Source organism: Symbiobacterium terraclitae (assembly GCF_017874315.1).
Classification (GTDB): domain Bacteria; phylum Bacillota; class Sulfobacillia; order Symbiobacteriales; family Symbiobacteriaceae; genus Symbiobacterium; species Symbiobacterium terraclitae.
On record NZ_JAGGLG010000033.1, the window covers coordinates 1 to 50,198 of the forward strand.

General features: G+C 68.4%; 44 protein-coding genes. 6 read left to right on the plus strand and 38 right to left on the minus strand.

What is annotated here, in order from left to right; translation table 11 throughout:
* Positions 1-355: 355 nt before the first annotated feature.
* From opp4C to J2Z79_RS15385, 13 genes are all read right to left on the minus strand, one after another.
* Positions 356-1,306 carry an oligopeptide ABC transporter permease gene (opp4C, locus tag J2Z79_RS15325; RefSeq protein WP_209467773.1) on the minus strand — a complete coding sequence of 317 codons (951 nt, stop codon included), beginning with the start codon at positions 1,304-1,306 and terminating at the stop codon, positions 356-358.
* A gap of 32 nt (positions 1,307-1,338) precedes the next feature.
* Entirely contained in the window at positions 1,339-2,304 is a 966-nt protein-coding gene (locus J2Z79_RS15330) for an ABC transporter permease (protein ID WP_209467774.1), read from the minus strand.
* 24 nt (positions 2,305-2,328) lie between these two features.
* The gene (locus tag J2Z79_RS15335) at positions 2,329-4,107 is read right to left on the minus strand and encodes a peptide-binding protein (RefSeq protein ID WP_209467775.1); all 1,779 of its coding nucleotides are present in this window, start codon (positions 4,105-4,107) and stop codon (positions 2,329-2,331) included.
* A gap of 185 nt (positions 4,108-4,292) precedes the next feature.
* A complete protein-coding gene (locus J2Z79_RS15340; protein ID WP_209467776.1) occupies positions 4,293-6,845 on the minus strand; it encodes an NEW3 domain-containing protein in 2,553 nt (850 codons plus the stop codon).
* Between the two features lie 351 nt (positions 6,846-7,196).
* Positions 7,197-8,339, minus strand: a complete 1,143-nt coding sequence (locus J2Z79_RS15345) for an extracellular solute-binding protein (RefSeq protein ID WP_245302846.1) — start codon at positions 8,337-8,339, stop codon at positions 7,197-7,199.
* A gap of 151 nt (positions 8,340-8,490) precedes the next feature.
* Positions 8,491-9,477 carry a BadF/BadG/BcrA/BcrD ATPase family protein gene (locus J2Z79_RS15350; protein WP_209467777.1) on the minus strand — a complete coding sequence of 329 codons (987 nt, stop codon included), beginning with the start codon at positions 9,475-9,477 and terminating at the stop codon, positions 8,491-8,493.
* Positions 9,474-11,087 carry an argininosuccinate lyase gene (gene argH, locus J2Z79_RS15355; protein WP_209467778.1) on the minus strand — a complete coding sequence of 538 codons (1,614 nt, stop codon included), beginning with the start codon at positions 11,085-11,087 and terminating at the stop codon, positions 9,474-9,476. The genes J2Z79_RS15350 and argH overlap by 4 nt, the downstream gene beginning before the upstream one ends.
* A 14-nt stretch (positions 11,088-11,101) precedes the next feature.
* Positions 11,102-12,814 carry an ABC transporter permease gene (locus tag J2Z79_RS15360; RefSeq protein WP_425353540.1) on the minus strand — a complete coding sequence of 571 codons (1,713 nt, stop codon included), beginning with the start codon at positions 12,812-12,814 and terminating at the stop codon, positions 11,102-11,104.
* The gene (locus J2Z79_RS15365) at positions 12,814-13,929 is read right to left on the minus strand and encodes an ABC transporter ATP-binding protein (protein ID WP_209467780.1); all 1,116 of its coding nucleotides are present in this window, start codon (positions 13,927-13,929) and stop codon (positions 12,814-12,816) included. Before J2Z79_RS15365 ends, J2Z79_RS15360 begins: the two co-directional genes overlap by 1 nt.
* 20 nt (positions 13,930-13,949) lie before the next feature.
* Positions 13,950-15,128 carry an ROK family transcriptional regulator gene (locus J2Z79_RS15370; protein ID WP_209467781.1) on the minus strand — a complete coding sequence of 393 codons (1,179 nt, stop codon included), beginning with the start codon at positions 15,126-15,128 and terminating at the stop codon, positions 13,950-13,952.
* Positions 15,129-15,362: 234 nt separating this feature from the next.
* Entirely contained in the window at positions 15,363-16,832 is a 1,470-nt protein-coding gene (pdxR, locus tag J2Z79_RS15375) for a MocR-like pyridoxine biosynthesis transcription factor PdxR (protein WP_209467782.1), read from the minus strand.
* A 99-nt stretch (positions 16,833-16,931) separates the two neighbouring features.
* Positions 16,932-17,633 carry a 2Fe-2S iron-sulfur cluster-binding protein gene (locus J2Z79_RS15380; RefSeq protein ID WP_209467783.1) on the minus strand — a complete coding sequence of 234 codons (702 nt, stop codon included), beginning with the start codon at positions 17,631-17,633 and terminating at the stop codon, positions 16,932-16,934.
* A gap of 254 nt (positions 17,634-17,887) precedes the next feature.
* On the minus strand, positions 17,888-18,787 hold the full coding sequence (locus J2Z79_RS15385; protein WP_245302847.1) for a DUF2797 domain-containing protein: 900 nt from the start codon (positions 18,785-18,787) through the stop codon (positions 17,888-17,890).
* 245 nt (positions 18,788-19,032) lie between these two features.
* On the opposite strand from J2Z79_RS15385, the gene J2Z79_RS15390 reads away from it, so the two are divergent.
* Complete coding sequence (locus J2Z79_RS15390) at positions 19,033-19,443, plus strand: GNAT family N-acetyltransferase (RefSeq protein WP_209467784.1); 411 nt, start codon at positions 19,033-19,035, stop codon at positions 19,441-19,443.
* On the opposite strand, the gene J2Z79_RS15395 is transcribed toward J2Z79_RS15390, so the two are convergent.
* The 4 genes from J2Z79_RS15395 to J2Z79_RS15410 form a co-directional block, all read right to left on the minus strand.
* Positions 19,440-21,782 (minus strand): vitamin B12-dependent ribonucleotide reductase, encoded by a 2,343-nt coding sequence (locus J2Z79_RS15395; protein WP_209467785.1) that lies wholly within the window; start codon positions 21,780-21,782, stop codon positions 19,440-19,442. The genes J2Z79_RS15390 and J2Z79_RS15395 overlap by 4 nt on opposite strands.
* A 28-nt stretch (positions 21,783-21,810) precedes the next feature.
* On the minus strand, positions 21,811-22,263 hold the full coding sequence (gene nrdR, locus J2Z79_RS15400; RefSeq protein ID WP_209467786.1) for a transcriptional regulator NrdR: 453 nt from the start codon (positions 22,261-22,263) through the stop codon (positions 21,811-21,813).
* A 105-nt stretch (positions 22,264-22,368) separates the two neighbouring features.
* Positions 22,369-23,154 (minus strand): SIR2 family NAD-dependent protein deacylase, encoded by a 786-nt coding sequence (locus J2Z79_RS15405; RefSeq protein ID WP_209467787.1) that lies wholly within the window; start codon positions 23,152-23,154, stop codon positions 22,369-22,371.
* A 71-nt stretch (positions 23,155-23,225) separates the two neighbouring features.
* Complete coding sequence (locus J2Z79_RS15410; RefSeq protein ID WP_209467788.1) at positions 23,226-23,678, minus strand: hypothetical protein; 453 nt, start codon at positions 23,676-23,678, stop codon at positions 23,226-23,228.
* A gap of 493 nt (positions 23,679-24,171) precedes the next feature.
* Between J2Z79_RS15410 and J2Z79_RS15415 the strand changes: the two genes are divergently transcribed.
* Complete coding sequence (locus J2Z79_RS15415; RefSeq protein ID WP_209467789.1) at positions 24,172-24,459, plus strand: hypothetical protein; 288 nt, start codon at positions 24,172-24,174, stop codon at positions 24,457-24,459.
* Positions 24,460-24,498: 39 nt separating this feature from the next.
* Here J2Z79_RS15415 and J2Z79_RS15420 read toward each other — a convergent pair whose 3' ends face one another.
* Together J2Z79_RS15420 and J2Z79_RS18600 are read right to left on the minus strand one after the other, a co-directional pair.
* Positions 24,499-24,792, minus strand: coding sequence for a hypothetical protein (locus tag J2Z79_RS15420; protein ID WP_209467790.1), 294 nt, complete (start codon positions 24,790-24,792; stop codon positions 24,499-24,501).
* Between the two features lie 42 nt (positions 24,793-24,834).
* Positions 24,835-26,073, minus strand: coding sequence for a methyl-accepting chemotaxis protein (locus J2Z79_RS18600; protein ID WP_245302848.1), 1,239 nt, complete (start codon positions 26,071-26,073; stop codon positions 24,835-24,837).
* 253 nt (positions 26,074-26,326) lie between these two features.
* On the opposite strand from J2Z79_RS18600, the gene J2Z79_RS15430 reads away from it, so the two are divergent.
* Positions 26,327-27,433 (plus strand): alanyl-tRNA editing protein, encoded by a 1,107-nt coding sequence (locus J2Z79_RS15430; protein ID WP_209467791.1) that lies wholly within the window; start codon positions 26,327-26,329, stop codon positions 27,431-27,433.
* A 399-nt stretch (positions 27,434-27,832) separates the two neighbouring features.
* Here the strand turns inward: J2Z79_RS15430 and J2Z79_RS15435 are convergent, their stop codons facing one another.
* The 12 genes from J2Z79_RS15435 to J2Z79_RS15490 all read right to left on the minus strand — a co-directional run bounded on the left by J2Z79_RS15435 (position 27,833) and on the right by J2Z79_RS15490 (position 39,434).
* Positions 27,833-29,359 (minus strand): NADH-quinone oxidoreductase subunit N, encoded by a 1,527-nt coding sequence (locus tag J2Z79_RS15435; protein ID WP_209467792.1) that lies wholly within the window; start codon positions 29,357-29,359, stop codon positions 27,833-27,835.
* A 1-nt stretch (position 29,360) separates the two neighbouring features.
* Positions 29,361-30,884, minus strand: a complete 1,524-nt coding sequence (locus J2Z79_RS15440) for a complex I subunit 4 family protein (RefSeq protein ID WP_209467793.1) — start codon at positions 30,882-30,884, stop codon at positions 29,361-29,363.
* Between the two features lie 13 nt (positions 30,885-30,897).
* A complete protein-coding gene (nuoL, locus tag J2Z79_RS15445; protein WP_209467794.1) occupies positions 30,898-32,946 on the minus strand; it encodes an NADH-quinone oxidoreductase subunit L in 2,049 nt (682 codons plus the stop codon).
* A 13-nt stretch (positions 32,947-32,959) separates the two neighbouring features.
* Positions 32,960-33,283 carry an NADH-quinone oxidoreductase subunit NuoK gene (gene nuoK, locus J2Z79_RS15450; protein ID WP_342589512.1) on the minus strand — a complete coding sequence of 108 codons (324 nt, stop codon included), beginning with the start codon at positions 33,281-33,283 and terminating at the stop codon, positions 32,960-32,962.
* The gene (locus tag J2Z79_RS15455) at positions 33,283-33,813 is read right to left on the minus strand and encodes an NADH-quinone oxidoreductase subunit J (protein ID WP_209467795.1); all 531 of its coding nucleotides are present in this window, start codon (positions 33,811-33,813) and stop codon (positions 33,283-33,285) included. The genes nuoK and J2Z79_RS15455 overlap by 1 nt, the downstream gene beginning before the upstream one ends.
* Positions 33,810-34,625 carry a NuoI/complex I 23 kDa subunit family protein gene (locus J2Z79_RS15460; protein WP_209467796.1) on the minus strand — a complete coding sequence of 272 codons (816 nt, stop codon included), beginning with the start codon at positions 34,623-34,625 and terminating at the stop codon, positions 33,810-33,812. The genes J2Z79_RS15455 and J2Z79_RS15460 overlap by 4 nt, the downstream gene beginning before the upstream one ends.
* A gap of 19 nt (positions 34,626-34,644) precedes the next feature.
* Positions 34,645-35,826 (minus strand): NADH-quinone oxidoreductase subunit NuoH, encoded by a 1,182-nt coding sequence (nuoH, locus tag J2Z79_RS15465; RefSeq protein ID WP_209467797.1) that lies wholly within the window; start codon positions 35,824-35,826, stop codon positions 34,645-34,647.
* Position 35,827: 1 nt separating this feature from the next.
* On the minus strand, positions 35,828-36,946 hold the full coding sequence (locus tag J2Z79_RS15470; protein WP_245302855.1) for an NADH-quinone oxidoreductase subunit D: 1,119 nt from the start codon (positions 36,944-36,946) through the stop codon (positions 35,828-35,830).
* 51 nt (positions 36,947-36,997) lie between these two features.
* Positions 36,998-37,468: an NADH-quinone oxidoreductase subunit C gene (locus tag J2Z79_RS15475; RefSeq protein WP_209467799.1), complete on the minus strand. Its 471-nt coding sequence runs from the start codon at positions 37,466-37,468 to the stop codon at positions 36,998-37,000.
* Between the two features lie 64 nt (positions 37,469-37,532).
* The gene (locus J2Z79_RS15480) at positions 37,533-37,892 is read right to left on the minus strand and encodes an NADH-quinone oxidoreductase subunit A (RefSeq protein WP_209467800.1); all 360 of its coding nucleotides are present in this window, start codon (positions 37,890-37,892) and stop codon (positions 37,533-37,535) included.
* 66 nt (positions 37,893-37,958) lie between these two features.
* A complete protein-coding gene (locus J2Z79_RS15485; RefSeq protein WP_209467801.1) occupies positions 37,959-38,510 on the minus strand; it encodes an NADH-quinone oxidoreductase subunit B in 552 nt (183 codons plus the stop codon).
* Positions 38,511-38,723: 213 nt separating this feature from the next.
* On the minus strand, positions 38,724-39,434 hold the full coding sequence (locus J2Z79_RS15490; RefSeq protein ID WP_209467802.1) for an HAD family hydrolase: 711 nt from the start codon (positions 39,432-39,434) through the stop codon (positions 38,724-38,726).
* A gap of 216 nt (positions 39,435-39,650) precedes the next feature.
* Here J2Z79_RS15490 and J2Z79_RS15495 point away from each other — a divergent pair, with 216 nt between their 5' ends.
* On the plus strand, positions 39,651-40,538 hold the full coding sequence (locus tag J2Z79_RS15495) for a tetratricopeptide repeat protein (protein ID WP_209467803.1): 888 nt from the start codon (positions 39,651-39,653) through the stop codon (positions 40,536-40,538).
* 340 nt (positions 40,539-40,878) lie between these two features.
* Here J2Z79_RS15495 and J2Z79_RS15500 read toward each other — a convergent pair whose 3' ends face one another.
* The 7 genes from J2Z79_RS15500 to nth form a co-directional block, all read right to left on the minus strand.
* Positions 40,879-41,559, minus strand: a complete 681-nt coding sequence (locus tag J2Z79_RS15500) for a helix-turn-helix domain-containing protein (RefSeq protein ID WP_209467804.1) — start codon at positions 41,557-41,559, stop codon at positions 40,879-40,881.
* 186 nt (positions 41,560-41,745) lie between these two features.
* On the minus strand, positions 41,746-42,804 hold the full coding sequence (locus tag J2Z79_RS15505; RefSeq protein ID WP_209467805.1) for a 6-phosphofructokinase: 1,059 nt from the start codon (positions 42,802-42,804) through the stop codon (positions 41,746-41,748).
* Positions 42,805-42,990: 186 nt separating this feature from the next.
* Positions 42,991-44,268 carry a homocysteine synthase gene (locus J2Z79_RS15510; protein ID WP_209467806.1) on the minus strand — a complete coding sequence of 426 codons (1,278 nt, stop codon included), beginning with the start codon at positions 44,266-44,268 and terminating at the stop codon, positions 42,991-42,993.
* 143 nt (positions 44,269-44,411) lie between these two features.
* A complete protein-coding gene (locus J2Z79_RS15515) occupies positions 44,412-44,861 on the minus strand; it encodes a YaaR family protein (RefSeq protein ID WP_209467807.1) in 450 nt (149 codons plus the stop codon).
* Positions 44,862-44,874: 13 nt separating this feature from the next.
* Entirely contained in the window at positions 44,875-45,327 is a 453-nt protein-coding gene (locus tag J2Z79_RS15520; protein ID WP_209467808.1) for a peroxiredoxin family protein, read from the minus strand.
* A 63-nt stretch (positions 45,328-45,390) separates the two neighbouring features.
* Positions 45,391-46,470, minus strand: coding sequence for a homoserine O-acetyltransferase family protein (locus tag J2Z79_RS15525; protein WP_209467809.1), 1,080 nt, complete (start codon positions 46,468-46,470; stop codon positions 45,391-45,393).
* 64 nt (positions 46,471-46,534) lie between these two features.
* Complete coding sequence (gene nth / locus J2Z79_RS15530) at positions 46,535-47,242, minus strand: endonuclease III (protein WP_209467810.1); 708 nt, start codon at positions 47,240-47,242, stop codon at positions 46,535-46,537.
* A gap of 98 nt (positions 47,243-47,340) precedes the next feature.
* Here nth and J2Z79_RS15535 point away from each other — a divergent pair, with 98 nt between their 5' ends.
* Together J2Z79_RS15535 and J2Z79_RS15540 are read left to right on the plus strand one after the other, a co-directional pair.
* On the plus strand, positions 47,341-48,066 hold the full coding sequence (locus tag J2Z79_RS15535; protein WP_209467811.1) for a HEAT repeat domain-containing protein: 726 nt from the start codon (positions 47,341-47,343) through the stop codon (positions 48,064-48,066).
* A gap of 66 nt (positions 48,067-48,132) precedes the next feature.
* On the plus strand, positions 48,133-49,431 hold the full coding sequence (locus tag J2Z79_RS15540) for a glutamate-1-semialdehyde 2,1-aminomutase (protein ID WP_209467812.1): 1,299 nt from the start codon (positions 48,133-48,135) through the stop codon (positions 49,429-49,431).
* Positions 49,432-50,198 lie beyond the last annotated feature (767 nt).

Here is a 50,198-nt window from a genome sequence, read left to right on the forward strand (position 1 = left end):
ACTCTCCGTTGAAAAGTTTGCTTGGCTCCCTTGGAGTCGTCGACTCGCAGGCTTCCCTCTCTGCACTGTCTAGTTTTCAAGGTTCGAGATCTCGCCGCCGTCAGGCGACAGCTTTTATATCTTAGCAGGTTCGCCGTCCGCCGTCAACCGCCCAGATGATGGGCTTTCCGTCGTCTCCGGCTCGGCAAGAGATGAGTCTATCACCCTCGCCGCCCCCCGTCAACCATCCAGTTGCTGGGGGTTCGAACCCGCCCCGCCGCTGGAAGCTCGCTTCCGGATTCCGTGGCGGCTTGAGCATAGTACCATAGCCGCGGCGGACCTTGCAAGCCTCTCTGCGTGTCCTACAATTGCTACTTCACCGGGTCAGCCGCGGGTCCAACGCATCGCGCAGACCCTCGCCCACCAGGTTGATGGCGAGGACGGCGATGAAGATCATCAGGCCCGGCGGCAGCCAGATCCACGGCTGCAGCAACAGCACCTTCAATGAAATCGCGGCCGAGAGCATGTTGCCCCAGGACGGCGTCGGCTGCTGAACCCCGAAGCCCAGGAACGAGAGGCCCGCCTCGCTGAGGATCGCCGTGCCCACGCCCAGCGTGGCGGCCACCACGATCGGCGCCAGGGCGTTGGGGAGGATGTGGCGGAAGATGATCCGCGCGTCCCGGGCGCCGACGGCCCGGGCGGCGGCGACGTACTCCCGGCTGCGCAGGGTGAGGAACTCGCCCCGCACCAGGCGGCAGATGCCCGTCCAGCCCAAAAGGCCGATGACGATCATCGTGTTGTAGACCGACGGCCGGAGGGCCGCGGCCATGGTGAGCGCCAGCGGGAAGAACGGGACCACCATCACCACGTCGGTGATGCGCATGATCACGCCGTCGACCACGCCGCCGTAGTAGCCGGCCACCGCGCCCAGCACCACGCCGATGGCCGTGTAGATCGCCACCGCCACCAGCCCGACCGTCAGCGAGATCCGCCCGCCGTAGAGCAGGCGGGTGTAAATGTCCCGGCCCAGTTCGTCGGTGCCCAGCCAGTGGGTCCGCGAGGGCGGCTGCTCGGCAGCCCGCACATCCGGCAGGTCGCGGTCGTGCCAGGTCAGTTGGGGCGCAAAGGCCGAGGCGAGCACCAGGACGATTAAGATGCAAAGACCCAACATCGCCCGCCGGTTCGCGCGGAACCGGCGCCACGCGCCGCCGTACGGCGCCGTCTCCGGATCCAGCACCGCCCTGCTGAACCGCCCCGACGGCCGGGTGCGCGCTGACGGCCTCCGCACGGCCCGCTCGGACAGGGTCCCGCGCGCGCCCAGTGTCATCCCCTCTCCCTCCCCCGCAGGGACCTGCACAGCTACTCGAACCGGACCCGGGGGTCGACGGCGGCGTAGCCGATGTCGGCCAGCAGGCTGCCCAGCAGCGTCAGCCCGGCGAACATCAGGTTCAGGGCCATCAGCACCGGGTAGTCCCGCTCCAGCAGGGCCGTGTAGGTCAGCCGTCCGATGCCCGGCCAGAGGAAGATCGACTCGGTGATGATGGCGCCGCCCAGGATGCCGGGCAGGTTGAGGCCCAGCAGGGTCACCACCGGGATCAGGGCGTTGCGCAGGGCGTGCCTGTACAGCACCACGCGCTCCGGCAGCCCCTTGGCCCGGGCGGTGCGCAGGTAGTCCTGCTGCAGCACCTCCAGCAGGGCGGCGCGCACGTGGCTCATCAGCCCGGCGATGCTGGTGACGCCCAGGGCCGTCGCGGGCAGGATCAGGTGGCGGGCGGCGTCCAGGAACAGCGGCAGCCCGGTCAGCTGGGTGCCCGGGGTGGTGAAGCCGGCCGACGGCAGGATCTGCAGCCCGCCCAGCGAGAGCCAGCGCAGGAGCAGCAGGCCGAAGAAAAAGGCGGGGATGGCCAGGCCGCCCAGGGCGACCGCGGTCACGGCCGTATCGACCCAGGTCCCCCGGCGGACTGCCGCCAGGATGCCGAAGGGGATGCCCGCCAGCAGCGCGATGGACTCGGCGGTCACGCCCAGCGCGAGGCTGGGCCCCAGCCGGTCGCCGATCAGCTCGGCGACGGGGACGCGGAAGCGGATGGAGGTGCCCAGGTCGCCCCGCAGGGCGTTGGACAGCCAGCGCCAGTACTGCTGCGGCAGCGGGCAGTCCAGGCAGTGGCGCTGACGCAGTTCGGCCACCTTAACCGGGTCCATGCGCGGGTCGATCAGCCCGCTGTACGGGTCGCCCGGCGCCAGCCGGATCACGGCGAAGATCAGGAGCGAGGCGCCCAGCAGCATCGGCAGCAGCTGCGCCAGGCGCCGCACGACGAAGCCTGCCACCGCCTGTCCCTCCCCGGGGTGTGGTCAGCGGCGCTCCTCCGGAATCCAGAGCTCCCAGATGTTCCAGAGGGCGCCCCGGGCGTCCGGCCTGAGGCCGCGCACCCGGTCGAGCCGCACCGCCTCGATCTGGTCCTGGCTGTAGAGGAAGATCACGGGCAGCTCCTCCGCCAGCAGCCGGGCCCACTCCCGGTAGACGGGGCGCCGCTCGGCCGGGTCCAGGAGCCGGGCGCCGGTGCGCAGCAGCGCCGCGCTCCGCTCGTTCCGCCAGCCGGTCGCTCCGCCCCAGCGGCTGTCGGGGTCGAAGACCGGACCCGGGTCGGGGTCGAGCCCCACGCCCCAGCCCATGAGCCAGGCATCGGCCTGCCTGCCCCGGAAGACCATGTCGGCCAGCGTGGCGAACTCCATCATCTGCAGGTCGACGCGGATGCCCACCGCCTTCAGGTCCGCCTGGATCAGCGGGGCCGTGGCGGCCCGCACGGCGTTGCCGGAGGGGTAGAGCAGGGTGAACCGGAACGGGCGTCCCGCCCTCACCAGGTAGCCCTCGGCGTCCCGCTCGGTCCAGCCCGCCTCGGCCAGCAGGCGGGCCGCCGCGGCCGGGTCGTGCCGGCGGGGCGGGACCGCCTCGGGGTCGTGGTACGGGTGGCCGTAGGGCAGGTGGCTCTCCACCAGCCGGCCGTGGCCCTTCAGCAGGTGGTCGACGATGGCCTGCCGGTCGATGGCCAGCAGGATCGCCTGCCGCACCCGCCGGTCGGCGAAGAGCGGGTTCCGATGGTTCAGCCCCATGTACTGGTAGCCCAGGTCGGGGCGGGTGAAGAGTCCGATGTTGGGGTCGCCCTCCACCAGCACCACGTCGGACGGCTTCATGGGGACGTAGTCGAGCTCGCCCGCCTTCAGCTGCCCGATGGCCACGTCCTGGTTGGCGATGCGGTAGATGATGCGCTCGATGCGGGGCCGGCCCCGGTGGTAGCCCTCGTGCCGCTCCAGCTCCACGTACTGGTCGGGCACATACCGGACGAACCGGTACGGCCCGGTGCCCACCGGGCAGCGGGTGTCGGGGTGCTCGCCCAGTTCGCCCGCGGGGAAGCCGGCGAAGCGGTGCGCGGGGAGCAGCGGTACGGCCAGGTTCTGCAGCAGCGGGGCGTGGGGCGCATCGGCGGTGAAGACGACGGTGTGGTCGTCCACGGCGCGGACGGCCAGGCGCCCGTCCCCCTCCAGCCAGGCCTGCCAGCCCTCCCGCCTGCGGGCCGCCGCCTCCTCCGGCGAGATGCGCCCGGCGGCCTGCGCGGCCGCCACCTGCGCCCGTTGGGCCAGCATCCGCTCGACCCCGCGCAGGGCGGCGTACTCGCCCGTCAGCACCCCCGGATAGTCGGGGTGCAGGATCGTCTGGAAGGTGAAGACCACGTCACGGGCGGTGAAGGGGTGGCCATCGTGCCAGGTGACGTCCCGCCGGAGCCGGAAAGTGTACTCGCGGTGGTCAGGCGACACGGTGAAGGACTCGCAGAGGTCGCAGACCAGGTCCAGCCGCTCGTCGCGGGTGAGCAGGCCTGCGAAGACCAGGCCGACGATGCTGGCGTCGTAGCCGTCTTCCATCAGGATCGGGTTGAAGACGCCCCTGGGCGCCGAGAACATCGAGAGGTAGAGGGTGCCGCCGTCCACCGGTTGCTCGCGGGTGCCGCCGGAGGAGACCCCCGGCGCCGTCTCCGGCGAGCCAGGGCGGGGCGTCCCGGGGAACAGGGGCAGGGAACATCCCGACAGCAGGAGGATGAGCTGTGCGATGAGCACAGTGCGATACCGAACACACATGGGTGACCTCCGGTAGAAGCCCCCGGGACAGCCCCTCATAAGCAGATGCGCGGACTGGCGCGAATATGCCTGGGGCCGCCGCGGGGCGCGTTGCAGGTGCGGGCGGAGCCGCACCCGACTGGGGCTAGTATTCCCACCAGAGGAAAGGGCCGCCGTCACTGCGACGGCGGCCCTTGGGACTGGCCCTACTTGGCCGGCGTGATCAGGTTCGCGAAGATCCGGAAGGCGCCGGGCACCCGCTGCTCCAACTGGTAGTACAGGATCAGGCTGGTGTAGATGTAGCGGCCCTCGCCGTACCGGGCGACCAGCAGGCTGCCGTTCAGCGGCTCCTCGCCCGGATCGTTCATCGAGAGCAGCGGCGTGAACTCGGGCGCCCACTCCGACGGGAAGTAGAGGCCGCGGTCCTTCACCCAGCCCTGCCAGTCGGACTCGCCGATCCGGTTCGGCGTCGTCAGCACCGGGTGGTCGGGCACGAGCACGCGCACCTCGGACGCCTCGTCGGTCACCCGCCAGTCGAAGGACGGGCTGCCGATCTTCAGGTAGTACGGGGCGGTGGTCTCGGCGTTCCAGTTGTCGCCGGGCTGGTGATATTGGACGACCAGGTTGCCGCCGGCCTTCACGTACTCCAGCAGGCGGCTGTTGGCGGCGGCCAGGTCGGGCCGGGTCCGGTAGGCGCGGATGCCCACCACGATCGTGTCGTACACCGACAGGTCGCCGAACGCCAGGGTGTCGGCGTCGAGCAGCTCGACGTTTACGCCCATCAGCCGCAGGGCCGCCGGCACGCTGTCGGCGCCGCCGGAGACGTAGCCCACCCGCAGGTTCTCGTCCACCGCCACCGGGAAGGCCTGCACGTCGACCACGGCGGGCCTCACGATGTAGGTCCGGCCGATGTGCTCGTACTGGATCACCTGCACGGACCGGTCAGACTCCGCGTTCCCCCGGGCCTCGAAGCCGATCTGGTACCGGCCGGCCGCCAGGCCCTCGGGAGCGGTCACGGTGAAGGTCGCCGCCTGGACCTCGCCCTTGCGCGCGAAGGTCAGGTGCTTGAAGGCGGGGGTAGCCTGCCAGCCCTCGGGGAGGACTGGGAAGATGTTGGTGCTCGTCGCCCCGGCCTTGTTGTTGGTGACCGCGACGTTGATGGTGATGGCGCCGGGCCGCTCCAGGTTGTAGACCACGCCGTCGGGCTCGGTGCGGATGGCCACGTCGGGCAGAACGGCCACCAGCTGCTCAGGCTCCACGGTGACCCGGGCCGGCACGCCGTCCACGGCAAACCGGACCACGCCCGTGAGCGCCGGCGGGTGATAGGGGTCGAAGTAGTCGGCGTGGCTGGGCACCGTCACGCTGAACCGGGCCGTGGCGGTGCGGTTGTAGCTGAGGTCCACCCCGGCCGCTTCCGAGACGGCGGTTACGCGCCAGCCCCTCGGCGCCTCCAGCGACAGGGTCACGTCCTCCACCGGCACCTGGCCGCCCTGGTAGGCGGTCAGCGTGAAGGTGGCGGAAGCGCCCCGGGTCAGCTCGTACTGGTCGGCCTTCAGGCGGACCACCAGCAGCGCGGCCTGGGCGAGGGCCTTCTGCAGCTGCTCCTCCTTGACCGCCAGGCGGAAGTCGATATCGTAGCCCAGCTCGTCCTCGAGGCCGATCTTCTCCGCCACCAGCTCCCTGGCCTTGCGCACGCCCACCAGCGCGTCCCGCAGGGCCTTGGCGACGGCGTCGTTCTTCGGATAGGCCGCCAGGGCGGCGTCGATGTGGCCCTGGACCTCCTTGAGCGCCGCGGCCAGCTCCTGATCGCTCACAAGACCGGCAAGGTCGCCCACCGTCTGCGGCAGCCCGTCAAACAGCGAGCTCTCCTGGGCGTCGGCCGGCACGACCGAGGCCGCGAGGTGGTACGCCTGCTCCGACGGCCCCTCGGGCACGATCTGGCCCATGCCCTGGCTCTTGTGGTAGAAGCGCGACTCCTCGCCCAGCTGGACGTAGGAGGCGCCCAGGACCGGATCGTACTCGCCCACCGGGACGGTCACGTTGGCCGTGAGGCTCTCCGTGTCGGCGTAGACCCCGCCGCCGCCGGACTCAGCCGGGAGGTAGAGCTTCTTGATCTGCCACGGGCGCAGCCCCTCGGCCAGGTGCTCGGGGAAGACCTCGGGGTCGGCGGCCTTCTCGAAGGCCTCCATGGTCAGGACGGTGATCGCACGGTGATGCCCGTGCTGGCCGTGGCTGTTGAGGAAGGAGGGCATCACCACGTCGGGCCGGGTCTGCCGCACCACGCGGATGAGCCGCTCCAGCGCGACCTCGTGGCCCCACTTCTCCAGCGTCTCCTCCGGGTTCTTGGAGAAGCCGAAGTCCCAGATGTCGTCGCCGATCACCTGCCCCAGGAAGTAGAGCTCGACGTTGGAGGCCGCGGAGGCCTCCTGCAGCTCGCGCGTGCGCACCACGCCCAGGGAGTGCTCGTACTCGGTGCCGATGGCGTTCTGGCCGCCCTCGCCGCGGTTGGCGATGAGGCTGATCGTGCGTGCACCGACCTTGCGGGACATGTAAGCGAGGACGGCGCTCCGCTCGTCGTCGGGGTGCGCCCCGGTGTTCATGAAGGTGTTGACGGACTTGAGCGGCGTCAGGGCGTTCCAGAGCGCCACCGTCGCCCGCTCGGCAGCGTACGCCTGCTGCGGCTGTACCGTCAGGGCAGCCCCCACAAGCAGCGCCAGCGAAACCACCACAGAGACCAGACGTCTACCCCATCTTGCCATGCTGCCAGACATCTTGGGTCACTCCCCCTTACCCTTGCTGTTTTGGTCTCCTCACTCGATCCGCGGACACCCTGGACTCGGCCATCACCTCCCTCGCCGGAGAGCACGCCCGCCAGAACCGGCGCCGCGCCCTGCGGCCTGCGGTCGCCGCCGCGCGGCCCCGCTGGCCCCGCCGTGCTCCCCGATGGAACGGAAAGCAAAACGCACCCTCTTGCATCCGAATAATCCGGCGATTGTTCGGAGAGTGGGTGCGTTTCTGCTGCTGCATGTACAGGTGGGACTCAGGTTGGTCGGACCTGTGCTCCCCCGGCGCGGGCGGCGTTCAGGCCGCCCGCGCCGGGGCGCTGCGCACTACTTGCCCTTGCCCTTGATGTTCTCGTCCCAGTAGCCGATCCACTCGGCTTCCTTCTCGGCCATGACGTCCCACTGCAGGTCCATGGCCTTCAGCTTCGGGGTCAGCTCCTTCAGCCAGCCGGGCTGCAGCGACTCGTCGAGGGCGATGGCCGGGATCTGGAACCGGGAGGCCGACAGCTCCGCCTGAACCTCCTCGCTGAAGAGCAGGTTCAGGAACTTCTCGGCGGCCTGCGGGTGCTTGGCGCCGGCGATCATGCCCACGCCGTCCACCAGGATCGGCACGCCGCTCTCAGGGATGATGTACCCGAAGGGCATGCCCTCCTGCTCCGCCTGGATCAGCACGTCCTGCAGGTTCCAGAGGCTCAGGCTGCCCTCCTGCCGGGTGATCTTCAGGTACATGTCGGTCGGGTTGGCCGCGTACTCCTTCGTGTTGGCGTCGAGCTTCAGGAGCCACTCGTAGCCCCGGTCGGGCTTGCCGTCCTGGGCGTAGAACCGGTCGATCATCGCGGCGTAGATGGTGCGCATGGTGCCGGAGGCCGGCACGGCACGGATGATGATCTGGTCCTTCCACTTGGGGTCGATCAGGTCATCCCAGTCCTTGGGCAGCTGGTCCGCCGGGATCATGTCCTTGTTGTACATGATGACCTCGGGCAGCAGCATCTCGCCGTACCAGTGGCCCTCGGGATCCTTGTAGCCGTCGGCGATCTTGCTGGCAAACTCGGGGTTGATCTTGGCCAGCAGCCCCTCCTTCACTGCCAGCGACAGGGCCTGCTGCGTGCCGCCCCACCAGATGTCGCCCTGGGGGTTGGCCTTCTCGGCGCGGACGCGCTCCATGATCTCCTGGGCGCCCATCGGGAGGACCTCAACCTTGCCCTTGTACTCGGGGTACTTCTCCTCGAACTTGGCGACCATCAGGTCGATGATCGACTGGTCACGGCCGGTGTAGATGACCAGCCGCGTCTCCTCCTGAGGCGCCGGTGCAGGCGTCTGGGTCTGCGGCTGCTGGTTCTGCGGCTGCTGGTTCTGCGTCGCCGGCGGCGTCTGGCTGCCGCCCTGGTTGCCGGAACCGCCGCAGCCTGCCGCGATCAGGCCTACGGCCAGCAGGAGACCCACGAGCCTGCGGGACCACTTGGTGCTCATCGCTCAATATCCCCTTTCTTCATGCTGGAATGGTCAAGGTCAGCCGGAGAAGGTCGACACTGGTGACGGAACCGATCCACCTCCTTCCGGGTGGCGACTACAGACAAGGATGATCAGGCGCAGGTCGCCTGAAGGATCGCGTCAGCGTCCGTCATGCCTGGAGCACCGCCGAGGCGAGCAGCCGCTCCCGCAGCCCCTCGTCCAGCGCAGCGGGGCCGCCCAGCGCCCGGATCACCGCGCCGTAGACGGGGGCGAACCGGGGAACCTCGGCCAGCGCCCCGGGGGCCCGCTGCCGCAGCCGCTCCAGCAGGGCGGTCCGCACCCGCCGGGAGGACTGCAGCACGCCGCCCAGCAGGAAGACGGGGAACGGGCCGCCGTCCAGCAGGCCCACCCGTTTGGCCGCCAGCAGGGCCTGGTCGGCCAGCTGCCGGCCCGCCTGCTCCAGCACCGCCGCCGCCACCGGGTCGCCGCCCTCCGCAGCGGCGCCCACCGCCCGGGCGAGGGCGGCCACGGCGTCCAGGCCGGTCTCGGGATGGTAGAGCCAGTCGTGCAGGGCGTAGAGGTCGTCCACGCCGGCGCAGGCGCAGAGGGCCCGGGCCAGGGGGGTGTCGGGGTCGCCGGCGTCCAGCGCCCGGTAGGCGGCCGCCAGGGCCAGGCCGGCGATGTGCTGGGCGCTGCCTGCGTCGGTGATGCGGTGGCCCCAGCCGCCGGCCCGCACGAACCGCTCGCCGTCGCCCGCGTAGACCACCGAGCCGGTTCCGGCGACCACCAGCAGGCCCCGCCCGCCGGCGGCCGCGCCCCGGAGCGCCATGAGGCCGTCGTTCTCCACCACGACCTGCGCCGCGGTAACCTGCGCGGCTTGCAGCGCCCTCAGCGCCAGGCGGCGGCCCTCCTCCTCGCCGCGGGGCGTGTCTACCCCGGCGAGCCCGAAGGCCGCGGTCCGCACCGCGGTGCCGGGCGGAATCCCCTGGCAGGCGGCGGCGATCGCATCGGCCAGCGCCTGCTCCGCCTGCTCCCGGCCCACCGACTGCGGGTTGCAGCCGCCGGCGCGGCCGCTGCCCACCACACCCCGCTCGGCATCCACCAGTACGGCAAGGCACTTGGTGCCGCCGCCGTCAACGGCCAGCACCAGGCTCATCGGCCTCCAGCCTCCCCGCCGGCCGCCGGCGCTCCGGCCAGACTCCGGCAGGCCTCCGCCAACCGGCCTGCGGCCGCCTCCAGCCGGGAGCGGGCGCCCGCCAGCCAGGCGGTGAGCTCCGCCTGATGCGCCTCCCGTACGCCGATCATCCGGCGCACCTCCGCCGGGGCCACGCCGCCGCGCACGGTGCGGACGGCGACGAAGTGGACGGGGTCCAGGGCCTGCCGCAGCTTCTCGGCCGGGACGCCCAGCGGCCTGCCGAGGACCTGCAGGGCGGCCTCCTCCACCAGGCCCGGCTCCACCTGGCGCACGTCGCGGATGCCCTTGGCCTCCGCCAGCTTCACGAGGGCGGCGGCGACGCTGTGGGCGGTGCGGAACGGCAGCCCCGCCTCCCGCACCAGCAGGTCGGCCAGCTCGGTAATGTTGGCGAAGCTGGCCCGGGCCCGCTCCAGGAGCAGCTCCCGGTTCACCTCCGCCGTGCCCAGCACGTTGGCCAGCAGGCGGAAGACGGCGCGCAGGGTGGCGAGGGCGGCCCAGAGGTTGGGCTGCATCTCGTCCTCGGTGTCGACAATGTCGCCGAAGGGCGTGTTGTGCAGCATCTGGAGCACGGTCTGCGCCCGCCCGGCCGCGCAGCTGAGCAGGGCCCGGGAGTGCTCCAGCGAGACCGGGTTCCGCTTCTGGGGCATGATGGAGCTGGTCTGCACGTAGGGGTCGGCCACCCGCAGCACGCCGTACTCAAACGTGCACCAGGTGAGCAGGTCCTGCACGGCGCGGCCGGTGTGCAGGGCCGTGAGCTGCGCCGCCGCGGCGGCCTCGCTGACGTAGTCGGCGCCGGCGATGGCGTCGTAGCTGTTCTCCACCAGGCCGTCGAAGCCGAGCAGCTCGGCCACCCGCTCCCGGGAGATGGGGAAGCCCGAGGTGGAGAGGGCCGCCGCGCCCATCGGGGAGCGGTTGGCCCGCTCGTAGGCGGCCTGCAGGCGGGCGATGTCCCGCTCCAGCACGTCGGCCGCCGCCGTCAGCCAGTGGCCCAGGGTGGTGGGCTGGGCGGGCTGGGTGTGGGTGTGGGCCAGCATCACGGTGTCGGCCTCCTCCGCGGCCAGGCGCAGCAGCACCCGGTGCAGCAGGAGGGCGGCCTCGAGGGCGTCCAGCAGGTACTTGCGCAGCACCATGCGGTACATGGTGACGCCCATGTCGTTGCGGCTGCGGGCGATGTGCAGGTTGCCGGCCTCCTCGCCGGCCGCCTGCAGCGTCAGGTCCTCCACGTAGAAGAACAGGTCCTCATACCGGCCGTTGTAGGAGGAGGAGGCCACCTGGCAGAGGTCGATGGCGTCCAGCGCGGCCAGGATCTTCCGGGCCGAGGCCGGCGCCACCAGCCCCTGCTCGACGAGCATCACCAGGTGGGCCCGGTGCACGGCCATCATCGGCTCCAGCAGCTCGTGCTTCGCGCTCTCGTAGATGGGGCTCAGCACGGCCTCCACGTAGCTGCGGCCGGGGAAGCGCAGGCCGTCCTGCGCGGCGATCTCCGCGCGGGTCGGCGCGCAGGGTGCGGTGACTTCGGTGGGTTTCGGGGTGCCCGGGGCGGCGGGTGCCCCGGTCTCGTTCTGATGCAATTCAGGTCAGCTCCTTATGCGAGGTTCTCCCGCTGATCGAGGCGGCGGGAGATGAAGAGCACGAGCAGGATCAGCAGGATCTGCAGCATGCCGTAGGCGGCCGCCGTGCCGAACTTGAAGGAGTACATGAGGTTGTTGATCTCCACCGAGATCGGCTGGTTGCGCGCGGTGTAGATCAGCACCGATGCCACGAACTCGCCCACACCCTGCACGAAGGCCAGCAGGGCGCCGGCCAGGACGCCGCGGAACATCAGGGGGAAGGTGACCCGCCGGAAGGCGTACCACCAGCCCGCCCCCAGGCTGCGGGCGGCCTCCTCCACCGAGGGGTCCAGCTGGGCCAGCGCGGCGTTGCTGGAGCGGAAGACCAGCGGCGAGAAGCGGACGAAGTAGGCCAGGGGCAGGATCCAGAACGTGCCCACCAGCACCTGGCCGAAGCTGAAGGCCGAGGGTTGGTTGAAGGCGGCGATGAGGTTGATACCGACCACCGTGCCAGGCAGGGCCCAGGGCAGCATCACGGCCATGTCCAGCAACGACTTGCCGGTGAACTTCAGCCGGTTCAGGGCGTAGGCCGCCGCCACGCCGAGCACGATGGAGCCGGCGGTGGCGATGCCGCTCATCTGCAGGCTGTTCTTGATGGGCCGCCAGGCCCGGGGATCGTTGAAGAGGTTGACGTAGTTCTCCAGGGTGTACTTGGGGGGCAGCACCTGCACCGTCCAGGTGCCGTCCTTGGAGAGCGAGATCAGCGCCAGGGTGATGATGGGCAGGATCAGGACCAGGGTGCCGAGCACCGCTCCGACCATGGCCAGGATGCGGCCCACCGGGCTCTTCACCTCGGTGCGGTGGACGGAGACGCCCTTGGAGAGCGAGCGGTAGGTGCGCCGGTTCTGGTACCAGCGCATGAGGATCAGGAAGGCGATGGAGACCACCGAGAGGATCGTGGCCTCGGCCGAGGCCAGGGGCAGGTTGCCGTTGGTGCGGGCGATGGCGATCTGCATCGTCATCGTCCGGTCCACGCCGAAGATCAGCGGGGCGGTGTAGGAGGCCATCGAGACCATGAAGGTGAGGAGCGACCCCGAGACCAGCGCCGGCGTCAGCATGGGCAGAATCACCCGGGTCCAGACCTGCCAGCGCCGGGCGCCCAGGTTGAGCGCCGCCTCCTCCAGCGAGGGGTCGAAACCGGCCAGGGCCGCCGCGGCCGCGGTGTAGAAGTAGGGGTACATGGTGAAGGTGTGCACCACCAGGACCCCCGTCAGCCCCTTCAGGGCGAAGGGGACCTGGGGCAGGTCGAAGAGCACCTTGATCGCCCGGGGGATGATGCCGCTGGACGAGTAGAGGAACATGAAGGCGTAGACGCCGATCAGGGGCGGCAGCGCCATGGGCACCAGCGCCAGGCTCTCCAGCAGGCGCCGCCCGGGGAACTCGAAGCGGTTCAGCAGGAAGGCCATGCCCACGCCGACCACGGCGCAGGTGATCACGCTGAGCACCGAGATGCCGAGCGTGGTGAGCAGCGCCTCCATCTGGGTGGTCATCCTGAAGCTCAGGAAGCCCTCGTAGTACCGGAGCGTGATGCCGGAATCGTCCCGGATGCTGGTGAGGAAGGTGGCAAGCATGGGCTGCACCACGTAGCCCCACAGCACCACGGCCAGGGGGGCGACGAGCACGTACGCGAAGTAGGGCGAGGCGCTCAGCCGCTGCCACCGGTCATGCCATTTCGCTGCCACCTTCATCACTCCACCAGGTAGACTCGCTCGGGCGGGATGTACAGGTGAATGGGATCGCCCTGCCGGCGCACCTCGCCGTAGCGGTCGGCCACCGAGGCGATGAGGCGGGCCTCGCCGGCGGCGACCACGTACTCGGTGTAGGCGCCGCTGAACTCAGCCGCCAGGACCCGGCCGGAGAGCACGTTGGGCCCGCCGGGCTCCGGGACCACCTGCATGCCCTCGGGCCGGACCGTCAGCACCACCGGGCTGCCCACCGCCGTGGAGACCTGCGGGTTCCGCCGGGAGAGGTCCACCTGGATGCGGCCGCTGCCGGGCAGCTCCACCGTTCCGGTGCCGCCGTCCGCGGCCACGAGCTTGCCCTCCAGCAGGTTGGACTTGCCGATGAACGTGGCCACGAACCGGGTGGCCGGCCGGTGGTAGATGTCCTGCGGGCTGCCCACCTGGTGGACCACGCCGCCCTCCATGACGGCGATGCGGTCGGAGATGGCCATCGCCTCCGCCTGGTCGTGGGTGACGTAGACGGCGGTGATGCTGGATTCGGTCTGGAGCCGGCGGATCTCGGTGCGGGTCTCGTCGCGCAGCTTCGCGTCGAGGTTGGAGAGCGGCTCGTCCAGCAGGAGCAGGGCGGGCCGGATCACCAGTGCGCGGGCCAGGGCCACGCGCTGCTGCTGCCCGCCGGAGAGCTGGTCGATGCGGCGCTGCTCCATGCCCTCGAGCCGTACCTGCGCCAGGGCCTCGGCCACCCGGCGCCGGATCTCCTCGCCGGCGACCTTGCGCACGCGCAGGCCGAAGGCGACGTTCTCGAACACGGTCATGTGCGGGAACAGGGCGTAGTTCTGGAAGACCATGCCGATGTTGCGGTCGTTGGGCGGCACGTAGGTCACGTCGCGGTCGCCGAAGAGGATGCGGCCGGACGTCGGATAGTAGAAGCCGGCGATCATCCTGAGGGTCGTGGTCTTGCCGCAGCCCGACGGCCCCAGCAGCGTGAAGAACTCGCCGCCGCCGATGGTGAGGTTCACGTCGCGCACGGTGAGCACGCCGCCGCCGAAGCTCTTCGATACGTGTTCAAGGGTGACCGGCTGCGCGCTGCCCACCTGGTCGTTGGTCCGGAGCCCGCCCATCTCGTACTCCCCTTCCCTGTTCACTGGTCTGCGGTGATGCCGTATGCGTTCTCGTCGGCGAGGCTGAGTGCGCTGGCGACGGCGCCCACCAGGGCGGCGCGGCTGCCCAGCGAAGCGAAGCGAATCTCCGGGGCCATCGGCACCAGCTCGGCCACCGTCCGCTGCACGAACGCCAGCCCGTCCTCGCCGCAGTCCACCGCGTCCCCCGCCAGCAGCACCAGCTCGGGGTTGAGGATGCAGGCGATGGACGCCACGGCGTAGGACCAGTGGCGTAGGGCATCGTCGAGCAGCTGCCGGGCCTGCGGGACCTCCCGGGCTGCCAGCTCCCTGAGCTGCCGGATCGGCCGGCGCTCGTCCAGCCCCGCGCCGAGGCCGGCGAGCTGGATGCGGCGGTAGAGCGACCGGGCGGAGTAGTGCTGTTCGAACATGCCGTAGTCGTCGGGCCGGCGGGGTCCGGCCGGACCGAGGGGCAGGTAGCCCACCTCGCCGGCGGCGTCGCCGGCCCCGCGGAAGAGCGTGCCGTCGATGAGGATGCCGGCGCCGATGCCGTCGCTGACGTGCATCAGGGCCAGGTTGACGACTCCCTGTCCTGCGCCCTGGAAGTACTCGCCCAACGCCATGAGGTTGACGTCGTTCTCCACGACCACGGGAACCGCGAACCGCTCGTGCAGCACGGCCCGCAGCGGGACCTCCTGCCACCACCCCAGCGACGGGGCGTGGCTCACGGTTCCCCGCCGGTGGACGATGCCCGGGACGCCCACTGCGATGGCGGCCAGCCGCTGCGGGTCCATGCCGCTGCGGGAGACGAGCCCCTCCAGGAAGTCGCCCAGCGCCCTGGCCGGGTCGTGGACGCCGTCCGCGGGCAGCGCGACCTCCTCCTCCGCCTGCAGGGCGCCGCTGAGGTCGGCCACCCCGCCCCAGAGCCGCTCGCCCTCGAGGCAGGCGGCGATGACGAAGCGGGCGGCGGGGTTGAAGAGGAGCATGATCGGCGGCCGGCCGCCCGAGGACTGTCCCAGGCCCTTCTCCTCCACGAGGCCCAGCTCCAGGAGGTCACGCACGATGGCCGTCACGGCGGGCTGGCTGAGGCCGGTCAGCGCGGCCAGCTCCGCCCGGGAGATCGGGCCGCGGTCGCGCACGGCGGCAAGGACTGACTGGCGGTTGAGCTGCTTCATCAGGCGGGCGTTGGCGGGTCTGTGCATCGTCGATCCCCCGTCTCCCGTGGCGTGCGACTTACTAAATTAGGTGAAGAAAGTATGTGGAGTGTTCTGTCCTGCCGGGGCGAATTCCTGCACCGGCGCTAATACGGGAAATCGCTTAGACTAATAGGCAATGCTTATCAGTCTGACGTTGCTTGGGCTGGCCCGCCGGAGACCGCAGGCCCGAGCGCGCGACAAGGCGGCGATCCCGATGACCGCCGCCTCGAACTGTTGAAGCTACACCACTGGCCCGCTGAAGGCCCCGGGCTCGCCGCCCGCTGCCGCCTCCTCCCGCATGAGCCGCTCCACCGCCCGGGCGAGCCGCTGGACGCCGGGTCCGATCTGCTCCGGACGCGGGTACGAGAAGTTGAGCCGGAAACCCCTGCGCGCCAGCTGGCCCGCCCCGTAGTAGTCGCCCGGCATGAAGGCGACGCCCTCCCGCCCGGCCTCGACCAGCAGCCTGCGGGCGGTGAGGGGCCGGGGCAGGGTGCACCACACGTGGTACCCGCCCTCGGGGACGTACCAGGTGACCCCCTCCGGCATGTGGGCCTGCAGCGCCTCCAGCAGGGCGTCGCGCCGGGCCTTCAGCACCGGCCGGAGCGCGGCCAGGTGCTCGGCCATGCGCCCCTCCCGCAGGAAGGCCTCCATCAGCCGCTGGTTGAGCAGGGCAGCGCGGAAGTCCAGGTTGCCCCGGGCGCGGGCGATGCGCTCCACCACCGGGGGCGCGGCCACGATCCAGGCCAGCCGCAGAGCAGGGCTGACGGACTTGCTGAAGCTGCTGATGTAGATCACGTAGTCCCCCGGGTCCAGCGACTTCAGCGTGGGCACCGGGTGCGCGGTGAAGTGCAGCCGGCCGTACGGGTCGTCCTCGACGATGCCCAGCTGGTGGCGCGCGGCCAGCTGGATCAGCCGCCGCCGGCGCTCCAGGGTCAGGGTGACGCCGAGCGGGTTGTGGTAGGTCGGCAGGGTGAAGAGCAGCTTGGGCTGGTACCGGAGCATCAGCTCGTCCAGGCCGTCCACCACCAGGCCGTCCCGGTCGACGGGCACCGGCACCACCCGCACGCCCGCCGCGTCGAAGATGCCCAGGCTGTTGACGTAGGAGGGCATCTCGACCAGGACGGTGTCCCCGGGCTGCAGCAGCACGCGGCTGATGAGGTAGAGGGCGATCTGGGAACCCGCCAGGATCAGCACGTGCTCAGGGGTGACGCCCAGCTCGGCGGCAATGGCCTCCCGCAGCGGCCCGTACCCGGCGATGGGGCCGTAGCCCAGGGCGGTGCCGTCTTCCAGGACGCGGCCCGCCAGCTCCCGCAGGGCGCCGGTCGGGTAGAGCTCCGGCGACATTTCGCCGTGGGCGAAAGAGACCGCGCCCGGCCGCCGGACGATGGCGCTGATATCCGCCATCAGCGGCTCCTCCGCCTCAGTGGGCCCTGCCCAGCGCATCGGACGGACCGCTCCCGGGGCCGCCTCCTCGGGCAGGCGCAGCACCACCGTACCGTGCCCGACCCGCCCCTCCACCAGGCCCTCGGCCGCCAGCTCCCGGTAGGCGTTGACCACCGTGGTCCGGTTCACCCCCAGCCGGACGGCGAGGGTACGCTCCGGCGGCAGCTTGGTGCCGGGGGGCAGGGCGCCGGAAAGGATGCGCTGCCGCACCTGATCGCGCAGCTGCTGGTAAAGGGGCGTGGGACTGGACCGGTCCAGTTCGAACACGGTGGCCTTCACCTCCGCTGGGCTTCGTCCGACTCACTGCTGATTGTAGCACAATCGTGCAAAGGCGCCGACCCCGCGGGTGGCAGGGCCGGCGCTCGCTTACTGTTCAATCTCGCAGGGGCCGTGGGCGATGACCTGGCAGCAGAGCCGGTAGCCCTTTTCCACCTTGTCGCCCAGCATCTCCCGCTCGTTGTCGTTGACGGGGCTCAGGTTCTCCATGCCCTTGAGCACCCGGATCTGGCAGGTGTCGCACACGCCGTTCTTGCAGTCCCACTTGACGGCGACGCCCTTGTCGTTCACGCCGTCCAGCAGGTTCTCGTCCTTGGGGATCTCCACGTTGTACTCCTGACCCCCCAGGAGCACGCGGACCTTGATCATCTCCTTGGGCTTCTCCTCCGCGGGCGCCTTGGGGGCCTCAGGCAGCTCCTCGTGGGGGAAGATCTCGCGGGTGATCTCCACCCGGCTGGAGGTGTGGTGCACCAGGGCATGGTTCTGCATACAGGCCACCTGGAATTCCTCCCGCAGGATGGCGCGCCAGGCATCCTTGTGGTTGGCGGCTCCCGGACGGCACAGGTCGTGGGGCACGACCGCCTTCAGCGTCGCCCAGCACTCGAACACACCCGGGTCCTCCTTGCGCGGCGCCGGCTGCTCCAGCTCCAGCCGCAGGTCGCGGACCGCCGGAGCCGCCCTGCGCAGGCGGCCCAGGAAGTCCTGGTAGACCCGCACCGCAGCGTTCCCCGCGCCGTCGGCATCCGCGAGCACTCCCAGGTAGATGCGCGTTCCATACTTGGTCTCAGGCAAAGCCCGACCCTCCTCCTTGCTCGGTACCTCGAACTCTCCCCAGTACGCCTATTATACGGAAGTTTCGCCTATGGCTCAATCAAAAAAGAAGGCGGCTCCACAGAGCCGCCATAAGTATGGAAACACACACACAGAGGGGGTCAACACACTTCGATCTTACCCCACCCGTGTTACAGTTCGGTGACACGCAAGTAACGGTTTGAACACAGATGCGGCCCGCCGACCGGCCTGCGTCCGGGACCGCTTGCGCAGGGTTAGGGCTTCGACTCGGCGGCGGCTCCGGTCGCAGGCTTCGACCGCGACTTCGCGGATCCGGGCCTGGCCCCGGTCTCCTCCCCGGCCGCGGCCGAAGAGGCGTGCCCGGCTCCGGCCGCGTCCCCGGACTCCAGGGAGATGTGGTACCCGGCGAACTTGGGCACGTTCAGCACGCCGTTGTCCAGCACCAGGTAGCTCCCCTTGATGCCCAGCAGCACGCCCGCCGCGCCGCCCTTCTCCAGGTCGTGGCTCACAATCTTCGCCGGCGGCTGCTCCAGCGGGTAGGTGATGCGGCAGACCTCCTCGTCGGGCAGCACGTACGGCCGGAACGCATCCGGAATGAGTTCGAGCACGCGCCGCCGCACCTCCAGGAGGTCGGTCTCGACCACCTCGCCCTGCAGCATCTTGCGCCAGTTGGTCTTGTCCGGCAGGTACTGCGTCAGGTGAAGCTCCAGGTCTCCCGCCATCTTGCGGTTGGGCACGCGGGCGATGGGCACCGCCTCCACCGCGCCCTGGTCCAGCCAGCGGCCGGGCAGGCGGCGGGTGATGCCGACCTTGATGTCGCTGGACTTCGCCAGGTAGACGAAGGTCGGGATCATGCAGTGGGTGTCGCCCCACTCGGGTTCCCGGCAGGTCTCGTAGTGGCAGAGCGAGGGTTTCACCTGGCAGAGGTCGTTGACGGCCAGCCGCTGGAAGCAGGGCCAGCAGGAGCCGTGGTTGAACAGCTTGCTCACCTTGCGGCCGCAGTAGATGCAGCGGCGCTCGCCGGTGAAGCGGAGCGCGATCCGCTGGCCGATCAGCGGGTTGAGGGGGATCTCCTGCTCGTCCAGCAGCAGGCTGTAGGTCACCATGCCGTCTTCGATGCGGGCCAGCAGGTCGCGGATCATGCCCGTGTACATGGATTATCCTTCTCCTCTCCGGGCTTCGATTCGGGAGCGGCCGGCGAATCTCCTCCCCCGCTGTCCTGTGGGCGGCATCCAGGCGGAGTCCTCCCGTTCATCCACTGCGCAGCCGGCGCCGCCGGAGGGCTCCGTTTCGACTTGAACGAAAAGTTGATGGAGTGGACTTGAGCGGGGAGAGCTGACCGCTGGACCAGGGGCGCATCCGTTTCGCAACCGCCTCTGACGAGGAGACCTGCCGGCGGATGGACCCATACCTCCCGCCGGCGGCGTTTGCGCCCAACATCGCGGCCCGGGAGCTGATCCTGGTCGAGCAGGGTGAGCAGGCCATCGGGTACCTGCGGCTGGCGTACATCTGGGGGAAGATCCCCTACATCGGGCTGATCTGGCTGGAGCCCGCCCACCGCGGCCAGGGCATCGGAACCGACGTCCTGGAGTTCGTCGAGGCCTACCTCCGGGAGCAGGGCTTCCGAGGTGAACGAGCCCGAGCCGCAGGCGTGGCACCGGGCCGTCGGCTTCCGCGAGTGCGGCATCATCGCCGGGATCAACGACGGCGGCATCGGCGAGGTCCACGGCGTGCCCGACTTCGGCCGGCTAGAGCCAAGAGGCGCATGTGCGTGCTGCACATGCGCCTCCGCGTGTTCGAACCGTCCTAGCTGCACTTCGAGTACCCGCAGTTGTGGCAGGTGGCGCAGCCCTCCCCGATGGCCAGGGCGAAGGAGCCGCACTCGGGGCACGGGTCCACCGGGTGATCCACCTCCGCGCCGATCATCTGCGGCTGATGGTGCTCCACGGTGGCGGCGGTCTCCTGGCAGAGCTTGCCGTTGGCGTCCTTCCACGCCAGGAACTTCTGCAGGCCCTTGGCGATGGCGGAGGCCAGCGAGGTGATGCGGTTGGGGCCGAAGCCGTAGGAGCCGGAGCCGCCGATGTTCTTCAGGGTGTCGATCACGATCTCGATGCGCTCCCGGACCGGCACGTCCGAGCGCAGGCGGAGCATCTTGGAGACCAGCATGCCCATGCCGACGGCGTCGGCCATCAGGTCGGAGCCCACGGCGCCCACGTTCACGATGATCTCGAAGGGCTCGCCCTCATCGTCCATGTGCACGTCCAGCGTCATCTTGCCGAAGTGCGTGGGCACGACGAACATCTTGCCCACCGCCTCCGTGGGCCGGGGCCGGAGCGTGGGGCCCTGCAGCGCCGGCGCGGGCGCCGGGGCCGCGGCCTCCTCCTTCTTCTCCTTCGTCTTGTCGCCGGTGGTCAGCACCTGGGAGGCCCGGGAGCCGTCGCGGTAGACCGTGATGCCCTTCAGGCCCAGCTGCCAGGCCAGGGCGTAGGACTTGGCCACGTCCTCCACCGAGGCGTGGTGCGGGAAGTTGATGGTCTTGGAAACGGCTGCGTCCACAGGCTGCCGGTCCACCGGCAGGCCGTCCGCACCCTGGAAGGCCGCCTGCATGCGCACGTGCCACTCGGGGGAGATGTCGTGGGAGGTGGCGAAGACCTGCTGCCACCGCTCGGGCACCCCGGCGACGCCCCGGGCCGTGCCGCGCTCGGCCACCTGCTGCATCAGCTCCTCCGAGTACCAGCCCTCCCGCTTCGCGATGGTGGCGAACTGGCCGTCCACGTCCAGCATCACGGCGCCGGCCTGGTTGCGGGTGAACACCAGCGCGAACTTGGGCTCGATGCCGCCGGAGCAGGGCAGGTCAGGCCTGGCGGCAAACAGCGAGATCGTGCCGGTGGGCGCCACGGTCGTCATCGTGGCGTTGCGCACCTTGAGCCCCGCCTTGTGCCACTGGCTGCCCTCCCACTCGGGGTAGGCGCCGCGGGCCTCGGCCAGGGCCATCGACTCCTCGACGGCCTTCTGCTTGATGAAGGTCATCACCTGGTTGCCCAGGGCCACCGCCTCGTCGGAGTCGTAGGCCAGGCCCATCTGGACGAGCATCTCCGCCCAGCCCATGATGCCCAGGCCGATGCGCCGGTCGCGCCGGGCCTTCTCGGCGATCTGGGGCAGGGGGTACTTGTTGGCGTCGATCACGTTGTCCAGGAACCGGGTGGCCATGCGGGCCACCTGGCCCAGCCGCTCCCAGTCCACCTCGGCCTGCGCGGTGTACGGGTTCTTCACGAAGTTGGCCAGGTTGATGGAGCCCAGGTTGCAGGAGCCGTAAGGCGGCAGCGGCTGCTCGCCGCACGGGTTGGTCGCCTCGATGACCTCCACGTGGTTGTTGGGATTGCGCCGGTTCATCCGGTCGATGAAGATCACGCCCGGCTCGCCCGTCTTCCAGGCGTTCTCCACCAGCTTGTCCCAGACCAGCTTGGCCGAAAGCTTGCCGGTCACCTCGCCGTTGCGCGGGTTGATCAGCTCGTAGTCGGTCCCCTGCTCCAGCGCGGCCATGAAGGCGTCGGTGATGCCCACCGAGATGTTGAAGTTCGTAATCTGCGTCGTGTCGGCTTTTGATTCAATGAAGTCCAGGATGTCGGGGTGGTCAACCCGCAGGATGCCCATGTTGGCCCCGCGCCGCGTACCGCCCTGCTTGATGGCCTCCGTGGACGCGTTGTACACCCGCAGGAAGGAGACAGGGCCTGAGGCCACGCCCTGGCTCGAGCGCACCTTGTCGCCGGCCGGGCGCAGGCGGGAGAAGGCGAAGCCCGTGCCGCCGCCCGTCTGGTGGATGAGGGCAGCGTGCTTCATGGTCTCGTAGATCTCCACCAGGGAGTCCCCCACCGGGAGCACGAAGCAGGCCGACAGCTGGCCCAGCGCCGTCCCGGCGCCGGTGAAGGTCGGGCTGTTGGGCATGAAGTCCTGGCGGTCCATCAGGCCGTAGAAGGCCTCCTCGATCGCGCGGACCTCCTTCTTGCTGGCGCCGTACTGCGCCTCGACGCCTGCGATCACGCCGGCCACCCGGCGCAGCATCTCCTCGGGCGTCTCCTTGCTGCCGTCCTCCTTGAGCCTCAGGTACCGCTTCTCCATTACGGTCTTCGCAATATGGGTCAGTTCCAAGGTGCGGCCCCCCTATGTAGGATGCGCTTTAGTGGGCCCTGAGCAGCTGCTCGAGCTGCTCACGAAACTCGTTCAGGTCCTTGAACTCGCGGTATACGGACGCGAAGCGGACGTACGCAACGCCGTCGATCGCGCGCAGCGCATTCATCACCCGCTCACCGATCTCCACGGACGGGACCTCCCGGTCCAGCGCGGAGCGCAGGTCCCGCTCGATGTCGTCAACCAGCTTCTCGATCGCCTCCAGTGGCACCGGCCGCTTTTCGCAGGCCTTGAGAATCCCGCCCAAGAGCTTGTCGCGGTTGAACTGCTCCCGACGGCCGTCCTTCTTCACGACGATCAACGGCGGAGCCTCCACCCGCTCCATCGTGCTGAAGCGACGTCCGCAGGAGGTGCATTCCCGGCGCCGGCGTATCGCCTCCTCGTCCGGGGCGTGCCGCGACTCCACCACGCGGGACTCGGCACCGCAGAAGGGACACTTCATCCCTACAACCCCCAGATATAGTGCTCGCACGTCATACTTTACCACTAGATCTGGTGTCGGACAACCTTCCTTGCCTGCCGAATTTCGGAGTCAGCCGCGCGCTGCTCACCCTAGGTCTTCCGTGCGTCGATTTTCGACCCGAGGCAGAATGCCGAGTTCAGACGCGACCGCGGTCAGCACCTGGCCCGCCTTCTCCCGGATCACCCAGCGGGCGTGGCCGTCGAGGTACGTCGGGGTGAGGTTGAGGATGGCCAGATCCGCCCCGGACTGCACAGCCAGCAGGGGAAGCTGGTTCGCCGGTCCCACCTCCAGCGAGGAGCCGATCACCAGGAAGAGGTCGGCCCGCCGCGCCTCGTCGAAGGCCGTCTCGATCGCATCGGGGGGGAGGGGCTCCTCGAAGAGGACGACGCCGGGCTTCAGCATCCCGCCGCACTCCGGACAGCGCGGGATGTCGGCCGCGGTCTTCACGTCGACGTCGATCAGCCGGCTGGGGAAGGTGCGCCCGCAGGTCAGGCAGGAGCACTCCCGCAGCGAGCCGTGCAGCTCGATCACGTCGGGGGAGCCGGCCGCCTGGTGCAGCCCGTCCACGTTCTGGGTGATCAGGCGCTTCACCATCCCCTCCTCCTGCAGCGCGGCCAGTACGCGGTGAACGGGGTTAGGCCTGGCGCCCCAGAGGTGCGAGAAGCGCATGCGGTAGAACTGGTAGAACTCCACCGGCCTCCGCCGCAGCGCGCTGAGCGAGATCAGGGAGACCGGGTCGATGCCCTTCCAGAGCCCGGTCTTCGAACGGAAGTCCGGCAGCCCGGACTCGGTGGAGGCGCCGGCGCCCGTCAGCACCACGGCGTGCTGCGCCTTCTTCAGCGCATGAGCCAGCTCGCGAACCTGTTCCATACACGATCACCCCTTCCATGCTCTTACTTCGACAATAGGAAAAGGCCACCTCTGTTGGTGGCCGTATGGATTCAGGCATTCGTCACGCTGAACTGAGGGCAGGCATCGATGTCGGGCCCGAGGTGATCGCCGGTGGGCCAGCATCCGGCCGTGAGGAAGTCGACCTTCATGCCCAGCAGGGCGCTGCTCACCCGCACCATGTATGGCGATATCGGGTACTCCCCCGCCACCATCTCGTCGATCTCCGCCTCGGTATGCTCCAGATACCGGAGCCAGAGCCCCCAGACCTCAGGAGACCAGGCCGACCGCAGCGTGTCCACCACGAAAGCGAAGCGGGCGGCGGTCCCCCCTTCGACCAGCCGGAGCTTCTCGGCCCCCGGCGCCCGGCGCCAGCGCTCCCGGAACGCCCGCCTTGCCCTCCGCAGATTGACCTCGTCGAGTCCGCTGCGCGCCATCAGTTTGGCGTCCACCAGGGTACGCCCCAGGCGCAGTCCGCTCCCACCGGACAGCCGGCTGTGCAACACCTGCGTGCTCCCCCTTCCGATCCGCTCATCCCGTTCCATCCCCTTAAACGAATATGATGGCGGATCGGTTCGTCACACGCGGCGAATCTTCCGACGAATTTTAGTCGAGCAAGTGACGAATTTTCCCGAGAGATGTTGTCGTTCAAGTGTGTATAGATCGACGAACGGAACGCGGCGTCCCCGGGGCTGATGATGCCGCGCGGCGAGGTCCCGCCGGGCGGCATCCGAGGCGCGCATCCCCTGCCGGCCACCATGACCGTGGCCAGCGGAACGGGGCGGCCCGGGCGCCGAGCCGTAAGATGCGGTCGATCCGGTGCTGCCCTTCGGAGAGGTCGCTGTCGGTGGCCTGTCGCGCGACGGCGTCGCGCGGCGGGTCGATCAGGTCGAACACTGGCGGGCACCTCCTGCGGAGTCTGGCGGTGGCGGGGCGGCTGGACAGCGGGACGAGCCCGGGATACCATGGGTGCAGGGCTGCCGGGGGAGGTGATGCGGCTTGCTGGCAGCGCTGCTGCTCCATCCGGCACAGTGGGTTCTGTCCTTCCTGGTGCTGGACCTTGTCTTTCGTACGGTCGACGTGCGCCCCGGCATCCTGGAGCGGTCGCTGGGCCGCCACCGCAGGCGCTACCGGCTGGCCGCCCTCGCCGCCACGCTCGCCGGCGGCGTCGCACAGGTGCTCCTGGCCGGTCCGTGGGGGCTCGTCCCGGCGGCGGCGGGCTGGGTCCCCTGGTGGCTCCTCTGGCGCTTCGGATGGCGCAAGCAGTTCCCGCACCTGCGCGCGTGACTGGCGGAGGCCCGACCCCGCGGGGTCGGGCCTCGGTGCTCAGGCCTGTCCGACGGTGAACGTGTGCTTGTAGTAGTAGTCCCGCCCGTCGTCCTCCTCGACGTTGAGGTGCGTCCCGTCCCAACGGAGTTTCGTCGTCCCGGTGGCGGAGGTCATCTGCCACTCGCCGTTGGTCTGCAGGTAGTCGAACGCGTCGGCCGCCAGGCTGACCAGTTCTTCCTCGCCGGCGTGGCGGCACGACGGGGCAAAGGTGAGTACCTGCCAGATCTGCGCGAAGAGGGGATAGTCCTCCGGGTCCCGGTGCAGGCTTTCGTAGAGCTGTTTCAGGTCCAAGGCGCGCTCTCCTCCCACCGCCGCTTTGGGAGGTAGTATACCCTACCCCTGGGCGCATTCCATCGCCTTGGCCCGGGCCGCCAGCTCCCCGGCCTGCTTGCCGGCCTCCCGGATGGCCGCGGAGAACCAGTCGGCCTCGGCGAGCTCGCGCGCCGTGGTGCTGTTCTGGTTGGCCAGGCTGGTGGCCCCCTCGACGGCCCGCACCAGCTCGTCCATCTCGCCGGCCGTGGCCGCCGCCCGCCCGCCGAAGCCCTCCACCGTGAGGGAGAGCTGCTCCACCGAGCGCAGCACCTGCACGATCGCCTCACGGGTCGACTCCACCGTCGCCGTGCCCCGGTTGACCTCCTGCTGCTGCTCCTCGACCGCGGCCATGGCCGCTGCGGTACCGGTCTGGATCTTGGCCACCAGCTCCTGGATCTGCTTCGTGGCTTTCCGGGAGCGGTCGGCGAGTGCGCGCACCTCCTGCGCCACCACGGCGAAGCCGCGCCCCGCCTCGCCCGCACGGGCCGCCTCGATGGCGGCGTTCAGCGAGAGGAGGTTGGTCTGGTCCGCCACGGTCTGGATCAGCTTCACGATGGAGCCGATCTCTCCCGACTGCATGTCGAGCTCGCGGATCACCCGCGCCGAGGCGTCTGCCGCGGCCCGGATGCCGGCCATTCCCTCGCCGATCCGCACCAGCGCCTGCTGCACGCCCTCGGCCGCCTGCCGGTACCGCGTGGCCTCCTCCCCGGCCGCACGCGCGGCCTCGGTCATCTCGGCGAAGACCGCGACGACCTGGCGGGCCAGGCCCTGCGTGCGGCCCAGGTCCTCGAGCTGTGCGTGGGTGGCCTCGAACAGCCGCCGCAGGAGGTCGTTGACCCGGCCCGTCAGGCGCTGGATCTCCTGCACCGCCTCCTGGGTCCGCACGGCCTGCGCCGCGAGCTCGCCCAGCGCAGCGATCGCCGGCTCGTCGGATGCCGTCCCTGGCGGCCATGCCGGCGCCCCGGTACGCGCTGCGGACTTGCCGGAGTCCGCATCCGCAGGTGCGGACCCGGCTGCCGCCGCCCCCGGAGCTTCCGCGGCGGCTGCGGACTCCGCCGCTGCCGCGGCGGCCTCAGCGCCTGCGGCAGTGGCGGCGGAAAGCGAGGCCCGGTGGCTGAACCCCACCCAGAGCCCGCCGGCCACGGAGACCAGGAGGCCGGCCCCCCAGAGTGCAAGGCGGCCGGGGAGGCTGGGGGCCCACAGGGAGGAAGCCACGACCGCCCCGGTGATCAGGCTGCTGATCCAGGCGCGCCAGAACAACGGAATCCCTCCAATCGCGCCAGTTGGCGAAACCTTGTTTATAGTGTTATATTGTTCAGCGCTGGAGGTTGCGGTTCCTGCCCATCCGTGGTACGTGCCGGGCCCGCCGCTGTGGTAGAATGGTGGCGATGCTGACGGATCGGAAAGGTGATGTCGGGTGCTGACGCGCAGGCTCTTTCACGAGGATGCATACCGCACCGAGTTCGAGGCGAGGGTTCTTTCGTGCACGGCCGCGGCCGGGGGTTGGGAGGTCGTGCTGGATCAGACGTGCTTCTACGCGGAGTCCGGCGGTCAGCCCAGCGACGCCGGAACGCTCGGAGGGCAGCCCGTCCGCGGCGTGCACCTGGGGGAGGACGGGGCGATCGTCCACCTGGTGGACGCGCCCCTGGAGGGCTCCGTCACCGGCCGGGTGGACTGGGCCCGCAGGCTGGACGCGATGGAACAGCACACGGGCCAGCACCTCCTCTCCGCCGTCTTCGTCCACCTGTTCGGCGCCGACACAGTCGCCTGGCACCTGGGCGCAGAGGCGGTCACCATCGACGTGGAGATGGACGGCCTCACGGCGGACCAGGCCGAGGAGGCCGAGCTTACCTGCAACCGGCTGATCCGCGCCGGCCTCGCGGTGCGGACCCACCTGACCGATTCGGATCGCGTCCAGCAGTTCCCCCTGCGCAAGCCGCCCGCCATCGAGGGCGAGATCCGCGTGGTCGAGATCGACGGCTACGACTGGGCGGCGTGCGGCGGCACCCACGTGCGCAGCACCGGAGAGCTGGGCCTCCTGAAGATCAAGGCCTGGGAGCGCTACAAGCGGCTGACCCGCATCACGTTCCTCGCCGGCCAGCGGGCGCTGCGCGACTACCTCTCCCTCGACCGCATGACGCGCGACCTCGCCCGGCGCCTCACGATCGGGGTCGACGACCTGCCGGGCTGGACCGACCGCACCCAGGAGGAGCTGAACAGCCTGCGAAAGCGGGTGCGCATGCAGCAGGAGCAGCTGCTCGCCATCGAGGCGAAGGAGCTCATCGCCGGGGCGCGCCGCGTCGGGCCGGCGCGGGTCGTGCGGCAGAGCTTCGGCGGCCGGCCGTTCGAGGAGCTGCGGCTCCTGGCCGGCATGGTGGCCGCCGAGCCCGGGTGCGTCGCCGTCTTCGGGACCCGTGGCGCCGTGCCGCAGTTGATCCTGCACCGCGCCGTGGACCTGCGCCTCGACGTGGGGAAGATCATCCGTGAGGTCCTGCCGCTGATCAACGGCAAGGGCGGGGGATCGCCCGTTCAGGCGCAGGGCGGCGGCAGCCGTCCCGAGCAGTTGGAGGCGGCGCTCGACGCCGCGGTGGAGCAGATCGCCCGGGCGCTGGGGCGCTGACGTGCCCGAGGAGGCGCGCTCTTGCTGGTCCCTGCGGGCAGGGCGGCTCGGCGCCGCCGGCGCACACCAGCGGTCATGCTCCTCGTCGGCCGGGCGTGCTCGCTCCGCTGCGCTCGCGCCGGCCTCCTGCGGAGCTTTGAACTGGCGCCAGCAATGCGCCTTCGCCCGCCCTGCCCGAGCCCACGGCGCAGTGACTCGCATTCCAGCGTCGCACTCGACTGGCCACGCTCGGGTGCTGGAGTAGGTGCACTGTCGGTGGCAGCTGCGGGGATAGCCGCCAGGCGGCGAGGCGCTCGCCTGCGGCGCAGCAGCACGTCGACATGAATGAAGAAGGCCGTCCCCCGGAGCCAGCGGCTCCGACGGGACGGCCTTCATGCACGTTGCAGGACCTGCCTCGCCCTACTTGAGCAGCGCCGCCGACTGGGCGGTCCACTGCACGAACGGGTTGGCGAAGATGGTGAACAGGACGACGCCCACCAGCGAGAGGACCACGGTGACGCCGATGGGGCCGCTGCGCTGCAGCGCCGGCTGGTCGCCCTTCTCCAGGAACATGACCTTGACGACCCGGTAGTAGTAGCCCACCGAGATCACCGAGTTGATCGCCATCAGCACCGCCAGCCACACGTAGCCGGCCTCGGCAGCCGCCTGGAAGAGGAAGACCTTGCCCAGGAAGCCCACCGTGGGCGGGATGCCGATCAGCGACACGAAGAAGAGCAGCAGGGCCCAGGCGTACATCGGGTTCCGGTTGGCCAGCCCCTTGAAGTCGTCCACGGCGACCCAGCCGCCCTCCTGGTCCATGTGGGTCAGGACGGCGAAGATGCCGAGGTTCGTCACGGCGTAGGCCATCACGTAGAAGAGCACGGAGGAGATGCCCTCGGCGACCTGCAGGCCCGACGCCGCCACGCCCACCAGGATGTACCCGGCCTGGGCGATGGAGGAGTAGGCCATCATGCGCTTGATGTTGGTCTGCTGCAGCGCCACCAGGTTGCCCAGGGTCATGGAGACCGCAGCGACCACGGCCCAGATGAGCGTCCAGCGCTCCGTGTACGGCGCGACGCCCAGCCCGCCCACGAAGACCCGCAGGATCGCAGCCATGGCGGCGCCCTTGGGGCCGACGGAGAAGAACGCCGTCACCGGGGTGGCGGAGCCCTCGTACACGTCAGGCGCCCAGAGGTGCATCGGCACCGCGGCCACCTTGAAGGCGAACCCGGCAATCAGGAAGACCATGCCGGTGACCAGCAGCGGCGTGAGCGCGCTGCCTGCGGCGGCGACCACGGGGCTGGCGCCCAGGAGGCTCGCCGCGATCTCCGGCAGCCGGGTGGTGCCCGTCGCGCCGAAGATCAGCGAGAGGCCGAACAGCAACACGGCCGAGGCCACCGAGCCGGTGAGGAAGTACTTGAGCCCCGCCTCGTTGGACTTGGCATCCTTGCGGAGGATGCCCGCCAGGATGTACGAGGAGATCGAGGAGAGCTCCAGGCCGATGTAGATGGTGAGCAGATCGCGGGAGGAGACCATGAACATCATGCCCAGCGTGACGGCCAGGACGATCTCATAGAACTCCATGTACGCCCCGCGCAGGAACTTGGCCACGTAGTCGGACGAGAGCAGGATGACCAGGGCGGCGATGCCCAGCAGCACGGCGTTCATGAAGAAGGTGAACCCGTCTGCGATGATCATGTTGCCCCAGTACTCCAGGGGGCGGCGTGCTGCGATGGCCGACTGGATCGTCGGGTCGGTGGCGCTCCACCAGACGGAGGCGAGCGCGAGCACGACGCCGCCCAGCGTAACCCAGACGAGGTTGCGCTTCTCCTTGACGTAGAAGTCGACGACCATGACCACCAGCAGGGTGGCCGTGATGAGCAGGTGCGGGAGGACGGCGATGTAACTCGGGTTGACCAGCTGGCTCCAACTGACTGCGCCCGTCAAGCTACATCCCTCCCAGACCCATCACCTGCGTAAGGGTCTCCACGGAGGCGGCCAGCAGGTCCATGACGGGCTTCGGGTAGACCCCGAAGAAGACGATCAGGACCGCCAGCGGGGCGAAGATGAGCTTCTCCTTCCAGTTGATGTCGGGCAGGCCGACATACTCCTTCTTCGCCTCGCCGAGGAGGACGTTCCGCATGGTCAGCAGGTGCCAGGCCGCCGTGATCACCATGCCAACGCCGGCCACGAGCACCCACAGGCCGAAGGCCGGGTAGGAGCCGGTGAGCGAGATGAACTCGCCGATGAAGCCGGCCAGGCCGGGGAGGCCCAGGTTGGCGAAGGCGACGAAGGCGGTGGCGAACGAGATCACCGGGACGGTCAGGAACATGCCGCCCAGCTTGGTCAGGTCGCGGGTGTGGGTACGCTCGTAGAACATGCCGACGGCGAAGAAGAAGAGGGGCGAGATCAGGCCGTGGGCGATGGTCACGAAGTAGCCGCCCTGCAGGGCCACCTGGGCCAGCTCAGGGCTGTTCACGGCCAGCTTGCTGGCCGCAGCCAGGGCCATGACGAAGAAGCCCATGTGGTTGACCGACGAGTAGGCAACCTGCTTCTTGAAGTCCTTCTGGGCCATGGCGGCCAGGGCGGCGTAGATGATGCCGATCACGCCGAAGACGAAGACCAGGTCAGCGTACTTCGTGGCCACCTGCGGCAGCAGCGGGTGGCTGATGCGCACCATGGCGTAGGAGCCCAGCTTCAGCAAGATGCCGGCCAGCAGCATCGAGATCGGCGTGGGGGCCTCGACGTGGGCGTCAGGAAGCCAGGTGTGGAAGGGGAACACCGGAACCTTCACGGCGAAGCCAACCAGCAGGGCGAAGAAGGCGAAGGTGGTCAGCCCGGTGATCGGCAGCTGCGAGGTCTCGGCGGCCATCCGGAGCAGGTTGAAGGTACCGACGTCGGTGACGACATAGAGGTAGATGGCGCCGACCAGCATGACGGTCGAGCCGATCAGGGTGTAGAGGAAGAACTTGATCGCCGCGTACTCACGCCGCTCGCCGCCCCAGATGCCGATGAGGAAGTACATCGGCAGGAGCACGATCTCCCAGAACACGTAGAACAGCATGAAGTCCAGGGTGGCGAAGACGCCGTTGGTGCCGGTGGCCAGGATCAGCAGCAGGATCAGGTAGTCCTTCACCCGGTTGTTGATGTACTTGTACGAGGCCAGCACCGCCAGCGGGAACAGCAGGGTCGAGAGCAGGATCATGGTGAAGGCGAAGCCGTCCACGCCCAGCGTGTAGTGGACGCCGATGGCCTCGATCCACGGCACGTGGGTGACGAACCGCATGCCCTCGGCGTACGGCTCGGTGGAGACGGGTGCGCCGGCCCACTGGGCTGCCAGGATCAGCGACAGCACGAACGGAATCAGGGTGCCGATTCCCGCGAGCCAGTACAGCAGTCGCTCCTGCGTCTTCGGAACGAAGAGCATCAGCAGGGCGAAGACCAGGGGAACAAAGATGATCAGCGACAGCATCCCCGACAGCCTCCTATCTAATGACCTGGACTAGGACCACGCCTGCCACCAGCATCGCAAAGAACGTCAGCATATACTGCTGCACGTAGCCGGTGGAGAGCCTGCGCAGGGCGGCACCCAGCGCACGGGCGATGTCTGCCCACATGGTCACCAGCGCGTCCACGACATGCTTGTCGAACCAGGCCGCCACTTCCGAAGCGTACACGGAGACCGTGCCTGCGAGGTTGACGAGTCCGTCGACCACCGCGCCATCGAACCAGGCAATCGCACGGGAGGTCGCCTGCGTGGTCTTGATCGCCACCAGATCATAGAACTCATCGACATAATACTTGTTCCGAAGCAAGCTGTAAACTGGCTTCAGCCTGGCGATCCAGACTGCACGGCTCTCCGGCTTCACCACGGCGTAGAGGTACCAGCCGAGGAAGATGCCGATCAGACCGGCCGCCGTGGCCATTCCCGTCACCATCAGCTCGGTGCTGAACTCCACGTGGTGCTCGAGCCCGGGCAGGTGCAGGAAGTTCTGGATGAAGACCATCCACTCGGCGTGGGTGAAGTGCTCGAAGAGCGGCGTGCCGAGCCAGCCGAAGAGCGCCGCCGGGACGGCCAGGATCACCAGCGGGATCGTCATCGCCGAGGGCGACTCGTGGGCGTGCTCGTACAGATGCTCATCCCTGGGCTTCCCGAAGAAGGCCAGGTAGGTGGCCCGGGTCATGTAGTAGGCGGTCAGGAAGGCCGTGGTCAGGGCCATGATGAACGGGAGCTTCGCCGCCCACTCGGGAACGGCCGAGTTGTGCCAGGTGAAGGCCGCCAGCAGCAGCTCGTCCTTGGAGAAGAAGCCGGAGAAGCCCGGGATGCCGGCCAGGGCCGCGTAGCCCACCATCCAGGTCCAGAAGGTGATCGGGATCTTCTTGCGGAGCCCGCCCATCTTGTGGAGCAGCTGGTTGTGGTGATGCGCGTGGATCACCGAGCCGGCGGCCAGGAAGAGCAGCGCCTTGAAGAAGGCGTGGGTCAGCAGGTGGAAGTTACCCGCCGTCCAGCCGCCCAGGCCGATGGCCATGATCATGTAGCCCAGCTGGGAGATCGTGGAGTACGCGAGGACCTCCTTGATGTCCCAGCGCAGCGTGGCGATCGAGGCGGCGAAGAGCGAGGTGAAAGCGCCGACGAAGGCGACCACCGCGAGCACCCACTCGGGCACCCAGCCGTAGATCATGAAGGCGCGGCCGACCAGGTAGACGCCGGCAGCGACCATCGTCGCGGCGTGGATGATGGCGGAGCCCGGCGTGGGACCGGCCATGGCGTCAGGCAGCCAGGTGTGCAGCGGGAACTGCGCCGACTTGCCGATGGCGCCCGTGAAGAGCAGGAAGGCGCCGAGGGCCAGGAGGCCCGCCATCGCCGGATCCTTGACGAGCTCGGGCACCTTCTCCGCCAAGCCGGCCCAGGTCAGGTCTCGGGCGGCGAAGAAGATGATGAAGATGCCGACCATCATGCCGACGTCGCCCACGCGGGTGGTCAGGAAGGCCTTGATCTGGCCGTACCGCGGCCAGGCCTGCTCGTACCAGTGACCGATCAGCAGGTAGGAGCAGAGGCCCATGATCTCCCAGGCGACCAGCAGCAGGAAGAGGTTGTCGGCCATCACCAGCACCAGCATGCCCATCGTGAACAGGTTGATGGCGCTGTAGAAGCGGGGGATCCGCTTGTCGCCGTGCAGGTAGGCGCTGGAGTAGAGCTGGACGCAGAAGGAGACCAGCGTGATCATCGGCAGCATCAGGGCGGTCAGGTTGTCGACCTGGAAGCCCATGTACATCTCGTACGGGCCGAAGTCCGCCCAGTGGAAGAACGCGTGCCAGGCCGGCTCGGTGTTGAAGAACACCTCGCCCGCGTGGTGCGGGTGGGCGACCACCGCCGCCAGCACGACCACGGACCACAGGAAGGTCACCAGCATGCCGCCGGCGCCCACGACCCAGGCACGGTCACGCAGGACGCCTGCGAGCGCGGCGATCGTGACGGAGACGGCCAGGGGGAGCGCAGCGATGACCCATGCGTTGTTCAGGAAAAAGTCCACGCTGTCAACCCTCCTAACCCTTCAGCAGTGTGGCCTTGTCGACCTCGACGACGTCGCGGTTGCGGACCATGGAGAGGATGATGGCCAGGCCGACGGACGCCTCCGCCGCAGCCACCGTCATGATGAACAGGGTGAGAATCGGAGCCCGTGCCGCCGTCTCGGGGTTGGCCTGCCAGTAGTAGCGGCTGAAGGTGATCAGGTTCAGGTTGACGCCGTTGAGCATGATCTCGACGAACATCAGGATCCGGACGGCGTTCTTGCGGGTGAGGGCGCCCCAGAGCCCCAGCCCGAACAGGAGGGCGCCGAGCCCCAGCGGGTAGTAAATCGGCAGCTCCACTACGACTCCGCCTCCTTCGCCGTCAGGATGATGGCGCCGATCATGGCGATCAACAGCAGAATCGAGGCGATCTCAAACGGGATCACGTAGGTGGTGAACAGGTCGGTGCCGATGGCTTTCACCGTCACCACCGACCGCTCGCCGCCACCGGCCGGCAGGTTGGCCGTGGAGTAGAGGTAGAGCATGAAGGCGGCGAAGATCGCGCCCACCACCAGCACGAACGGGTTGGAGCGCCAGAGCGTGACCCGCTCCCGCTGCTGCTGCTTGATGTCCCGCAGCCCCGAGAGCATGATCGCGAAGATCACCATCGTGGTGATAGCGCCTGCGTAGACCAGCACCTGGATCGCCGCGATGAACTCGGCCTGGAGCAGGAGGAAGATCCCGGCGACGGCGGTGAAGGAGAGTGCCATGAACAGAGCGGCGTGGGTGATCAGGGCCGCGGTGACCATCCGGTAGGTCGAGACCAGGGTGACCACCGCGAGGATGATGAAGGTCCAGAACTGGCCGCTCATGAGCAGGTCTGTTGTCACGGTTGTCCGGCCCCCTCCCCGTCTTTGCTGGCCTCCGCCGCAGGCTTGGCCTCAGCCGCAGGCTTCGTCTCCTCAGCAGGCCTGGCCTCTGCGGCCGGCTTCGCCTCAGCAGCAGGCTTGGCCTCTGCCGCCGGCTTCGCCTCAGCAGCGGGCTTGGCCTCTGCAGCAGGCGCATCCGCCGGCTCCTCCTGCGTGCGGAACTGCGGCTTCAGCTCGGGCACGTAGCCCTTGGGCAGGGGCGGCCGCCCGAGGTAGCCGTGCACGTCCTGGATGTCCTCCTCGGTGGCGTTGGTGAGGCCGTGGAAGACCCAGGGCGGCGTGCCGGCCTTCTTCTTGGCGTTCGGATCCTCGGCCTTGGAGTACTTGAGGCCCAGCCGCAGGAGGTCCTCGAACTCGAAGACGAGGTTCTCGGGCTCCACCTTGCAGAGCTCGTAGTCCATGCCCATGACCAGCGAGTCAAACGGGCAAGCCTCGACGCAGAGGTTGCAGAGCATGCACCGGGACATGTCGATTGCAAACCGGTCGGAAACCTTCTTCTTGGTCTCCGGATCCTGGTGCCATTCGATCGTGATGACGTTCACGGGGCAGGCCTCCGCGCACTGCATGCAGGAGGTGCACTTGTACTCGCCGGTGAGCAGGTCGGTCTTCTGCACCGGAATGCCCCGGAACCACGGGGGCACGTCATCCTTCACGTCGGGGTAGAACACCGTGATCGCCGGCCGGAACATCATCTCGCGGAACGTGATGTTCAAGCCGGTTACGAAGGACTTGCCTGCGCGCCACGCCTCCCCGACGAAGTTGGTAACGCCCATGCGGGATCACACCTCCCTACTAGAGCCACCAGCCCAGCAGTCTCAGGGTAAAGGAGCCAATCGTGATCGGCAGGCCATCGAATGCAACAGCGACGTACCTGAGGGTGCCGGTCAGGAAGATGTTGAACAGCGAGACCGGCAGCAGGAACTTCCAGCCCAGGTCCATCAGCTGGTCAATGCGCACACGGGGCAGCGTCCAGCGGATCCACATGGCGAGGAAGACGAAGAAGTACGTCTTGAGCAGCAGCCAGAAGACGCCGGCGATGTAGTTGAGCACGGTGCTGCCCATCGCGGCCACGCCCCACTCGTAGACGGCGGTGCCCACCGGGTTGGCGAAGGCGCCGAAGCCGTTCAGCAGGTTGCCGAGGCCCGCGAAGACCTGACCCAGCGTCGGCCCGCTCCAGCCGCCCAGGAAGAGGGAAGCTGCGATGGCCGACCAGGCGGCGAGGTGGATGTACTCGGCGAGCATGAACATGGCCCAGCGCATGCCGGAGTACTCGGTGTGGTGACCGGCGACGAGCTCCTGCTCCGCCTCGGCCAGGTCGAACGGCGCACGGTTGAGCTCGGCCAGCGAGGCGATCAGGTAGACGAGGAAGCCGATGATCTGCGGGAACAGGAACCAGCCGAGGAAGCCGCGCTCCTGCTGCGCCAGGACGATGTCGGAGAGCCGCAGCGAACCGACCATCATGACCACGCCGATGACCGACATGACCATGGTGATCTCGTAGGAGATCATCTGGGCGGCGCCGCGCATGGCACCCAGCAGGGAATACTTGTTGTTGGAGCCCCAACCGGCCATGAACGTGGCGATCACGTCGTAGCCGGTGACCGCGGCGATGAAGATGATGCCGATCTCAAAGTCCGTGGCAATCAGCTTGTCGCCGAAGGGCACGATCAGCCAGACGACGTTGGCGGAGATGAAGCCGATAAAGGGTGCGATCAGGTAGAGCCACTTGTCGACGTTGTTGGGCTGGATGTACTCCTTCACCCACAGCTTGAGCAGGTCTGCGACGGGCTGAATCCAGCCCCACAGGCCGACGCGCCACGGGCCGACGCGGTTCTGGATCCACGCGGAGAGCTTGCGCTCCAGCATGAGGCAGACGAAGAAGTGCAGCAGCCCCATGATGAGGATGACGGTGCCCTTGAGGAAGCCGCCGATCCATACCTGTGCGACGGGCGGAAGGCTGTTCCACCACTCCATGCTACCGGTCCACCTCCCCGAGCACGACGTCGATGGAGCCCAGGATTGCGATGATGTCGGCGATCTTGTGGCCGGGCACCAGGAGCGGCATCAGCTGCAGATGCGTGAAGGCCGGGGACCGCCACTTGACCTTGTACGGGTTGGCGCTGCCGTCGGAGACCACGTAGCACGCGACCTCGCCGCGGGCACCCTCGATGCGGTGATACACCTCGCCCTTGGGCGGCTTGAGGACGCGCGGCACCTTGGGCGCCATCACCGGGCCCGGGTTCTCGGCCAGCCACTGCAGGCACTGCTTGACGATGCGGGAGGACTGGAGCATCTCCTCCTGCCTCACCCACCACCGGTCGAAGCAGTCGCCGTTCTGGCCAACCGGGATGTCGAACTCCAGCCGGTCGTAGATGGAATAGGGCAGGTTCTTGCGCAGGTCCCACTTCACGCCCGAGCCGCGCAGAACCGCGCCCGAGGCGGAGTAGGCGACAGCCTGCTCAGGCGTCAGCACGCCGATGCCCTTGGTACGGTACTGGAAGATGCGGTTGCCCGTGACCAGGGCGTCCCACTCGGGGTAGACGTACGAATCGAAGTAGTTGATGAAGCCCCAGATGGTCTTGTCGGACTTATCCTCGCCGTCCTGCGGCGTGCCGATGATGCCCTCGGGCAGGTCGTTGCGCACGCCGCCGATCCGGAGGTAGTTGTAGAGCATGCGCCCGCCGGTGATCCGCTCGAAGATGGAGTAGATCTTCTCACGGTCACGCCAGCAGTACAGGAAGGGCGTCACGGCGCCCAGGTCCATGGCCATCGAGCCCAGCGCCAGCAGGTGCGAGGTGATGCGCTGCAGCTCGGCCATCAGCACGCGGATGTACAGCGCCCGCTCCGGCACCTGGATGGCGTCGCCGAAGAGCTTCTCCACGGCCTCGACGTAGCACTGCTCGTTCAGCAGCGCGGCGAGGTAGTCCGTACGGTCGGTGTACGGGATCACCTGCGGGTAGGTCTTCTGCTCGGAGAGCTTCTCAAAGCACCGGTGGAGATAGCCGACGTCGGGCTCGCACCAGGTCACCTGCTCGCCGTCGAGCTTCACCATGAGGCGAAGCACGCCGTGGGTCGAGGGGTGCTGCGGGCCCATGTTGACCAATAGCTCTCTTGTCCGTTCCACGTTTACACCTCCGCACCGGGCCTACTCGGCGAAGCGGTGCCGCACGAGCCGCGGGCGCTTGGGTCGCCGATCGGTGAAGTCCTTCAGCAGCGGATGGCCACCCTGCCAGTTGTCCGGGAGCAGGATCCGGCGGTGGTTGGGGTGGCCCTCAAAGCGGATGCCGTACATGTCGTAGGTCTCCCGCTCGTGCCAGTTGGCGCCGGGGTAGAGGTTGGAGATGGACCAGATGCGGGCGCCCGTGCGGGGCAGGTCGACCTTGATGTGAATCGAGCGGGCACCGACCTCGGCCGGATCGATGCGCGCGAGGCTGGTGACGAGGGTCAGGCGGTCCTGCCAGTCGATGGCGGACACGACGCTGCAGTACTTGTAGCCGGCATCATAGCAGGCGCGCACCGCCTCCTCGTACCGCTCCCTGGGGACGAGGATCTCGGTGTCGCCGTTGACGTGCGTGGTGAACTGGGCGTCAGGAAAACGCTCCTTCAGAAAGTCCAAGCGGACTCACCCCCTGGAGTACTCTGGACAGCGAAAGCGGGGCAGACAGAGGTGCGTTGGCGGGTCATACCCAGTGGAGCACACCCTTCTTGTACGCGTAGAAAAGCCCCGTCGCCAGCACCCAGAGGAAGAGGAACATCTCGATCAGGGCTCCGGCACCGAGGGTATCAAAGACGACAGCCCACGGATACAGGAAGATGGCTTCCATGTCGAACACGAAGAATGTGAGTGCGAACACATAATAGCGAATATTGAAGTTTACGAGTGCGTCGTCGTAGGGCAGCTCGCCGCATTCGTAGGTCTCCAGCTTCTCGCCCTGGAAGGGGTTCCGGGGCGCAAAAAGCTTCACAATCCCGTAGTTCATCAAGGTGAAGCCGACGGCAACGATAATGGTCGCCACCAGGTCAACGTAGGAATAGCTCACCGGGCAAAACCCCTTTCACCGACCTCCGGCCAAAAGGCAGGGCAAACGGCCCTGCCCCCTGTGACGCTAACCCTTCGTAATGAGGCCGCGCTTTCCGGTCTTGATCATCTCCTGGATCTCCATGAGGCCCTGCAGCAGCGCCTCAGGCCGCGGCGGGCACCCCGGGACGTACACGTCGACCGGAACGACCTTGTGTACGCCGTCGACCACGTTGTAGGTGTCCCAGTACGGGCCACCGTTGGAAGCGCAGGCGCCCATGGCGATGACGAACTTGGGCTCCGACATCTGGTCGTACAGACGCCGGACCACGACCGCCATCTTCTCGTTAACGGTCCCGGCGACAATCATCACGTCGGCCTGGCGGGGCGACATGCGCATCGCCTCAGAGCCGAAACGGGCGATGTCATACTTCGAACTCGAAGCAGCCATCATCTCGATCGCGCAGCACGCGATCCCGAAGCCCAGCGGCCACGTGGAGTTGCCGTATCCCCAGCCCAACACCTTCTTGATGACGTTGGGCAGCTTGCCTGCGATGACGTTCTGATTGACCACATCGACCTCGGACACGACGACGGGGTCGTTGAGCCAATCGAGCTCCTGGGCTTTGGTCTGGCTCATTGTGTCACCTCCTCGCCCGTGGACTACTCTATTAGCACTATCCCTTGGACCATGAGTCGCAGGACCATGAGTCGCACGCCAATGCCCATTATACGGTCTGGTTTCTTCAAGAGTCAACGACGATAGGGTGCGAAGGGGCTATAGCCAACAGGCAGGGCGGATGAAAAAGCGTTATCCCGTTGATGCAGGCCTCGCATATTGACCACAAATTGACTACAGCCCTGCAGCCAGGAGCGCGCGCAGCGCCGCCAGCGTGCCGGAGCGCCCTGGCGGCAGAGCCAGACCTTCCCTGTCGATCAGGTAGTCGGTGACGAAGAACACGTCGATGCCGAGGCCGGCCGCCGCCCCGTCCTCCTGGACGTCGTTGCCCACCATGAGGCACTCGCCGGGCGCCCTCCCGATGCGCTCCAGCACCTCCGCATAGTATTGGGGATGGGGTTTGCACGCATGCATCTCCTCGTAGACGGTGATCAGGCGCCAGGGCAGGTCGTCCACCTCGATCCAGCGCATCCGCTCCTCAATGGCCATGCGCGGGAAGAGCGGGTTGGTGGCCAGGACGACCTCGTATCCCCGCTCCAGGGCGGTCTCCACCACGGAGCGGGCGATGCCTGGCAGCCCGGTGCAGGTGGAGCGCAGGGCGGGGAACTGCTCCCGGTAGAACGCGTCGAAAACCGGCATCAGCGCCTCCCGGTCCACCCCCACCCGGGGAAAGAAGGCGTTGGCGAAGACCTCGGCGTTGGTCAGGCCGGGGTCAGTGTTGCGGATCATCTCGCCGGTCGCCGCCCAGACGTGTTTCACCAGCTCCGCGGGCGGCACCAGGTGACCGGCGTACGCCCCTAGCGCCCGCATGTACTGCCGGACGAACGCGTCCGTGTCGATGGGCAGAAGGGTGCCATCCAGATCGAACAGGATCGTCTTGATCAAGAGGTTCACCTCATCGTTGTGCTCATGCCTGGGGTAATTGGGCGCGCAACCGCCGAGTCCCTGCCTGGAGCGTGTCAGAGCCGATGTCGAGGCGAGTGTCGAACGGTTTACTGGCTATGTGGGTGTGCAGCCTCTTGAACTCCACCCCTCCGATGACTATCATGGGTGTAGACTGAATGGACTGATGTTTCTGCTAATTATTTGGAGGGATGCTCGTTGCCGCTGTCTCGCCTGAGGCACCTTCTGGAACAGCAGCAGTACCGTGAGGCCCGACTGGAAGGAGAGCGCCTGATCCACCAGGGAACGCTTACCGCCGAGGAGCTGGCCCGGGCATACAAGGGCACTGCAGTCGCTAGCTACTATCAGCGGGACATATTCGCGGCAATCAAGCTGGGAGAGTATGCGCTGACGGCAGCCGAGCAATCTGCTGACCAGGAGCTGATCACCAAGTGCCGGTACGACCTGGCAGAGTATTACGCTGTTCTGGGCGATTACCCCCGGGCATGCGACCATCTGCTTACCTGTCTCAACGACCTGCAGTACACACCCGGCCTCGTCGAGCTAGAGGCACGTGTGCACCATAACCTGGCGCTAATCTTCCGTTACCGGCGCCAGTACGATGACGCGCTGGGTTCGCATCACCTGGCCGTGGATCTGCTTATGCGCTGTGGCAACTGGCCGCTATTAATGGAAGGGATGCGCGGTATCGTCTACTGCCACCTCGCCCGGAAAGAACCGGAGGAGGCCCTGGCATACATTCAGAACCTGGAACAGTTGCTGGAAGAGCATCCAGACGATCAACTGGCCGCCAGCCTGCTCACAGACTGGGCTTACTATTACCAGCAAACCGGCGACCTGAAGCGCTCCATGCAGTACTGCACGGCCGCGCTCTCACCGGGCAGCCCCGGAGTCGATGACCACGTACTGGCGACCGCGGCGGTCATCGCCGGCGAGAACGCCCTGATTCTGGAGCGGTACGAGGAGGCCCGCGTCTTCGCCAACCTGGCGGAGCACTACGCCCTCGAGGCGAGGCAGGCGGCGCTGATGAACCGGGCAACGGCCCTCCGGCGCAGGCTGCACGAAATGGGATATGTCGACTCGTAATCGCGATGCCTGGTGGCCTTTGGGCCACCAGGTAATCGGACACACTCTTGCCTACAGATTATTCCGGGTCATGACAAGTTTTCGCAAACCCGCAATTCGGGTTCGGGCGCAGAAAGCAAGAAGAGACCCGGTACCATGTACCGGGCGCCCGAATGAAAGAACCGCATTCCCATGGAAGGGGGAGAAGTATGCGTCGCATCCTGATCAGCCTGTTCGTGATGGCCAGCCTGCTGGCGATCGCAGCGACGGCGTTGGCCGAGCCGCGGACCGCTGGACCTACCATTTGGTAAGACACTGTTCACGTACACCGGGGCCTGTCCTCGCTGCAGGAGGACGGGCCTCAGTCCTTGTTGCCCTGAGACCGCCCCCGGATCATCAGCACCAGCTCCTCCGGGGTGATCCGCGCCTCGGCAGCCATCGAGATCGCCTCGGCGTACTGGATCATCTGCGCCGGGGTCACGTCCACCGGCGCGCTCTCCATGCGGCCCCGGGCGTAGAAGGAGAGCGGGATCCCGGTGATGGAGACCATCTGGGCCAACACCATCGGACCCACCTCGCAGTAGCCCGCGATGATGTCGTTCAACGCCCGGACCGACAGCCCGAGCTGGTAGGCCACCACCGGCCGGGTGAAGATCGTCGGGAACTGTTCGCACAGGAAATCGACCACCCGTGCGAAGCGCTGCTCCACCGTCTCCAGTTCGATCTCGTTGCGGACCCGGGCCGGAAGCGCCTCGTACCAGCGTGCGAAGCGCTGCCCCACGGTCCAGGCCTGCCCTCCGATCAGCAGTGCGGCCCGGTCGTCGTACGGCGGTGCGTGCACCTCCCCCAGGATGAACGCAACGCTGACGCCCAGGGCCTTGGCCAGGCGCCCCAGCGCGTCGATCGTCGGGTTGACCTTGGCGCCCTTCTCCAACTGCGAGATGTACCCCACGGCGAGTCCGCTCTTCTCGCTCACCTGCTGCAGAATCATCCCCTGCTGATTCCGAGCCCAGGCGAGCCTTTCCCCCATGGTGCTGTGCACGGTCGACTCCCCCCCTTTGCCAGGCGCTTGAGTCGTTGCCGGAATAAGGGACTCAGTTTGATTCTAGCAACAGGGGGATATCCGGTCAATAGTTTACAGATTATTTTGTGTTTCGCTTACAGATTAAAAGCGTCCCCTGGCCGGAGGCCGGGGGACGCCCTTGCACAAGCGTATGTGAGAATCGTCCTATGCGTCGCCGAAGCTGATGCCGATCGCCCTGGCCGCCCGGACCAGCTCGCCGTCCACGGGTACCGGCCGCACCTTGCCGCCGACGTCCTTGATCGGGACGTGGGTGATGATCCCGTTCTGGAGGACCACCACCTCGCCGTAGGTCCGGTTGATGGCCAGTTCCGCCGCGGCGATGCCGTACCGGCTGGCGAGGATGCGGTCGTAGGCCGTCGGGCTGCCGCCCCGCTGCAGGTGGCCCAGCACGGTGACCCGTGACTCGAGCCCGGTCATCGCCTCCAGCCGGGTCGCCACGTACTGGCCGATGCCGCCCAGGCGCTTGGGGTCGTGGCTGCCGGCCACCGTCTGCTTGACCACCAGCTCGCCCTCCGGCGTCCGGGCACCCTCGGCCACCACGATGATGGAGAAGGGCTTGCCCGCCTCGCGCCGCTGGTTGACCTTCGCCGCGACGGCCTCGAGGGTGAAGGGGATCTCCGGGATCAGGATGGCGTCCGCGCCGCCGGCGAGGCCGGAGGCCACGGCGATCCAGCCCGCGTACCGGCCCATCACCTCGAGCACCATCACGCGGTGGTGGGACTCGGCAGTGGTGTGCAGCCGGTCCAGCGCCTCCGTGGCGATGCTGACCGCGGTGTCGTAGCCGAAGGTCTGGTCGGTGGCGTGCAGGTCGTTGTCGATGGTCTTCGGCACGCCGATCATGGGCAGGCCCCGCTCGACGCACATGGAGGCAACGGCCAGCGAGCCCTCGCCGCCGATGACGACGATGCACTCGAGACCCAGCGCCTCCGCGTGCCGCACGCAGTCCTCAAAGCGGTCCTCCCCGTGGAAGTTGAAGGGGTTGTCCCGGTTCGAGGTGCCGAGGATGGTGCCGCCCCGGGGAAGGATGCCCGAAATGGCCTGCCCGTGCAGCACCTGGAACTCGCCCTGCACAAGGCCCTTGTACCCGTTGCGGAAGCCAATGACCTCGATCTTCTCGGCCTGGAGCCGCTTCACGAGCGCGCGGATGACCGCGTTCAAGCCCGGTGCGTCTCCGCCGCCTGTCAGCACACCGACACGCCGCATACTCTGACCCTCCTATTATAGAACGATGAAGTGCAGAAATCGTCTTTGTTCACCATAGCACGGATTGGAAAGCACATTCAATCGTGCCTTGTGACTACAAGGACCAGCGCGGGATACCTAAGAGCGCTACCGGCCCCGGCTCAGGGGGGGTAATCCCTGAGCCGGGGCCGGCGGCCGGAACCAGCCTTATACCGCGGCCTCCAGCGCCTGTTCGAGGTCGGCAAGGATGTCGTCGATGTGCTCGGTGCCCACCGACAGCCGCACCATCTCCGGGGAGACGCCGGCGGCGCGCTGCTCCTCCTCGGAGAGCTGCTCGTGCGTCGTCGAGGCCGGGTGGATCGCCAGCGACTTGGAGTCGCCCACATTGGCCAGGTGCGAGAAGAGGCGCAGCGACTCGATGAAGCGCCGGCCCGCCGGCGCACCGCCCCGGATGCCGAAGGCGAGGATCGCCCCCTGACCCCGGGGGAGGTACCGCTGGGCCAGCTGGTAGTAGGGGCTCGACTCCAGGCCCGGGTAGGTGACCCACTCCACCTTCGGGTGCTGCTCCAGGTACCGGGCGACGGCCAGGGCGTTGGCCGAATGGCGCTCCATGCGCAGGTGGAGCGTCTCCAGCCCCTGGATGAACAAGAAGGCGTTGAAGGGCGAGAGCGCGCCGCCCAGGTCCCTCAGCAGGCTGACCCGGGCCCGCAGGATGTAGGCCTGCTCGCCGAGGTCGGCGTACCGCAGGCCGTGGTAGGCCGCGTCGGGCTCCGTGTAGAGCGGGTGCTTCCCGGCCCCCCAGTCGAAGCGGCCGCTGTCGACGATCACCCCGCCGATGGCCGTGCCGTGCCCGCCGATGAACTTGGTGGCCGAGTGGATCACGATATCCGCCCCGTGCTCGATGGGCCGGCACAGGTAGGGCGAGGCGAAGGTGTTGTCCACGATGAGCGGCAGCCCGTGCTCGTGGGCGACGGCGGCCACGGCCGCGATGTCCAGGACGTCGCACCGGGGGTTGCCGATGGTCTCGGCGTAGATGGCCCGCGTCCGCTCGGTGATGGCCGCCCGGAAGTTCTCCGGGTCGGAGGGGTCGACGAACTTCACCGTGATGCCCAGCCGGGGCAGGTTGTGGGCGAACAGGGCGTAGGTGCCGCCGTAGAGGCTGGAGGCCGCCACGATCTCGTCGCCCGCCCGGGCCAGGTTGAGGATGGCGTACAGCTCCGCGTTCTGCCCGGAGGCTACCGCCAGCGCCCCCACGCCCCCCTCCAGGGCCGCGATGCGCTTCTCGAACACGTCGGTGGTCGGGTTCATGATGCGGGTGTAGATGTTCCCCGCCTCCTGCAGGCTGAAGAGCCGGGCCGCGTGCTCCGTGTCCCGGAACACGTAGGAAGTGGTCAGGTAAAGCGGCACCGCACGTGCCCCCGTCGCATCCACCTCATGGCCGGCGTGAATCGCCAGCGTCTCCAACCGGTACCGCTGTTCCGTCACTGCAACCACTCCCCCTCTGTCAGATTCGCCGTGGCTGCATCCTACCACGGGAGAGGAACGGGATCAAGCGACTGTTCTACCGTGTGAGAACAGTCAGGGCAGAGTATACAGGGGCCGCCCGGCACGTGCCGGCGGCCCCGTCCTTACATCCGCACGTCCAGCAGAAGGCCCTTGATCTCGTCCACCGCGGCCAGGATGGCCAGCCGGTCCTGCTCCTGCTCGAGGACCAGGCGGGAAAGCTCCTCCAGCCGCTGGTCCACGCGCCGGATGGTCACCATCGTCCGCTGTTCCCACGCCTGGGAGTCCCACTCCAGGTCCTGCCGCACCTCCAGCATATGGCGGGTCAGGTCGCGGAAGAGGCGGCCGATGGCGTCGCGGTAGAGGCGCAGGTCGTTCTGGCTCAGCGATTCGGTGAGGCGCCGCCCCAGCTCGTCGATCTCCTGCAGCGCCTGGTCGATGCGCTCGTTGAAGTGCATTGCGTGGCTGCGCGCCAGCTGCTCTCGGAAGGGCACGCGCGCCGAGGCCGAGGCCCTCTCGCCGTGGCCGGTGGTCGCCACTCGGGTCAGACCGGTCATCAGGCGGACCCGGTCCATGGCCACACCCCCCTCAGTCCTGCCCTTCCAGCTCGCTCACCGCGGCGAGGATCTCCGTGGTGGACGGGTTTCCCGGCTGCACCCAGCGGACGACCCCGTTCCTGTCGACCAGGAAGACCGTCCGCGCGATCTGCCCCAGGGGCCCCAGCACGCCGTAGGCGGCGGCCACGCGCTTGCCCTCGTCCGCGCAGATCGGGAACTCGAAGCCGTTGTTCTGGGCCCACCGCCGGTGCGAATCCAGGCTGCCGGGGTTGACCGCCACCACCTGCACCCCGCGGGAGGCGTACGCAAGCGCCGCGTCGCGCGCTGCACAGAGCTGCCGCGTACAACCGGGCGTGTTGTCCCTGGGATAGAAGATGAGCAGGACGCGCCGCTCTCCCCGGAGTGCGGAAAGGGTGAACCGGCCCTGGGTGGATTCCAGGGTGAAATCAGGGGCGAGCTCGCCGGGCTGGATCATCTGCGCCATCCCTCCCAATGCCGGTTTCCACGGCTATTCGCCGCGGAGCGCCCATCTCCTGCCAGGGGACGCTCAGTGCCGCACGGGGTGGCCCAGGAAGGCGGCGATCGGCTCGGCCAGGCAGTGCGCCTCCAGCAGCGCAGCCCGGTGCCCGGCCAGCGAATCCAGTGTCAGGACCTCCGCACGCCCGCCGTAGGCACGGATCAGGTCGGCGAACTCGCGGCTGACGGCCGGGGGGAAGAGGATGTCGGAGGAGACGGGAATGAGCAGCACCTCCGCGGAGATCTTCTGGGCCGCGACGTCCAGGTCGCGGTTGCCATAGGCCACGTTGTGCAGCAGCGCCATGCGGGCCGTCCAGGAGAGGTGGGCGGGATCCAGCAGGCGGGCCAGCCGCTCCGCCTCGGCCTCGACTTCGGCCTGGAAGGCGTAGCGCCCGTCGGGCGCGGCCCACGGGTGGGGCGAGTCCGTCGCCGTCCGCCGGCCCCAGACGGCGTCCAGCCAATCATTGGAGGAAGAGAGCGCAAGATAGAGCCGCAGCGCGTGGCGGAGGCCGTCCCGCGGGGAGGAGGCGATCGCGTCGATGGCCCCCTGGCAGACGGCCAGAGAGAAAAGCGGCGTGGCCTGATGGCCGCTGGCCACCGCCACGACCTGCTCCACCTGGTCGGGGAAGGTCACCGCCCACTCCAGGGCGTGAAAGCCTCCGGTCGACGGGCCGGCCACGCAGGCCAGCCGCTCGATGCCCAGCTCGGTCAGCAGCTGGTGCTGCAGCCGCACGTTGTCCCGCACCGTGATCTGCGGAAACGCGCTGCCGTACGGCTGCCCCGTCTCCGGGTCGCAGGTGCCCGGCCCGGTGGTGACGACCGCCGGATCGTGGAGGTTGGGATTGCACAGCGCGTCCGCCGCCACGATGAAGTAGCGGTCGGTGTCGAACGCGCGCCCGGGGCCGACCAGCGGCTCCCACCAGCCGGGACGGGAGTCGGACGGGCTGCTCGCGGCGTGGCTCGTGCCGAGGAAGGGATGGCAGAGCAGCACGGCGTTGTCCCGCTGCGCGTTCAGCCTGCCGTAGGTCTCATAGCTCACCGTGGCCGAGATCGTCTCCCCCACCTCCAGCCTGAGCCGGTCGGTGGTGAAGCGATGCCTGGGTATGGTCACGCGGGTTGTCGCCTCCTGAGCGCGCAGACTGGGCACACGAAGCCCTTCTCGTCTGCGCAGGTGCTCAGGATTTTGGCGCAGAGGCGCCCGATCTCCTGTTTCGGCGAGGCGGGGATTGCTGGCTTCCAGTTTTTTTCTGCCCCTGCCGGCCGAAACGGCAGTGGGGCAGCAGCGGGCACTCGCCGCATTGCGGCTTCCTGGCGTGGCAGACCTGCCGGCCATGATAGATGAGCCAGTGGTGCGCCTGCGACCACAGCGCGCGCGGGATGCGCCGCATCAGTTGCTGCTCGGTCTCCTCCGGCGTCTTCGCATCGGCGAGTCCCAACCGGTTCGCCACGCGGAAGACGTGCGTGTCGACGGCGATCGCCGGCACGCCGAAGGCGTTGGAGAGCACGACGTTGGCCGTCTTGCGGCCCACGCCGGGCAGCTGGATCAGCTCCTCCATCGTCGACGGCACCTCGCCGCCGTGCCGCTCCAGCAGCAGCCGGCTCAGCGCCTGGATGTTCTTCGCCTTGCTCTGCCACAGCCCGCAGTCGCGGATCATCTCGCCGATCTCGTCCACGGTGAGCGCGGCGAAGTGCTCGGGCCGGTTGTACTTCGGGAAGATCCGGGCCGTCACGATGTTGACCCGGGCGTCGGTGCACTGCGCCGAGAGCACGGTGGCCACCAGCAGTTCGAAGGCGTTCCGGTGGTTGAGCGCGCACTTCGCGTCGGGGTACATCTGCTGCAGTCTCTCGAGGATGGCCTGGGTATCCGCTCGCCTGGCTGCCATACCGTCACTCCTGTTCCTCTGCTGTGCGGGCGTCCCGCCGTGGCGCCGTGCGGCGTCCAAAAGAGGATCGTCCGTCGCGAAAAGGGGGTTGAGGCTGCATGTCCGCAGATCTGGAGCGCATCGCCCGCGGGCTGTCGTCGCCCGACCCGGGGGAGCGGCTCGCCGCGGCCCGTTCCCTGGAGGCGCAGATGGCCGCCCTGCTGGAGGCCGGTGCGACCGACTGGACCCCGCTGGCCGGCCGCCTGCTCCCGCAGCTCGTGGCCGGACTGGGGGATGCGGAAAAGGGCGTGCAGGTCCACTGCGCCAACTGCCTGCAGTTCCTCGCCTACCAGTCGGATGCGGTGCTCCCCGCCCTGCGGGAGGCCCTGGCGCCCCCGGAGGAGCGGCGCGCCTGGGCCGCAGCCTTCGTCGCGGCGCGGCTCGGCCTCTGGTCGGCCGAAGTCGGCCGGGCCCTTGCCGCCGCCATGGGCGCCCCGGACCGGGACATCCGCTGGGCTGCCGCCGGCCATGCGCTGGCGCTGGGCCGGTCGCACCCCGACTGCGTGGAGGTGGTCAAGGGCGTGCTGCGGGCGCCCTCCCCCGCCGCCCGCAAGATGGCCGCATACTGCCTCGGGGCGATGGGCGGGTACGCGGACGTGGCCGGCGTCCTGGCCGGGCGGCTGACCGACCCCGACCGCGACGTCCGCCGGGCGGTGGTCCTGGCCCTCAACCGGCTGCCGCAGGTCCCGCCGGAGCTGCAGCGGGCGGTGGCCGCCCTGCGGCACGACCCTGACGCGTTCGTGCGCCGGGCGGCGGACGCCGTGGCCCGCCGGTGGGGCCTATAACCTTTGGTCGCCGGCCCCGCCGGGACCGGTGCGCCGGCAGGAAATTTCGCATCAGGAGGATACCCGATGACAACCCGCTTTGAACGCTCGGCAGCCTACTACGAACGAGCCCTGGCCCGCATCGTCGGCGGCGTGAACTCGCCCGCCCGCTCCTTCAAGGCGGTGGGCGGCGGCGCGCCGGTCTTCATGCAGCGCGGCCGGGGGCCCTACCTTTACGACGTGGACGGCAACCGGTACATCGACTACCTGGCGGCCTACGGCCCCGGCATCCTGGGCCACGCCCACCCCGAGATCGTCGCCGCCATCGCACGGGCCGCTGAAGGGGGCACCCTCTACGGCACCCCCACCCCCTGGGAGGTGGAATTGGCCGAGCGGCTCCACGCCGCGCTCCCCTCGCTGGAGCGGATCCGCTTCGTCTCCACCGGCACCGAGGCGGTGATGTCCGCGGTGCGGGTCGCCCGGGCCTTCACCGGCCGACCGAAGGTGATCAAGATGGAGGGCTGCTACCACGGCCACTCCGACTTCGCCCTCATCGCCGCGGGCTCCGGCCCGTCGCAGCTGGGCACGCCCGACTCCGCCGGCGTCACCGAGGGGGTGGCGCGCGACGTGATCACCGTCCCCTACAACGACCTCGACAGCCTTGGCGAGGCCCTGGACGCCTGGGGCCGCGAGGTGGCCGCGGTGATCATCGAGCCCATCGTGGGGAACTTCGGCGTGGTGAACCCCGCCCCGGGCTACCTGGAGGGCGTGAAGCGGCTCGCCCACGAGCACGGCGCCCTGCTGATCTTCGACGAGGTGATCACCGCGTTCCGCGTGGCCTACGGCGGCGCCCAGACCCTCCTGGGGGTGGAGCCCGACCTCACCGCCCTGGGCAAGGCCATCGGCGGCGGCGTGCCGCTGGGGGCCTACGGCGGGCGGGCGGAGATCATGGACTGGGTCGCTCCGCTGGGGCCCGCCTACCAGGCGGGTACCCTCGCGGGCAACCCGCTCTCCATGCAGGTGGCCCTGGCCGCGCTGGAGATCCTGGGGCGCCCCGGGGTCTACGAACGGCTGGAGGCGGAGTCCGCCTACCTGGCGGACGGCCTCGTGGCCATCGCCCGGCGGCACGGGCACACGGTGCAGCTGGGCCGCGCCGGCTCGATGTTCACCCTCTTCTTCTGCGACGAGCCGGTGACCGACTACAAGGGGGCCGAGCGCTCCGACCCCCAGAAGTTCGCCGCCATGTTCCGCGGCTTCCTGGACCGCGGGGTCCTGCTGGCGCCGAGCCGGTTCGAGGCCTGGATGCTCTCAGTGCAGCACACCCGGGCCGATCTGGATGAGACGCTGCAGATTGCCGACGAGGTCCTTCGGCAGATGGTCCGGTAGAGCGGGCTAGGGCTGCAGGAACTGAGTCGAGCGCGATAGCCACCGCCACGCCTGCCAGCAGCGCCAGCACAAAGGCCAGACCCGCCCGCCCGGTCTGTACGCAGAGGGCAGCCCGTATAGCCAGCCCCGAAAGCATCACCATCCAGACCCAGAACCTCAGCCCCACCAAGACCGAGGCGGAACAGTATGAGGTTAAGCGGAGCCTGGAGCAGAGCCGGAAGTGCGGCAAATCCCAGAGTGGACAGCAGCGCCCGGCCGTCATTGCCAAATAGTGTGGCGAGGGAAGGACCATTCCTTTTAGGGGTGTATAGGGTTTCACATGTGGGGTCCGGCGGACAGGGGGGTTCACCACTGGTAGTTCAGATGATCCGGTAGGACCGACCGCCCTATCAGGAGGCGTCCGCGCAGAACCGACAACTTGACCAACGCCATTCCGGCCCCTCTTGGGTCCGGTAGGTAAACGGCCCCAACCGCGCCTGCACGGGCTCTCTGTCTAGTCTGAGTGACACCACCACAACCCTGCCACTCGCTTAGGCTTCCGAAATGCATGCCACTTCCCTGTCCGCGTCTCCGCGGTCACGCAGCACCACATTCCCGCCGACAAGTTAATTGTGTACGTTTCCATATGTATCATAAGATCCGGGTGCCCGCGAGGGTATACCCGGATTTTGTCTCTAGGAGCCTGTCTGAGTAAGCCAGTTCTGTAGGAGCAAAAGGGTTCGGTGTCCAATGTCTTCAGCATGAGCAAGAAGACGTATCGACCGTAT

Bases quoted from the DNA above. Each gene is read 5' to 3' on its own strand.
- opp4C (WP_209467773.1), bottom strand. From the start codon at position 1,306: ATGACACTGGGCGCGCGCGGGACCCTGTCCGAGCGGGCCGTGCGGAGG.
- J2Z79_RS15335 (WP_209467775.1), bottom strand. From the start codon at position 4,107: ATGTGTGTTCGGTATCGCACTGTGCTCATCGCACAGCTCATCCTCCTG.
- J2Z79_RS15340 (WP_209467776.1), bottom strand. From the start codon at position 6,845: ATGGCAAGATGGGGTAGACGTCTGGTCTCTGTGGTGGTTTCGCTGGCG.
- J2Z79_RS15345 (WP_245302846.1), bottom strand. From the start codon at position 8,339: ATGAGCACCAAGTGGTCCCGCAGGCTCGTGGGTCTCCTGCTGGCCGTA.
- J2Z79_RS15350 (WP_209467777.1), bottom strand. From the start codon at position 9,477: ATGAGCCTGGTGCTGGCCGTTGACGGCGGCGGCACCAAGTGCCTTGCC.
- J2Z79_RS15360 (WP_425353540.1), bottom strand. From the start codon at position 12,814: ATGAAGGTGGCAGCGAAATGGCATGACCGGTGGCAGCGGCTGAGCGCC.
- J2Z79_RS15365 (WP_209467780.1), bottom strand. From the start codon at position 13,929: ATGGGCGGGCTCCGGACCAACGACCAGGTGGGCAGCGCGCAGCCGGTC.
- J2Z79_RS15370 (WP_209467781.1), bottom strand. From the start codon at position 15,128: ATGCACAGACCCGCCAACGCCCGCCTGATGAAGCAGCTCAACCGCCAG.
- J2Z79_RS15385 (WP_245302847.1), bottom strand. From the start codon at position 18,787: ATGTACACGGGCATGATCCGCGACCTGCTGGCCCGCATCGAAGACGGC.
- J2Z79_RS15390 (WP_209467784.1), top strand. From the start codon at position 19,033: ATGGACCCATACCTCCCGCCGGCGGCGTTTGCGCCCAACATCGCGGCC.
- nrdR (WP_209467786.1), bottom strand. From the start codon at position 22,263: ATGAAGTGTCCCTTCTGCGGTGCCGAGTCCCGCGTGGTGGAGTCGCGG.
- J2Z79_RS15405 (WP_209467787.1), bottom strand. From the start codon at position 23,154: ATGGAACAGGTTCGCGAGCTGGCTCATGCGCTGAAGAAGGCGCAGCAC.
- J2Z79_RS15440 (WP_209467793.1), bottom strand. From the start codon at position 30,884: ATGCTGTCGCTGATCATCTTTGTTCCCCTGGTCTTCGCCCTGCTGATG.
- J2Z79_RS15460 (WP_209467796.1), bottom strand. From the start codon at position 34,625: ATGGGCGTTACCAACTTCGTCGGGGAGGCGTGGCGCGCAGGCAAGTCC.
- nuoH (WP_209467797.1), bottom strand. From the start codon at position 35,826: ATGGAGTGGTGGAACAGCCTTCCGCCCGTCGCACAGGTATGGATCGGC.
- J2Z79_RS15470 (WP_245302855.1), bottom strand. From the start codon at position 36,946: ATGGGCCCGCAGCACCCCTCGACCCACGGCGTGCTTCGCCTCATGGTG.
- J2Z79_RS15485 (WP_209467801.1), bottom strand. From the start codon at position 38,510: ATGAGCCAGACCAAAGCCCAGGAGCTCGATTGGCTCAACGACCCCGTC.
- J2Z79_RS15505 (WP_209467805.1), bottom strand. From the start codon at position 42,804: ATGCGGCGTGTCGGTGTGCTGACAGGCGGCGGAGACGCACCGGGCTTG.
- J2Z79_RS15515 (WP_209467807.1), bottom strand. From the start codon at position 44,861: ATGGACCGGGTCCGCCTGATGACCGGTCTGACCCGAGTGGCGACCACC.
- J2Z79_RS15520 (WP_209467808.1), bottom strand. From the start codon at position 45,327: ATGGCGCAGATGATCCAGCCCGGCGAGCTCGCCCCTGATTTCACCCTG.
- nth (WP_209467810.1), bottom strand. From the start codon at position 47,242: ATGGCAGCCAGGCGAGCGGATACCCAGGCCATCCTCGAGAGACTGCAG.
- J2Z79_RS15535 (WP_209467811.1), top strand. From the start codon at position 47,341: ATGTCCGCAGATCTGGAGCGCATCGCCCGCGGGCTGTCGTCGCCCGAC.
- J2Z79_RS15540 (WP_209467812.1), top strand. From the start codon at position 48,133: ATGACAACCCGCTTTGAACGCTCGGCAGCCTACTACGAACGAGCCCTG.